A 55,237-nucleotide genomic window follows, 5' to 3' on the forward strand; every position below is an offset into this window, starting at 1 on the left:
TCGGCCAGCCGCTGAACCATGACGAAGGCGGCAACTTGGTGGGCGAATACACCGAGAGCAACAACCAGTGGCGCATTCGCTCGAACCTGGGAACTCGCTGGCAGAAGGGCGACGTCGGCGCGACCTGGAATGTCCGCTACTACTCGGCGCAGGACGAGGTTTGCAATCCGCGTTACGAGGCCGACGGCTTCGCTTACCTGTGCACCGAAACCAACCGCCACGTCGGCATTCCCACCGATGCCAACAGCAATGGCGTGTGGGACGGGGTCGCCGGCGGCGACAGGATCGATTCGCGCAAGGCGTCGCGACACCATATCGGCGCTACTACGTACCACGATGCCAGCGTCTTCTGGAATTCGCCGTGGAACTCGACGGTCACGCTCGGCATGAACAACCTGTTCGACAAGAACCCGCCGATTGCCCTGGAAGCGTTCGCCAACTCGTTCGACCCGCAGTACGAAGTGCCGGGACGCTTCTTCTACATGCGTTATGCGCAGAGGTTCTGATCGACCCGTGCATGGATGCACGGTGCACGGACGCATCGCTACGGCCCCGGGAGGGGCCGTAGTTGTTTGCGCGGGCGACTCCGTGTGTGGCGCACAAAAGAAAAACCCGCCTTTCGGCGGGTTCTCTCTGAAACTTGAAGGCGCTGTGGATCCCCGCTTTCGCGGGGATGACCCTCTGACAAAGCCACGCGCTCAGCGCGTGGGTCAGAAGGTCACTTGATCTTGCCTTCCTTGTAGTTCACGTGCTTGCGAACGACGGGGTCGTACTTCTTGACCTCCATCTTGTTCGGGGTGTTCTTCTTGTTCTTGTCGGTCGTATAGAAATGACCGGTGCCGGCAGAAGAGATGAGACGGATCTTGTCGCGCTTGGAAGCCATGGTTCGATCCTCCTCAGATCTTTTCGCCGCGGGCGCGCAGGTCGGCGAGAATGGCGTCGATGCCATTCTTGTCGATGGTGCGCAGGGCGGCACTGGAAACACGCAGCTTCACCCAACGGTTCTCGGAAGCGACCCAGAAGCGGCGCTCATGGAGATTCGGGAGAAAGCGGCGGCGGGTCTTGTTCATGGCATGCGAGACGTTGTTGCCAGTCGTCGTTCGCTTACCGGTTACTTGGCATACACGGGCCATACGCACCTCGAAAGGTAATGGTGCTTCCCTTGGCCAGGGAGGCGGCGGCCCCTCCGCTGTCACACCGGGGTGTGGGCGGCGCGCGATACGGGTAAGGAATTCTCGCCGCACGAGGCGGGCCGGAATCGCGCTTCCGGGGTCCGCCCGGTCAAGCCCCTAAAGGCCAGCCGGACGCAGCGAGCCGCGCATTATGCCCGTGAAAAGCGGGGCGGGCAAGTAGTTATCCACAAGCTGGAGCGTCCGCGCGTCATCCCGGCGGATGCCGGACCCAGGCCCTCGGAAGCTCCGGCCCTCGGCCCACCGTCATCCCGGCGAACGCCTGGACCCACCTTGCCGTTGCCCTGCCGCGCAACGGCACGAGCAGCGTCCCTGGATCCCCGCCTACGCGGGGATGACGGATCTTTTGGGGATCCCCGCCTACGCGGGGATGACCGCAGGTCGGCAGCAGGTCAGATCAGCCCGCTTTTGCCGTCTTCTCCGCCGATTTGGCGATGAACGCGCGGACCTGTTCTTCCAGCACCGGCAGCGGCACGGAGCCCTGGCTGAGCAGGGCGTCGTGGAAGGCTTTGATGTCGAAGCGGTTGCCCAGCGCCTTCTCGGCCTCGGCGCGCAGGCGCAGGATCGTGATCTCGCCGAGCTTGTAGCTCAACGCCTGGCCCGGCCAGGAGATGTAGCGGTCGACCTCGGTGGTGACTTCGTGCTCGCTCAGGGCGGTGCGGTCGCGCAGATAGGCCAGGGCCTGGTCGCGGGTCCAGCCCTTCGCGTGCACGCCGGTGTCGATGACCAGGCGGCAGGCGCGCCACATCTCGTAGGTCAGGCGCCCGAAGTCCTCGTAGGGGGTCTCGTAGATGCCCATTTCCTTGCCGAGCTTCTCGCTGTAAAGGCCCCAGCCCTCGCCATAGGCGGAGATGTAGGTCTCGCGGCGGAAGGCCGGCAGGTCGCCCTGCTCCTTGGCCAGCGAGCCCTGCAGGGCGTGGCCCGGCGACGATTCGTGCAGGGTCAGCGCCGGCAGGTTGTAGAGCGGGCGCGAGGGCAGATCGTAGGTGTTGAGCCAATAGGTGCCGGCGCCACCGCGGCCGCTGGTCCAGAACGGGGCAATGTCGGGCGGCACCGGCACGATGGTGAAGCGGCCGCGCGGGAGGGTGCCGATGAACTTGCCGACCTCGCCGTCGACGCGCTTGGAAATCCAGGCGGCGCGATCGAGCAGGGCCTGCGGCGTGGTGGCGTAGAACTGCTTGTCGGTGCGCAGGAAGTGCAGGAACGCCGCGAACGTGTTCTCTTGAGGCGGGCCCTTGAACCCGACCTGCTTGATGATCGCCTCCATCTCCGCCTGGATGCGGGCGACTTCCGCCAGCCCGATCTGGTGGATCTGGTCCGGATCCAGGTCCAGGGTCGTGTACTCGCGGATCTGCTGGCGGTAATAGGCCTCGCCATCGGGCATCTGCGACGCGCCCAGCGTGGTGCGCGCCCTGGGCACGTATTCCTCGCGGAAGAAGGTCAGCAGCCTGGCGTAGGCCGGGACCATGCGGTCGCGGATCGCCGCCGCGCCGTCGGCGCGCAGGCGCGCCTGCTCGTCGGGCGGAATCGATGCGGGCATGCGCTTGAAGGGTTCATAGAAGTTCGACTGCTGCGGGTCCTTCACGTCGGCCACGGCCGCAATCGAGACATCGCGCCCGTCCAGCACCGCGCGCGGCACGCTGAAGCCACGGGCCAGGCCGGCGCGCATGTTGTCGATCTGCTGGTCGAAGTAGCGAGGAACGTCGCTCAGGCGGTCGATGTAGGCGCGGTAGTCCTGCGCAGTGCGCATCGGGCGCCGGGTCATGAAGCCCAGGTTCGACCAGAACGAAGAGTCCGAGTTGAACGGCATCTCGTAACCATGCAGGCGCACGTCGGCGGCGAGGTTCTCGACCTGGGCCTTGTAGACGGCAAAGTTGATGCGGTTCTGCGGGCTCAGCCTGGCCGTGTCGATGGCATCCAGGCGCTTGAGCACGTCGTCCCACACCTTCAGGCGGGCGGCCTGGCTGGCGGCGTCGACCGAAGGCAGCTTGTGCTGGTCGGAAGAGCCGTCGCTGTCCTCGTCGGCGGCGCCGGTCTGTTCCTGGCGCCACTTCCATTCCTGGCTGTAGATGGCTTCAAAGCGGGTGTCGGCGCGGCCGGCATGCGCGGCCAGGGAGGCGAGGGCGAGGTGGCCGGACAGCAGGGCCGCGAGCAGTGGTTTCACAGGATGGACCGGTAATGGCACGAAGCGCCGATCTTCGCATTCCCGGCGGGTCAAGCGTTGGCTGATCTGGCTGGTTCGACCATTGGACCGGGCGCGCTCAGTGGCTGGCGCGGTCGCGGTGCCAGCCGCGGTGCTTGATATCCAGGTACAGGCTGTAGGCGGCGGTGAAGGCCGGGAACAGGTTCTGGATCACGCCCACCGAGTCCTGCTTCTGCGAGAACACGAAGTAGCTCAGCGTCATCACGCTGCCGACCAGGCTCATGTACCAGAACAGCCGCGGGATCACCGGCTTGCCGTGCTTGCGCGACGCGACGAACTGCACGAGCCAGCGACCACCGAACATCAGCGCGCCGGTCAGGCCGATGATCTTCCACGGCGACATGTGCAGGCCGGTCCACTCCAGCCAGGTGATGGAGTGGTTCATGAAGTCGTATGCCATCGGCGCCGTCCGCTCGTGATGCCTGAAGTGAAGGTCAGCTCAGCTCGCGCACCGCGGTGACCTTGCCGCGCTTGATCAGCCAGGCCACGCCGCGCAGGTCGCTGATGCCGACCAGCGCGCGATTGAGGTTGTTGTATTTCGACACGCCGGCCGAGCGCGGGCGATGGTTCACCGGCACGCTCACCGTCTTCCAGCCCGCGCGCTGCATCAGCGCCGGAAGGTAGCGGTGCATGTGGTCGAAGTAGGGCAGTTCCAGGAAGGCGGCGCGCTCGAACAGCTTGATGCCGCAACCGGTGTCGGGCGTGTCGTCGCGCAGCATGCGCGAGCGGATCGCGTTGGCCCAGCGCGACGCCCAGCGCTTGCTGCCGCTGTCCTGGCGGTTGACGCGCCAGCCGGCGAACAGCTTGATGCCTTCGCCGGTGGCGGTGGCGTCGCGCTTTTCGAGCAGCCTGGGGATGTCGGCCGGGTCGTTCTGGCCGTCGCCGTCGAGGGTGGCGATCCACTCGCCGCGCGCGGCCTTGACGCCGTTGCGCACCGCGGTGCTCTGCCCGCTCTGGGTGACGTGCTGGATCACGCGCAGCTCCGGCACCTCGGCCTTGAGCGCCTGCAGCACCTGCAGGGTGTCGTCGCGCGAGTGGTCGTCGACGTAGACGATCTCGAAGTCGGCCTTGCCGCGCAGCGCGGCGGTGATTTCATGCACCAGCGGGGCGACGTTGTCGCGCTCGTTGAATACCGGCACGACGACCGAGAGTTGCGGGGTGTTGTTCATGGGGCGTCAGGCCTTGTCGCCGAAATAGGTGCGGCACCAGTCGACGACCTGCGGCAGGCCGATCTCGATCGGCGTCGCCGGTTCGAAGCCGAAGGCGGCGTGTGCGCGCGCGGTGTCGGCCATGGTCTCGACCATGTCGCCGGGCTGCATCGGCTTGTAGACCTTGGTGGCCCGGGTGCCGGCGGCGGATTCGATGACTTCGATGAAGCGTTCCAGCTCCACCGGCGTGTGGTTGCCGAGGTTGAACACGCGATGCGGCGCGGCCGGAGGCGCCAGGTCGGTGGACGGCGGATGATCGAGTGCGCCGAGCACGCCGTTGACGATGTCGTCGACGAAGGTGAAGTCGCGACGCATCTTGCCGTGGTTGAACACGTCGATCGGCCGCCCGGCCAGGACCGCGCGCGAGAACAGCAGCGGCGCCATGTCCGGACGGCCCCAGGGGCCATACACGGTGAAAAAGCGCAGGCCGGTCGAACGCAGGTCGTACAGGTGCGCGTAGGTATGCGCCATCAGCTCGTTGGCGGCCTTGGTCGCCGCGTACAGCGAGCGCGGCTGGTCGATGCGCTGGTCTTCGGAGAACGGCGGCGTCGCCGAGTCGCCGTATACCGAGGAGGAGCTGGCGTAGACCAGGTGCTGCACGCCGCGATGGCGGCACAGTTCGAGCAGGTTGACGAAGCCGGCCAGGTTGCTGTCGACGTAGGCGTGCGGATGGGTCAGCGAATAGCGCACGCCGGCCTGCGCGGCCAGGTGGACCACCTGCGTGGGCTGCACTTCGTCGAACAGGGCCGCCAGGCCATCGCGGTCGCCCAGGTCGAGCGTGCGGATGTCGACCTGCGGGCACAGCGCGGCGACCCGGTCGCGCTTGATCTGCGGGTCGTAGTAGTCGTTGTAGTTGTCCAGGCCGACGACGTCCTCGCCGCGCGCGCGCAGGGCGCGGCAGGTGTACGCGCCGATGAAGCCGGCAGCGCCGGTAACGAGGATCGTCATGGGTGGGGTCCGGGGGTGACTTGAGCCAATTCCACTGCTCCTGGAAGCAACGGGTGGGCCGTCTGCCGGCGCCGGTCGCGCCTGGCGCGGGTCGGCGGCCTGCCTGGCCGGCGCCAATGATGCCCGATTCGGGTAACAACCGGCGGTGAATCGGCCGCGCGGGCGGGTCAGGGCCGGCCAGTCGACGCCCTCAGGCGTCGTTGTCGGGATGGATGTCGAAACCGAGCGTGAGCTTGAGTTCGGCCAGGCCGGCGCTGAGTTCCGGGCGCAGTTCGAAGCCGAACGCTTCCTCGCCGAACAGGCCGACAAACAGCCCGCAGCGGCCGCCCTGGGCAGCGAACGCGTGCAGGGTGTCGCGGTGCATCGACAGCCGCAGCTGGATCGCGCCGAGGAAATCCTCGATCTGCTCGCGGCACCACTCGCGCGGCTGACCGTCAGGGGTGAGTTCGACGTAGCCGTAACTGTCGCGATAGACGCCCTGGCCGTTGCCGGGCGACTTGGCCTGGCCGGCGCGCCAGGCGCGCTTGGGCGTCAGCCCCAGCTGGTCGAACAGCGGCGCCAGGTCGGCGCTGGGATGGGTGGCACGCAGACAGACGAGGTAGCGATACGGGTTCATGGTGGCCATCCTGGCCTTACTCTGTGACGGTACCGCGCAGCTTTTCCAGCACGCCCTCGAGCGAATCGAGGTCGTTGTAATGGATCACCAGCCGGCCCTTGCCGGCGCGGCCGTGCATCACGCTGACCTTGGTGTTGAGCGATTCCGACAGTTCGCGCTCGAGCGTGGCGATGTCGGCCTGCGGCTTGACCTTGGCCGCCTTGGGCTTGCTGCCCGAGGTCGGGATCACGCCGGCGGACAGCTGCTGCACGCGGTGCTCGACTTCGCGCACCGACCAGCCGTGCTCGGCGGCCTGGCGCGCCAGCGCGATCGCGGCCTGCGGCGTCAGCGCCAGCAGGGCGCGGGCGTGGCCCATCTCCAGCGCATGGGTCTCAAGCAGCACCCGGATCTCGGTGGGCAGCTCGAGCAGGCGCAGCATGTTCGACACCGACGCGCGCGAACGGCCGACCGCTTCGGCGGCCTGGGCGTGGGTCAGATCGAATTCGTCGATCAGGCGCTGCAGCGCCGTGGCTTCTTCCAGCGGGTTGAGGTCTTCGCGCTGGATGTTCTCGATCAGCGCCATCGCGACCACGGTGCGGTCGTCGACTTCGCGGATCACCACCGGGATCTCGTTCAGCCCGGCCAGCTGCGTGGCGCGCCAGCGGCGTTCGCCGGCGATGATCTCGTAGCGCTTGCCGCCGATGTCGCGCACGACAATGGGCTGGATCACGCCCTGCGCCTTGATCGACTCGGCCAGCTCGGCGAGCTTGTCCTGGTCCCAGTGCTTGCGCGGCTGGTACTTGCCCGGCGTCAGTGCATCGACCGGAAGACTGCGCAGAACGTCGCCTTCCACTGCTTCCAGCACCGGCGCCTCGGCGGCTGCCTTGGGTCCGAGCAGGGCTTCCAGGCCGCGGCCGAGACCGCGCTTCTTGGCTACGCTCATGCCGTGGTCTCCTTCGCTTCAGGCGGGCGTGCGGCGGCCTTGGCGGCCTGGTCGCGTTCGCGCTGGCGGCGCAGCACTTCGCCGGCCAGGCCCATGTAGGCGATGCCACCGCGGCTGGCGCGGTCGTAACCGACGATGCTCTGGCCGTGGCTGGGCGCCTCGGCCAGGCGCACGTTGCGCGGCACGATGGTGCGGAACACGCGGTCGCCAAAATGATTGGTCAGCTCGGCCGAGACGGCATTGGCGAGGTTGTTGCGCACGTCGAACATGGTGCGCAGCACGCCTTCGATCTCGAGCTTGGGATTGAGGTTGGCCTTGAGCGCATCGATGGTATCGACCAGCGCGCTCAGGCCTTCCAGCGCGTAGTACTCGCATTGCATCGGGACGATGATCGAGTCGGCGGCAGTCAGCGCGTTGAGCGTCAGCAGCGACAGCGCCGGCGGGCAATCGATCAGGATGAAATCGTAGTCCGGGCGCAGTTCCTGCAGGGCCAGGCGCAGGCGCTGCTCGCGGCCGGGTTCGGCCATCAGCTGCACTTCGACCGCGGTCAGGTCGATGTTGCCCGGCAGCAGGTCGAAATCCTCGGCGGTGCGCACGATCGCGCTGCGCACTTGCGTCTCGCCGAGCAGCACTTCGCAGATCGAGTTTTCCAGCTCGCGCTTGTTGACGCCGCTGCCCATCGTCGCATTGCCCTGCGGATCCAGGTCCACCAACAGCACCCGCTTGGGCGTGCGCGCGAGCGCAGCGGCCAGGTTGACAGCGGTGGTGGTCTTGCCGACCCCGCCTTTCTGGTTGGCGACGGCGATGATGCGGGCCATGCGGCTCGTCCTGGGCTGAGTGCGGAAGTGGACCGGCGTGGGGCCGGACCGTGGATTATGCCCGGATGGTGACCCTTGCGCGTCCCTGCGTTGCTGTCTGGGCGATATCGTTGCCCACGGCGACGGACGGCGACGCCGGATCAAGCACTTGCGCTGCCTCCAGTCGCCGGGCTGCTGGCGACTGGCGTCGAACGCCGCTAGGCGACGCGGCCGACCACGACCAGGTGGCGCTCGGCCGCCAGGCCCGGAACCGTGAGCGGGTGCACAGCCTGCATCGCCCATCCCGCCGGCAGCGCGGCGATCTCGTCGTGCGGATACACGCCCTTCATTGCCAGCAGTTGGCCGTCGGGCTTGAGCAGGTGGCCACCGAGTTCGACGATCAGCGGCAACGTCGCCAGTGCGCGCGCGGTGATCGCGTCGTACTGGCCCGGTTCGGCCAGCGCCTCGATGCGCGATTCGGCGACGCGGACGTCGCGCAGGCCGAGCTGGCGGATCGCCTCGCGCATGAAGCGCGCTTTTTTGCCGGCGCTCTCGACCAGGGTCACGCGCAGACCGGGTTTGACGATCGCCAGCGGGATGCCGGGCAGGCCGGCGCCGGTGCCCAGGTCGGCCAGGCTGCCGCCGCGTGCCGCCATGTCATCGACGAACGGGTGCATCGCCAGCGAATCGAGCAGGTGCTTGCTCACCATCTCGTGCGGATCGCGCACTGCGGTGAGGTTGTAGGTCTTGTTCCAGCGCAGCAGCAGCGCCAGGTAGTCGAGCAGCGGTGCCGACAGCGCCGGGTCCAGCGCGAGTGCGCGCAGGCCGTCGTCGAGCGTCTTGCGCAGCCGGCTGTCGAAGAGCGAGCCGTTGAGGGGCGAGCCGTCGAGGGGCGAGCTGTCGAGGGGCGAGCTGTTGGAGGGCGCGCCGTCGAAGGGGGTGGGGGTATTCATCCGGCGCGCATTATCGCCGATGCATGCCCGCGGCGGCCACGGCAGCGCCGCGACGCTACCGGGTCGGACGCCAGGCCAGCGCGCCCAGGTAGTCCTGCGCCGGCTGCAGCTCCTGCAGGCGCCAGTCCTGGGGCGAACCCAGTGCCGGATCGCATTCCGCCAGCCGCAAGCCGTCGTCGCCGTCCTCGAAGCGCAGACGCTCCAGACCAAACGAGATGCCATGGCCATGCGCCTTCAGCACCGCCTCCTTGGCGCACCACAGGCGCAGGAAGGCGTGGTCGCGTACTGCCGCCGACGGGGCGGCGTGGAGCCAGGCGACCTCGGCCGCGGTGAAGTAGCGCCGCGCCAGCTCCAGGGCGCGGGCGCGCGGGCGCAAACGCTCCAGGTCGATGCCGAGCTGGACGCCCTCGCCCAGGGCGATCAGCAGGCCGTCGCCGCTGTGGCTCCAGTTGCAGTCCCAGCCGGCCAGCACCCCGGCCAGGCGCGGTCGCCCGCGCAGGTCGCGCGCCAGTGGCAGCTCGGCGGCGACGATGCCGAGTTGCGCGGCCAGCCAGTCGCGCGCCAGCGGTTCGGCCGGCTGCCGCGGGAGGTGCGGCCGCCAGGCCCAGCGCACGGCCCCGGCGGGCGTGATTGGGGGGGCAGACAGGGACATGAACTTGCGTTTGGGTTCGCAGGCGGCCTCCAGCGTAAGCTAATGCAGGGGAAAGGCGGCGCCAGCCGCAGGAAAAACACGTCATGTCCGCTGTCGTCGACGCCAGCATCGCCAACCTGCCGCTCGTGCCGCTGACGCACGGTGAGGCTGTTCGTGCCATCGCGTTCGACGGCGCCGGTGCGGTCGACCTGGACACTTTCTGCCGCCAGGTGCGCGCAGTGGCGGCGATGCTCCCGCCCGGGCGCCACGCGATCAACCTGTGCGAGGACCGCTACCGCTTCCTGGTCGCGTTCTGCGCCGCCGCTGTGCGCGGGCAGACCACCTTGCTGCCGCCGTCGCGCGCGCCGGCGGTGATCGACCAGGTGCGCGAACAGTATCCCGACAGTCATTGCATCGGTGACGACGCGCTTGCGTTGGCGCCGCCGGATTGCTTCCACCTGCCGCAGCCGCTGCCCGAACTCGACGGCGCGCCGTTGCAGATCGACACGAACGCGGTGGTGGCGATCGGCTTCACGTCCGGCAGCACCGGCCAGCCGCGGCCCTATGCGAAAACCTGGGCCAGTTTCCGTACCAGCACCGCGCAGAACCTTGCCGCTCTCGACGGGCTGCTGAACGCAGCCGGGGTGACGCATGCCGTCGCCACCGTGCCGCCGCAGCACATGTACGGCATGGAGATGTCGGTGCTGCTGCCGTTGCTGGGTACCGTCGCGGTGCATTCTTCGCGTCCGTTGTTCCCGGCCGATGTCGCGCGCGCGCTGCACGACGCACCGACGCCACCGTTGCTGGTGACCACGCCCGTGCACCTGCGCGCGCTGGTCGCCGAAGGCATCGCGCTGCCGGCGCTGGCCGGGATCGTTTCGGCCACCGCGCCGTTGCCGGCCGAACTGGCGCGCGCCGCCGAAGAAAGTTTCGGCTGCGAGGTGCGCGAAGTGTTCGGCTCGACCGAAACCTGCGTGATCGCGCGCCGCCGCACCGCACGCGAGACGGCCTGGACGCCGCTTCCGGGCGTGCGCCTGGCGCCGCAACCCGATGGCACTGCCGTGCACGCGGCGCACCTGGCCGAACCGGTGGTGCTGGCCGACCTGGTCGAAGTCGACCCGATCGACGGCCGCTTCGAACTGCGCGGTCGCAACGCCGACATGCTCGAGATCGCCGGCAAGCGCGCCTCGCTCGGCGACCTCACGCGCAAGCTGCTGGCCGTGCCCGGGGTCGTGGACGGTGTCGTCTTCCAGCTCGACTCCGCCGATGCGATGGGGGTGCGTCGCATCGCCGCGCTTGTGGTTGCGCCGGGGCTGGACGAGGCCGCGATTGTGTCGGCGCTGCGCCAGCAGCTCGATCCGGTGTTCCTGCCGCGGCCGCTGCGCCGCGTGGCCGCGCTTCCGCGCAACGAAACGGGCAAGCTGCCACGCGATGCGCTGAACGCGTTGCTGCACGACTAGGCATCGCGGGGAAATTGCGCGACGGCCGCTCCCGGCGCTGCAAGGCGCGGTTTCGCCGAATTTTCTGACGTCGCCGTCACATCTGCCCGTACAGACTCGCTTCGCCCCACCCCGGGGACGCATGGCCTCATGACCATTCGCGCGGATCAAGGAGACACGAGCATGATGGGCATCCTCGTTTGGCTGATTGTCGGCGGCATCATCGGCTGGGTGGCCAGCCTGATCATGAAGACCGACGCGCAGCAGGGCCTGTTCCTCAACATCATCGTCGGGATCATCGGCGCCTTCATCGGCGGCTGGCTGGGCGGCATGTTCGGCCTTGGCGGCGATATCAACGACGGCAATTTCAGCGTCAGCGGCCTGTTGATGTCGCTGGTTGGCGCCATCGTCCTGCTCGCCATCGTCAATCTGTTCCGGCGCGGACGCGTGCGCTGACGCCGCGACTGCGGCCTGGACGAAAAAGGCCCGGCATTGCCGGGCCTTTTGTTTGTTCCGGGGTGATGATTCAGCCGCCCAGTTGCACCCACGCCGGCGCGTGATCGCTGGGGCGGTCCCAGGTTCGCGTTTCGCGGTCGATGCCCGAGGCGACGCAGTGCGGGCGCAGTGCGTCGGAGACCAGGGTCAGGTCGATGCGCAGGCCGAGGTTGCGACGGAAGCCGCCCTGGCGGTAATCCCACCAGCTGAACTGGCGCTCGTCCGGATTGAGCGCGCGCCAGGCATCGTGCAGGCCGAGCGCATTGAGCCTGAGCAGCGCATCGCGCTCGGCGCGTGAGGTGAGGATATGGCTGTCGTTCCAGACCGTGGCGTCGTGGACGTCGCGCTCGTCCGGGGCGATGTTGAAATCGCCCAGCACGATCATGCGCGGGTGCGTCACCAGTTCCGTCGCCAGCCAGTCGTGCACCGCTTCGAGCCAGCGCAGCTTGTAGGCGTACTTGTCGGTGCCGACGTCCTGGCCGTTGACCACGTACAGGTTGACGATGCGCAGGTCGCCGACGGTCGCCGCCAGCACGCGCTTTTGTTCGTCCTCGAAACCGGGGATGCCGATCTGCACATCCCGGGCCGATTCGCGCGAAAGCACGGCCACGCCGTTATAGGTCTTCTGCCCGGCAAAAACGCTGCGGTAGCCGGCGGCGAGCAGGTCGTCATCGGGAAAGCGCTCGTCCTCGAGCTTGGTTTCCTGCAGCGCGACGATGTCGGGATTGGACGCCCCCAGCCACTGTTGCAGGTGCGGCAGGCGGACGTTGAGGGAGTTGACGTTCCAGCTGGCGATCTTCATGGGCGAAGTTTAGCCGCATACTCGGCGCCTGGACCTCCACGCCCACCACCGACCCCGCCGCAGAACCGCCATGAACTGGATCGACCTTCGCAGCGACACCGTGACCGAGCCCACCGATGCCATGCGCGAGGCGATGCTTCGCGCGCCGGTAGGCGATGACGTCTACGGCGAGGATCCCACCGTCAACGCGCTGCAGCAGCGGCTGGCTGACGACCTTGGGTTTGCCGCCGGCCTGTTCGTGCCCAGCGGCACCCAGTCGAACCTGATCGGGCTGATGGCGCACTGCCAGCGCGGCGACGAGTACATCGTCGGCATGGATGCGCACACCTACAAGTACGAAGGCGGCGGCGCGGCGGTGCTGGGCTCGATCCAGCCGCAGCCCATCGTGCAGGCCGACGACGGCACGCTGCCGCTGGACGTGGTGGAGCGGGCGATCAAGCCGGTCGACCCGCATTTCGCCCTGACCCGGTTGCTGTGCCTGGAGAACACCTGGCACGGACGCGCATTGCCACTGGAGTACCTGGCGCAGGCGCGTGCCCTGTGCGACCGCCGTGGCCTGGCGCTGCACCTGGACGGCGCGCGCCTGTTCAACGCGGTGGTGGCGCTGGACGTGCCGGCGCGGGAGATCACGCGGCACTTCCACAGTGTCTCGGTGTGCCTGTCGAAGGGCCTTGGTGCGCCGGTGGGTTCGGTGCTGCTGGGCACGCAGGAGTTGATCAACGTGGCCAGGCGCTGGCGCAAGGTCGTCGGTGGTGGCATGCGCCAGGCCGGCATTCTTGCCGCGGCCGGTTTGTACGCACTGGACCACAACGTCGCGCGGCTGGCCGATGACCATGCGCGCGCGGCGCGATTGGCCGAAGGACTGGACGGGTTGTCGGGCCTGCGAGTGGTCGCCCGGCACACCAACATGGTGTTCATCGACGTGCCGGTGGAGCGCATCGATGCGCTGCGGCGGGTACTGGCGGAGGCGCGCATCCGCGTGTCGATCGGGTACACGCCGGCGATCCGGCTGGTGACGCATCTGGGTGTGGATGATGCGGGGGTCGATCGGGTGGTGGGGGCGCTGCGGGGGTTTGCCGCGGCCGGCTGATTGGAGGCGCCGGGTCCTTCGACTTCGGCGCGATGCGCCTACGCTCAGGACGAACGGTGATGGGGCGTGCCGTTCCCCACCGTTCGTCCTGAGCGTAGCGCAGCGAAGTCGAAGGAACCTGCTTCGCCGAAACCTACTTCGCCAGCCAGCGGATCATCTTGTCGATCGCGCCGCGGTAGGGCGGTTTGAGCAGGTCGCTGGCGGCCATGCGGCGCTGGCGGAACACCGGCAGCAGCTTGCTGAAAGTGTCGAAGCCGGTGCGGCCGTGGATCGCGCCGATGCCGCTGGGGCCGATGCCGCCGAAGGGCAGGTCGTGCGCGCCGAAATGCAGCAGGGTGTCGTTGACGGTGACGCCGCCCGACAATGTCCCGGCAAGGATCTTCTCGATGCTGGCGTTGTCGCCACTGAAGGGATACAGCGCGAGCGGCCGCTCCAGCGATTGCACCTGCGCGATCGCCTCATCCAGCGTGCGATAGGCCAACACCGGCAGGATCGGGCCGAAGATCTCGTGGCGCATCACTTCGGCGTCGGCCGGCGGGTCGAGCACCAGCGTCGGCGGGAACAGGCGGTCCTGGGCGTTGCGCGCACGGGCCTCGTCGTCGAGGTCCGGAGTCACCGGCTCGATCACGGTCAGGCCGCGCGTGCGCGCATCGTCGACGTAGCCGCGCAGGCGCGCGAACTGGCCGTCGTTGATGATGCGGGTGTAGTCGTGCGGCGCGTCGAAGTCGCCGTAACGCGAGCGCAGCTCGGCCTTCATCGCCTCGACGAAGGCGTCGCGGCGCGCCGCGTCGATCAGCACGTAGTCCACGCCGATGCAGGTCTGGCCGGCGTTGAACCACTTGCCGGTGGCGATGCGTGCGGCGGCGCGGTCGAGCGGGTAGTCGGCGCAGACGATGGCCGGGGCCTTGCCGCCCAGCTCCAGTGTCACCGGCGTGAGGTTGGGGGCGGCGGCGGCCATCACCTTGCGACCGACCGCGGTGGAGCCGGTGAACAGCAGGTGGTCGAACGGCAGGCCGGCAAACGCGGCGCCCACTTCAGGGCCGCCAATGGCGACGGCGACGCGGTCGGCCGGGAAGACATCGGCCAGCAGCTCGCGCATCCACACACCGGTGCGCGGGGCGTGCTCGGACGGCTTGAGGTAGACGTGGTTGCCGGCGGCGATTGCCGATACCAAGGGCACCAGCGCCAGGTTCACCGGGTAGTTCCACGGCGAAAGGATGCCGACCACGCCGACCGGTTCCGGGCGGATCTGCGCGCTCGCCGGCCAGAAGCGCCAGCCCACCGCCGCGCGGCGCGGACGCATCCAGCGGCGCAGGTGGCCCAGGGCGTGGTCGATTTCAGCCAGCACGATCATCGCTTCCGACAGCAGGTTCTCGTGCTGGCTGCGATGGCCGAAGTCGGCGCGGATCGCCGCGTCCATGTCGGCGATGCGGGCGCGGAACGCGTCGCGCAGGCGCAGCAGGTCGGCGCGGCGCTGGGCGCGGTCGGGCTTGCGCGCCTGCCAGGCCTGACGCAGGCGCTCGCGGGTGGTGGCCAGTTGGTTGAGGGGCGTGTCGGCGGTGATGTCCATACGGTCGAGTGTAGACCGCGCCGGGTCGGTCGCAGCAGGGTAAAGTCGGACATCCACGGCGCCGCTCATCCCCCCCTGCGACGGTGCGACGGATAGAATCCGGGCATGACCATGCGTCCCTACCTCGACACGTTTCCCAGCCACGGCGAGCGGGTCTACATCGACCCGTCCGCGGTGGTCATCGGCGCCGTCACCATGGGAGATGACGTCTCCATCTGGCCGATGTGCGTGATCCGCGGCGACGTCAACAGCATCCATATCGGCGCCCGCACCAACGTCCAGGACGGCACCATCGTCCACGTCACCCACGAGGGGCCGTTCACGCAACCTGGCGGCGTGCCGACGGTGATCGGCAACGACGTGACCATCGGCCACGGCGCCATCCTGCATGCCTGCACGCTCGACGACTTCTGCCTGATCGGCATGGGCGCGCGGGTGCTCGACGGCGCGCGCGTGCATCGCTATGGTTTCGTCGGTGCCGGTGCGGTGATCGCCCCGGGCAAGCAGGTCGGCGAGGGCGAGCTGTGGTTGGGCAATCCGGCCAGGCTGGTGCGCCGGCTCAGCGAGCGCGAGATCGAACAGCTGCACTACAGCGCCCAGCACTATGTACGATTGAAGGACCGCTACCTGGGGATGATCGGGTAGCGCAGCGGCAGGCCGCGGCAGGGGGTCGCGGGCACCGCAGGAGCAAGGACTTCCCGCAAGGGAATGAGGGATACATGGAAAGTTTCGAGTACCGCAATCCGTATGCGGCGCCGACGGCGCAGGTGCAGCCCACCGCGGAAGAACGTTTTGACGACGAGCTGGTCACGGCGGGGCGACTGCCGCGGTTGATGGCGGCGCTGGCCGACGGCGGCGTGTCGCTTGCCGTCGCCCTTCCGCTGATCATCGCCATCGCTCGCTACAACCCGGCCCGTGGCATCGGCGAACTCGGCGGCTCGCTGGTCCTGCTGAGCGTGGCCGGCTTCGTCGCCTTGGGCATCTACACCCTGATCCTGCTCAGTCGCGAAGGGCAGACCATCGGCAAGCGCTGGGTCGGCATCCGCATCGTCCGCACCGACGGCGAGCGCGCTGGCCTGGGGCGCCTGTTCTGGCTGCGCTACGCCGTGCCCGGCCTGATCGGCGGCGTGCCGTTCCTCGGCCCGGTCTTCAGCCTCGCCAACATCCTGTGGATCTTCGGCGAGCAGCGCCGCTGCCTGCACGACCACATTGCCGACACGATGGTCGTCGACGCCTGATGCTCGACACGTACCGCGAAGTGGTGACGCCGGAAGGCGTCGCCCTTCACCTGCCCGCCGCCGGCCCGGTTCCGCGGGCGCTGGCCTGGTTGCTGGATCTGGCGATCCGGCTGGGCATCGTGTTCGTTTCGGCCATGGTGCTGGGGATCCTCGGGCGCAGCGGGACGGGTTTCTACGCCGTGGTCCTGTTCCTCGTGTACTGGTTCTATCCGGTGCTGTTCGAGGCGATGTGGGATGGCCGCACGCCTGGCAAGCGCGCACTCGGGCTGCGCGTGGTTGCCAGCAACGGCGCCCCGGTCGGCTGGCTGGCGGCCTTCACCCGCAACCTGCTGCGCGTGGTCGACATGCTGCCGATGGGTTACGCGGCGGGCCTGGTCAGCAGCCTGCTCGATCCCTGGGGCCGGCGCATCGGCGACATGGTCGCCGGCACGCTGGTCGTGCACGACGTGCGCACGGTGGCGCCGACGCCGCAGCCGTTCAACCATGTCATGGCGCCGCCGGTGGTGCTGCAGCCGTACGAGCAGGCCGCGCTGGTCGCCTTCGCCGAGCGCGGGCCGCGACTGACCCAGGCGCGGCAGGAGGAACTGGCCGAGCTCGCCACGCCGCTCACCGGTGCGCGCGGAACGCTGGCGGTGACGCGCCTGTATGGCATGGCCAACTGGCTGCTGGGGCGGCGCTGAGATGCGGCAGGAACACTTCATCAAGCGTCACCAGCCCGAGTGGAACGCGTTCGAGCAATGGCTCGATACGCGCGGCCAGCACGTCAAGCGCGCGCGCATGTCGCGCCGCCAGTGGCACGGCATGGCCGACCACGAAATGCCGGCCCGCTACCGGCGCCTTTGCCAGCAACTGGCGCTCGCTCGCCGACGTGGCTACAGCCCGCTGGTGACCGACCGCCTGCAGGGGCTGATGCAGCGCGGCCATGGCCTGCTCTACCGCACGCCGCCGCCGCGCTGGCGCCGCGTGCTGGCATTCCTGCTGGCCGGGTTCCCGCGGCTGGTGCGCGCCGAAGGCGGCTGCATGGCCGCGTCGGCACTGCTGTTCTGGTTGCCGCTGGTGGCGGTGTTCGTCGCGATCCAGATCACGCCGGAACTGTCGGCGTCGCTGTTCGATCCGGCCCAGCTGGTCGGTTTCGAGTCGATGTACGACCCGGACGATCCGATGCGCAAGCTCGGCCGCGACAACGGCACCGACGTGGCGATGTTCGGCTACTACATCTGGAACAACGTCAGCATCGGCTTCAAGACCTTTGCCAGCGGCCTGCTGGCCGGGATCGGTGCGGTGGTGGTGCTGATCGTCAACGGCATCATGATCGGCGGCGTCGCCGGGCATCTGCAGGCAGTCGGCCATGGCGATCCGTTCTGGCGTTTCGTGGCCGCCCACTCCGCGCCCGAACTCACCGCGATAGTCATCGCCGGCGGCGCCGGTTTGCGCCTGGGCCTCAATCTCGTCGCGCCCGGCCAGCGCCGTCGCGTCGATGCGCTGATCGATGGCGGCCGGCGCGGCGCGCTGCTGTGCCTGGGCGTGCTGGCGATGCTGGTGTTCGCGGCATTCGTCGAGGCGTTCTGGTCGTCGATCGGCTGGATGCCGGCGTGGATCAAGTACAGCGTCGGCGGCGCGCTGTGGGCACTGACCTTGTTGTGGCTGTGGCGCGGCGGGCGCAACCAGGCCATCGGCGATGCCGAGCTTGGGCTTGGGCTTGGCGTCTCGAACGGCGGTGCCGCGCCGTGAGGATCGAGTCGCTCACCGTCGCATTGCGGCCGCGCACCCCGTGGGAAGCGGTCGAACTGGGCACCGCGCTGACCCGCCGCCACGCCGCGGCGATCTGGAAACCGTGGCTGGCGCTGACCCTGCCGGTGCTGCTGATCGTCAGCGCCCTGGCCTGGGCCATCGACGCGATCTGGCTGGCCGGCCTGCTGATGTGGTGGTTCAAGCCGGTGTTCGACCGCATTCCGCTGTACGTGCTCTCGCGCGCCGTCTTCGGCGACGTGCCGACGCCGCGACAGACCCTGCAGGCGCAACGCAGCTGGGGCTGGCGCTGGATGCTGCCCTACCTGACCTGGCGTCGCCTCGGCCCGGTACGTTCGCTGTACCTGCCGGTCGACCTGCTCGAGGGCGGCCGCGGACGCGAGGCCGGCGAGCGTCGACGCACCCTCGGTGCGCCGGTCTATGGCGTTGGCCTGCTGCTGACCTCCGCGTTCGCCTTGTTTGAAATCGCGGTGTGGCTGGGCATCTTCGCCGGCGCGATGCTGTTCGTGCCGAACGAGTACCTGTCGCAGTTCGGCAGCACGGTGGTGAAGTTCGCGCAGACCATGCCCGACTGGTTGAACCTGCTCAGCACCCTCCTTGGCTGGGTCGCGACCGGGCTGATCGAACCGTTCTATGTCGGCGCCGGGCTGGGCCTGTACCTCAACCGTCGCACCGAGATCGAGGCCTGGGACATCGAACTGGCGCTGCGCCGGCTCGGTGCGCGCCTGGCCGCCGCCAGCGCGTCATTGTTGCTGGTGCTGGTGCCGGTGCTGGCATTCGCCTTCGCGGCGATGCCGTCGCTTGCGCACGCGCAGCAGGGCGGCGCCGACATCGGCGCGCAGGCCGATGACGAAGCCTCCGGCGAAGAGCACGAAGGCGTGCCGGCGCCGCAGGCGAAACCGGACAAGCGCGCGCAACCGAAGATCGCACGGGTCACGCCGGAGCAGGTCTTCGGGCGAGCGCTCGTCGACGATGCCAGCCTGCGCAAGGCGGTAGCCAAGGCCTACGCCGACCCAACCGTGAGCCCGAAGCAGACGGTGACCACCTGGAAGCCACGCGATCCCGAGCCCAAGGTCGACAAGAAGCGCGACACGCCCGAGCTGCCATGGCTGGCCGCGGCCGTTGCACTGATCAGCGAGTTCGGCCTGTGGATCGTCCTGGCCGTGCTGGTGCTGATCCTGGTGTTTACCGCGCCGCGCTGGCTGGCCTGGTTCCGCGACGGCGTCGCGCGCGAGGAGCGCGAAGTCGATGGACTGCGATTGGCCGACCTCGCCGATCCCGAACTGCCGCTGCCGGACGACGTGCCGTCGGTGGTGCGGCGCCTGTGGCGCGAAGGACGCCAGCGCGAAGCTCTCGCGTTGCTGTACCGCGCCAGCGTCGAGGCCATGGTGGCGCGCACCCAGGCCGTGCTGGTGCCGGGCGCGACCGAGGCCGAATGCCTGCGCGCATCGCGAAAGCTTGCCCGCAGCGATGACCGCGATGCGTTCGCGCGCGCCGTCCGCACCTGGCAGTACGCCGCGTATGCGCAACGATTTCCTGCAAGCGATGACCTCGACGCACTGATCGACGACCTGGCGCGCCGCTTCGCCTGGACGCCGGCGCCGGCCGGGTCCGTGGCCACCGCTGCGACCGCTCCGGAGGTCGCCGCATGAACCGGAACAACCTGCAGGTCGTCGCCATCGTCGCGCTGGTGCTGGCCCTGGTCGGCGGCGGCGTGGCGTGGTGGCTGCACTACTACGAGCGCGTCGAGGAATCGGTCGACCTGCCGCGCTCGGGCGAGGCGCGCACCAATCCCCTGTATGTGCTGAAGCTGGCCCTGCGCGCCGACGGCGCCAAGGCCGAAGCGCGACCGAGCCTGCAGCGCGACAGCCACCGCCTCGGCGAACGCGACACCGTGCTGCTGTACAACGACCCGCGCACGCTCAGCCGTGACGAGGGCCGCGCGCTGCTCGACTGGGTCGACAAGGGTGGCCATCTGCTGGTGCGTACGCCGCCGCCCGGCCCGTTCGCCACGAACACGGTGGTGCCGGTGCTGAGCCAGCTCGATGTCATTCCGGCGCTGGCCTCTGCAACGTGCGCCGGCTGGGACGTGCCCGGCACGGACAAGCGGGTCAAGGACCCGCACGTGGAATTCTGCAACGGCCGCCGCTTCCGCGCGCTCGGCACCGGGGGCGCACCGGTGCTGGACTGGGGCGACGAGCGCGGCAGCGTCTACATGCGCCTCGCCCACGGCCGCGGTTACGTCGACGTGCTGTCCGACTTCGATTTTCTCGACAACGACTCGCTCAAGGATGCCCCGCACATCGTGCTGGCGCGCCAGCTGCTCGCGCCCAACTATCGCGCCGGCACCGTGCACCTGATCTACGCCGCCGACATGCCGTCGTTCTGGTGGACGCTGCTGCGCCACAGCTGGATGGCGTGGGCGCCGTTGTTGCTGGCGCTGCTGGCGTGGCTGTGGCGGCGCGCGCAGCGCTTCGGCCCGGCACTGCCGGCGCCGGCCAGCGAACGCCGCTCGCTGCTCGAGCATGTCGTCGCCAGCGGCGAGCACGTCTATCGCTACGGTTACGCTCACCTGCTGCACGAGGCCGTGCGCAACGCCTTCCTGGCGCGCCTGCGACGTCGCGATCCGCACGCGGCCGCGATCGGCGGCGAGGCGCAGGTGGTGTTGCTGTCGGAACGCTTCAGCGTGCCGCCAGCGGATATCCGCGACGCCCTCTCCACGCCGATCGCACGCGACCACGCCGCGTTCCGCAGCCGTATCGCCACGCTGGTGCGCCTGCGCAACCAGCTGTGATTGCCTGCTGAATATCGCCAACCCCATCACCGACGAGTCCACGCCATGAACGCCGATACCATCCAGCCCATCGTCCCGATCACCGGCGCCGCGTTGGCCGAGCGTGCCGCCGCCGTGCGCGAGCAGGTCGGCAAGGCCTTCATCGGCCAGGCCGACGTGCTCGACCAGATCCTGATCGCGCTGCTCGCCGGCGGCCACGTGCTGATCGAGGGCGTGCCGGGTCTGGGCAAGACGCTGCTGGTGCGCGCGCTGTCGCGGGCGCTGGACTGCACCTACGCACGCGTGCAGTTCACCCCCGACCTGATGCCCAGCGACATCAGCGGCCACGCGGTGTGGAACCCGAAGACGGAGACGTTCAACATCCGTCGCGGCCCGGTGTTCACCAACCTGCTGCTCGCCGACGAGATCAACCGCGCGCCGGCCAAGACCCAGTCGGCGCTGCTGGAAGCGATGGCCGAACTGCAGGTCACCATCGAGGGCCACAGCTTCCAGCTGTCGCCACCGTTCCTGACCCTGGCCACGCAGAACCCGGTCGAGCAGGAGGGCACGTACCCGTTGCCGGAGGCCCAGCTCGACCGCTTCCTGCTGAAGATCCTGATCGGCTATCCCTCGCGCACCGACGAGAAGCGCATGGTCGCCGCGGTCAGCCAGGGGCGCAGCGCATCGGACTTCGACCTGTCGCAGGTCCAGCGCGTGCTCGGCCCGCAGGACATCGCGGCGATGCAGGCCGGCACCGCGCTGACGACGGTCGACGATACGGTGATCGACTACGCGGTGCGGATCGTCGCGGCCACCCGCGACTGGGCCGGCATCGCCCTGGGCGCCGGTCCGCGTGGCAGCCTTGCGCTGGTGCGCGCCGCGCGTGCACAGGCGGTGCTGGACGGCCGCGACTTCGTCACGCCGGACGACATCCGCGAGATCACCAAGCCGGCCCTGCGCCACCGCATCGCGCTCGCGCCGGAGTTGCAGATCGAAGGCCAGTCGCCCGACGACGTGCTGCACGCGCTGCTGTCGAAGGTGGAGGCACCGCGCAAGTGAGCGCGATGCGCCGCACACTGCCGCGCCCAGCTTCGGCCATGCTGTGGCTGCTGGTGCTGTGGTCCGCGCTCGGCGTGGCGGTGGCGTTCGACCGGGCGCCGCTGCAGGCATGGTCCGCGGCGGGGCTGGCATTGCTGGTGCTGGTGCTGTTCGACGCGGCGCAGGTGCTGCGCCGGGAAACGCCGCGGGTCGAGCGCCGGCTCGCCGACACCTGGCCGATCGGCATCGAGCGACCGGTCACGCTGAACCTGGAAAGCGACGTGCGCAGCCAGCGGCTGGATGTGTACGACCTGCATCCCGGTGGCTGGCGAATGCATGGCCTGCCGCGAAGCCTGCAACTGCGCGCGGGCGAGGCGACTTCGTTCGACTACCACCTGTGCGCCCACGCCCGCGGCGATTTCCGCTTCGAGGGCGTGCAACTGCGGCTGCACTCGCCGCTGCGGCTGTGGTGGCACTCGCGCGTGGTCGGCGTCGGCCAGGCCGTTCGCGTGTTCCCGAACTTCGCGCCGCTGGCGCGCTTTGCCATGTTCAGTGCCGAGCAGGCCTCGCGCCTGGTTGGCGCGCACCTGCGCCGCCGCCGCGGTGAAGGCACCGATTTCCACCAGATGCGCGAGTACCGCATCGGCGACAGCATGCGCCAGATCGACTGGAAGGCGACCGCGCGTGCGCGCCGCCTGGTGTCGCGCGAATACCAGGACGAGAAGAACCAGCAGCTGGTGCTGCTGCTCGACACCGGCCGCCGCCTGCTGGCGCGCGACGGCGAGATGGCGCATTTCGATCACGTCCTCGATGCAGCGCTGGTCGTGGCCTACCTCGCGTTGCGCCAGGGCGATGCCGTCGGCCTGCTCGCCAGCGGCGGTGCCAACACCTGGGTGCCGCCGCGCCGCGGCGTCGGCGCGATCGATGAACTGCTGCGCGCCAGCTATGCACTGCAGCCGCAGCCGGTGGCCACCGACTTCCTTGCCGCCGCCAACGAACTGTCGCTGCGCCAGCGCCGCCGGTCGCTGGTGATGATGGTGACCAACCTGCGCGACGAAGACATGGACGACGTCCTTGCCGCCGTGCAGATGCTGCGCAAGCGCCACCTGGTCTGCGTGGCGAGCCTGCGCGAAGGATCGCTCGACGGCGCGCTCGGCGAAACGGTGCACGACCTGTCGCAGGCGATCCGCGCCGGCGCAACCGCGCAATACCTGGAACAGCGCAACGCCGCGCACGAGGCGCTGCGCAATCACGGCGTGATGGTGCTGGATGTGGCCTGCGACAAGCTCGCCGCGTCGCTGGTCGAGAAGTACCTGTCGGTCAAGCGCGACGGACTCCTGTGACGCGGGCCCGACGGGTATCAGGGAGCAGGCGATTCCCGGCCTGCTCCCATTGCGATCAGGCCGCTTCCTGCTGACTGTTCGGCCAGCCTTCCGCCAGCGATTCGGACAGGCGCTTGTCCGGCACCCACGGCGCGAGCGAGTACTTGAGAATGTAGACGCCCACAATCGTGCCGATCGGGAATCCCAACGCCATGATGGCGCCGAGCACGATGGATGCCGTACGCGCCCACGGCCTGCAATTGTCGGCGCCGTTGGCAATGACGAAATGCACCGCTGCGAGAATCGCCAGCGGCACCGCGAACATCACTGCCACCGCCCCCGGACTGTTGCTGACTGCTGCGTAGATGAAAATCGTCGCGAGCACCACGATGACGCAGTAGATGCCCGCGATCATCCGGTGTGCGCTTGCCGCCTTTACGTGATTGGCCATGCCTTCCCCCTGAGATAGTCCCCACTACCCAAAGCCCGGCTGGTCCAATGGCTTGTCCCGGACCGGTCCCCGCGAGCAGCCTATGGCAGTTCGTGCGAACCGGCAAACCCGGCAAAGCGCGGCTGCTCCGCCGCCCCCATTCAGCGTCGCCGCTGGGAGAACAGCCAGTCGCGCCACCAGTTCCCCGGTTGGATGTCGGCAGGCGGCTGGTGCTCCAGGCCCTCGTACTCGCGCAGGCGCACCCGGTTGCCGCCTTGGGTGCGGATGGCGGCGACGAGGCGGCGGTCGGCATCGATCGGGTTCTCCGTGTCGGCGTTGCCGTGGATCACCCAGGCCGGCGTGTCGAGCAGGGCCGTGGAGGCCTCGTCGCCCGGCGCGATCCCGGACATCGGCACGATTGCCGCGAACAACGCCGGACGCCGCGCAGCGACCAGCCATGCAGCCGACCCGCCCATCGAAAAGCCCACCGCGTAGATCCGCTGGCGATCGACCGGGCGTTTGGCCGCCATGTGTTCGACGAGCTCCAGCGCCATATCCAACGCGGGCGATGCGACCGCCGATTGGGGATGAGTGGGTGAGTCGTAGTTGGCACTGCGCTGTTCGAACTGCGGCACCAGGACATAGGCCTGGTAGCGACGGCGCACGTCCGGCATGGCCCAGCTCAGTGCCACGCGATCGAGCTGCGCGCTGTTGTCGTTGCCGATGCCACCGGAGGAGTGCAACTGCAGCACCAGCGGGTAGCGCTGTCCCGGCTTGGCATCGAGCGGCGGCAGCAACCGGTAGCGCAGGTGCGCGCCGTTGCTGGCGACGAATTCGCCCCGTGCGAAATCGTCCGCGTTTGCGTCGGCAACCGCGCCACGCACCATCGGGCCGGTGCCGCGGATCAGTTCGTCGCCGTCAGCGGCCCGGGCCATGAGTGAAACGAGGCAGAGCACCAGTGCGGCAAGCAGCTTCATGCGGGCGTGATCGAAAAAAGGGGCCGCCAGCGTAACGCGGCAGCCGCGCGCGTGAACGCGTCCACGTGGACAGGACTAAGGCCGCGTGAGGCGCTCCAGTTCGGACAGCTCCGCCATCGCCTCATCGCGATCGGCACCGCACATCTCCTGCGTTGGCCGCAGCGATGCACAGAACGCCGGACGCTCGGGCCGGCCGAACAGGCGGCAGCGCAGCGCGTCGTCGAGCTGCACGCATGGCATTCCCGCGGGCTTGCCATGCGGCATGCCGGGGATGGGCGAGGTGATCGAAGGCGCGATGCAGCACGCGCCGCAGTGGGCGCGGCATTCCATCGTCGTCGGGTTCAGTCCGCGGTGACCAGCACCGCGCGGTGCTCGCGCAGGAACTCGAAGCACGAGTCGGTTTCCGGGCGCACGCCGTGCCAGCGCTGGAAACTTTCGGCGGCCTGTTCGACCAGCATGCCCAGGCCATCGATGCGGTCGTGCGCGCCGGCCGCGTGGGCCCAGGCCAGGAACGGGATGGCGACCTCGCCATAGCTCAGGTCCACCGCCGCCGTGCGCGGTCCGACCAGCGCCACCGGAAGCTGCGGCAGCGAGGCATCGCGCGTGGCCGAGGTGGCGTTGATGATCAGGTCGAACATGCCCAGCGAATTGATGTCCCTGAAGTAGCGCGGATGCACGCGCCCGGGCTGGGCCAGCACGTCGGCCAGCGCATCGGCGCGTTCGGGTGTGCGGTTGATGATGTACAGCTCGCCGATGCCCGCGTCGAGCAGCGCCGGCGCCACCCCGCGCGCGGCGCCACCGGCGCCCAGCAGCAGCGTGCGGCGGCCGCGCAGGTCCAGGCCGTGGCGCTCGGTGAGATCGCGGACCAGGCCGACGCCGTCGGTGTTGTCGCCTTCCCAGCCGGTGGCCGAGCGGATCAGCGTGTTGACCGCGCCGGCGCGGCGCGCGCGCTCGGTCAAGGTGGTGCAGATCGAGACAGCGCGGGTCTTGTGCGGCAGGGTGATGTTGGCGCCCAGGCCGCCTTCGGCCGCGAATTCCGCCAGCAGCGCGTCGAAGTTCTCCGGTGAAGCGTCCAGCGCCAGGTACTCCAGCGCGATCCCGGTCTGCTTGCCGAAGGCGACATGGATCTTCGGCGACAGCGAATGCGCGACCGGATGGCCGATCACCGCGAAACGCTTGACGATGGCGGGATTTGCGACAGAGGCGAAATTGGACACGGGGGACCCTCGCTTAGACTTGAGGCCACAGACACAGGAGAACGCTCCATGCGACGCACAGCGGCCTTGCAGGGCTTGAGTCTACTCCCCGCTATCGCACTGGGCGGATGGTTCATGTCCGGGCCGGCGGCGGCCTTCCTGTCCGAATTCGGGATCGAAGGCATGGGCGTGGTGTCGACCAAGGCCAGCGAAGTCCGTGCAAGCGTCAGCCCGGACGGCCAGCGTATCGTCTGGGGCAGCACGGACCGTGAAGGCGGCCCCGGCGGTTGGGACCTGTGGCAGGCCGCGCTCAAGGACGGTCGCTGGCAGGATGCGCAGCCGCTGGCGATCAACAGCAAGGCCAAGGACTTCGATCCGCTGTTCAGCGGCGACGGGCGCTGGCTGTACTTCTTCTCCGACCGCCCCGGCGGTGTCGGCGGCGACGATCTCTACCGCGCCCCGGTGCTGGCCGGTGGCGGTTTCGGCAAGGCCGAAAACCTCGGGCCGGGCGTGAACAGCCGTGGCGACGAGTGGGCGCCGACACCGAGCCGCGACGGTCGCCATCTGCTGTTCGCCAGCGACGGCCATGGCGGTGCTGGCCGGCACGACCTGCTGGTGGCGCGATGGGACGGCAAGGCGTTCAGCGATGCCGTGCCACTGCCCGGCGTGAACAGCGCGCAGGACGACTTCGACGCGGCCTGGCTCGGCGACGGTGAGGCGATCGTGTTCGCGCGATCGAAGAACGTCGACGACCAGCCAGTGCGACTGTTCGTCGCCCAGTGCGACGGCACGCGCTATGGCGACGTGCAGCCGCTGAAGCTCTCGTTCAACAGCGAGGACGCCATCACCTTCGGACCGGCGCTGGACTGGAACAAACCCGGCGAACTGCTGGTCACCGGCACGGCGAAGTCGCCGCGCGCGGGCAAGTACGACATCTACCGGATGAAGGCGCCTGCGGTGACGGGGAAGGCTGGCTGCTTCTAGGCCGGTTTGTTCCAGTTGTCTCGGCCTAGGCCATCTCGCGCAGCCAGCGCGCCGCATCCAGTGCGTAGTACGTGAGCACGCCGTCGGCGCCGGCGCGCTTGAAGGCCAGCAGGGCTTCGAGTGCCGTGGCGCGCTCATCCAGCCAGCCGTTCTGCGCGGCCGCCTTCAACATCGCGTACTCGCCGCTGACCTGGTAGACGTAGGTCGGCACGCGGAACTCGTCCTTCACCCGGCGCACGATGTCCAGATACGGCATGCCCGGCTTGACCATCACCATGTCGGCGCCTTCGGCCAGGTCGAGCGCGACTTCCTGCAGGGCCTCGTCGGCGTTGGCCGGGTCCATCTGGTAGGTGTACTTGTTGCCCTTGCCCAGCGCCGCGGCCGAACCAACCGCGCTTCGGAACGGGCCGTAGAACGCACTCGCGTACTTCGCGCTGTAGGCGAGGATGCGGGTGTTGACCAGGCCGGCTTCTTCGAGCGCATTGCGGACCGCGCCGATGCGGCCGTCCATCATGTCGCTCGGTGCGACCACGTCGGCGCCCGCCTGCGCGTGCGACAGCGCCTGCTTCACCAGCGCATCGACCGTCTGGTCGTTGAGGATGTAGCCGCTGTCGTCGATCAGGCCGTCCTGGCCGTGGGTGGTGTACGGGTCGAGGGCGACGTCGGTGATCACGCCCAGCTCGGGGAAGCGCTGCTTGAGCGCGCGCACGGCGCGCTGGACGATGCCGTCCTCGCTCCAGGCAATGGCGCCGTCGGCGGTCTTGCCGTCGGCGGGCACGCCGAACAGGGTGATCGCCGGGACGCGCAGTTCGCTGGCGATTTCCGCCTCGCGCAGCAGTTCGTCGATCGACAGCCGCGACACGCCGGGCATCGAGGCGACCGGCTCGCGGCCATCGCGTTCGTGCACGAACACCGGGTAGATCAGGTCGTTGGTGGTCAGGACCGACTCGCGCATCAGGCGGCGCGAGAACTCGTCGCGGCGCATCCGCCGCGGGCGTACGTAGGGGTAGCTGCTCATGGCGCGCAATTGTACGCCCCGGGAAACGGGCAGCCAGCGGGAAGGGAGTTCAGGCGCCAAACACCCGATAGCGCAAGGGCTCCAGCCCGATCGTGCTGCCCGGCGCCGGCGTGGTGACGCCGGGCGTGGCGACGAAATCCAGTTCGATCGGCCGGGTCTGGCCGGCCACCGCCAGCTCCAGCGTGATGCGATCGGCGAGGCGGTGGGCGGCGATCACGTGCGCGGCGATGCCGGCTTCGGCCGTGGTCGGGGCGACATCGTGCGGCCGCGCGTACAGCCGCGCCGGGCCGTCGGCCACGCCGTCCGCCGGCAGGGCGATGGCATGGCCGGCGATGCGGAACCGGCCCTGTTCGACCTGGCCGTCGAAGACATTGGCGCGGCCGATGAAATCGAAGACGTAGTCCGATGCCGGCGCGCTGTAGATCTCGTCGGGCGTGCCCACCTGCTCGATGCGGCCGTCGCGCAGCACCACGATCCGGTCGGCCAGCTCCAGCGCCTCTTCCTGGTCGTGGGTGACGAACAACGTGGTCTGGCCGGTGCGCTCGTGCAGCTGGCGCAGCCAGCGCCGCAGTTCGACGCGGACCTTGGCATCGAGCGCGCCGAACGGTTCGTCGAGCAGCAGCACGGTCGGGTCGATCGCCAGCGCCCGCGCCAGTGCCACGCGCTGCTTCTGCCCGCCCGACAACTGCTCCGGGTAGCGACCGCCGAACTCGTGCAGCTGGATCAGGCCGAGCAGTTCCTCGACGCGGCGCGCGATGGTCGCCTTGTCGGGACGGCGCTTGCGTGGACGGCTGCGCAGGCCGAAGGCGATGTTCTCGGCGACGGTCATGTGCTTGAACAGCGCGTAGTGCTGGAACACGAAGCCGACGTTGCGCTCGCGCAGGCTCAGCCGGGTCGCATCGTCCTGGCCAAACAGCACGCGGCCTTCGTCGGGATGCAGCAGGCCTGCGATCACGCGCAGCAGCGTGGTCTTGCCCGAGCCCGACGGGCCCAGCAGGGCGACCAGCTCACCGGCCGCCACATCCAGGTCGACGCGGTCGAGCGCGGCGACGCCGCCGTAGCGCTTGCCCAGCTGGCGGATGTGCAGGTCCATGCCGCTCCGTGCCGGGTGGGGCCGGCGAGTGAATGAGGCGGCAGCGAGCGTGGCAGACTCCGCCGCCGCGGTCACCTGCGGGGCCGCCACGGCGCCGCGGCGCCAGCCTGTCCCTGGCGCGCCAATCTCTGGCGCGCCAACCGCTGCGGGGATCTCGGTCACGGCGCGCTCAACGTCGACGATGGGATTGCGCAAGGGCGTCGCCATGGCGTGCCTCCAGCCAGAACTTCAGGACAAGGGTGATCAGGGCGAGACCGGCCAGCAGCGACGCGGCGGCGAACGCCGCGGTGCTGTCGAACTCGTTGTAGAGGATCTCGATGTGCAGCGGCAGCGTATTGGTCAGCCCGCGGATGTGGCCCGACACCACCGACACCGCGCCGAACTCGCCCATCGCACGCGCCGCGCACAGCAGCACGCCGTACAGCAGGCCCCACTTGATGTTGGGCAGGGTGACGCGGCGGAACATGGTCCAGCTGCCAGCACCGAGCGAGCGCGCGGCCAGCTCCTCATCGGCGCCCTGCTGCTGCATCAGCGGGATCAGTTCGCGCACCACGAACGGGAAGGTGATGAACAGCGTCGCCAGCACGATGCCCGGACGCGCGAACAGGATCTTGATGTCGTGCCGCTGCAGCAGCTCGGCGAACCAGCCGTGGGAGCCGAACAGCAGCACCAGGCACAGGCCGGCGACCACCGGTGACACCGCGAACGGCAGGTCGATCAGCGACAGCAGCAGCTGCTTGCCGCGGAACTCGAAGCGCGTCACCGCCCAGGCCATGAGCAGGCCGAAGATGGCGTTGACCGGAACCACTATGGCCACCGTGAACAGCGTCAGCCTCAGTGCCGACAGCGCATCGGGCTCGGTCAACGAGGCGAACCAGACACCGATGCCCTTGGCGAACGCGGCGCCGAGCACCATCAGCAATGGCATCACCACCAGCGCGGCCATCGCCAGAACCGCCAGCGCGATCAGCGTCCAGCGCAGCCAGGCCGGCTCCTGCAGGTCGTTGCGCGGGCGTCGCGTCGCGACGTGGTCACTCACGGCGACGGCTCCTCTTCTCGTGCGCGAACAACGACGGAATCGCGTTGATCGCCAGCAGGCACACGAACGACGCCGCCAGCAGCAGCGCAGCGATGGCCACCGCGCCCGGATAGTCGTACTCCTCCAGGCGGATGGTGATCAGCAGCGGTGCGATCTCGGTCTTGTAGGGCAGGTTGCCGGCGATGAAGATCACCGAGCCGTACTCGCCCAGCGCACGCGCGAACGCCAGCGAGAACCCGGTCAGCAGGGCCGGCAGCAACTCCGGCAGGACCACGCGTCGCAGCGTGGTCAACCGCGAGGCGCCGAGCGACGCCGCGGCTTCTTCCTGTTCGTGTCCGAGCGTTTCCAGCACCGGCTGCACCGTGCGCACCGCAAACGGCAGGCCGATGAAGACCAGCGCGATGACGATGCCGACCGGCGTGTAGGCGATCTTGAAGCCGAGCGGTTCCAGCCAGCGGCCGACCCAGCCGTTGGCCGAGTAGATCGCGGTCAGCGAGATGCCAGCCACCGCGGTGGGCAAGGCGAACGGGAGATCGACCAGCGCGTCGAGCAGGCGCCGGCCCGGGAAGCGGTAGCGCACGATCACCCACGCCACCAGCGCACCGGCGAGCGATGCGGCCAATGCGGCGACGAAGGCGGCGCCGAAGCTGAGCTTCAGCGACGTCTGCACGCGCGGGTCGTGGATCGCGCGCAGCCAGCCGTCGAGGCCGAGGCCGGCGGCGCGGATCGCCAGCGCGGCCAACGGCAACAGCACCACCACGCTCAACCACGCAAGACCGAGTCCGAGGCTCAGGCCAAAGCCGGGCAACGGCTGGCGAAAGCGCGGCATCTTCAGGCGTGGCAGGGGAATGCTGTGTGCGCTCATCGGACCGTCGGCGCGGCGAGAACATCTACGTCAACGTCAACGTGGGTCCCGGCTTTCGCCGGGATGACGGGTCGGGCAGAAGTGCGGGCAAGCGAGGGGCGCACGTCGCATCACTTGGGCTGATAGATCTTGTCGAAGAAACCGCCGTCGGCGAAATGCTCCGCCTGTGCTTTCTTCCAGCCGCCAAACGCGCCATCGATCGTCACCTGCTTGACGTTGGCGAAGCGCGCCAGTTCGGCTGCCGGCACCTTGTCGGGTTCGGCCGGGCGATAGCCATGCTTGGCCGCCAGGCGCTGACCTTCGGGCGTGTACAGATAGCGCAGGTACGCTTCGGCCTGCTTGCGCGTGCCATGACGGTCCACGTTCTTGTCGACCCAGGCCACCGGCGGTTCAGCCTTGATGCTCAGGCTCGGCACGACGATCTCGAACTTGTCGCGGGTGTCGGCCTCCGACAGCGTCAGCAGCGCTTCGTTCTCCCACGCCAGCAGCACGTCGCCGATGCCGCGCTCGACGAAGGTGGTGGTGGCGCCGCGCGCGCCGGTGTCGAGCACCGGAACGTTCTTGAAAAGGCGCGTCAGAAAGTCGACCACCTTGCCGCCGTCGCGATATTCCTGCGAGGCCCAGGCCCACGCCGCCAGGTAGTTCCAGCGGGCGCCACCGGAGGTCTTCGGATTGGGGGTGATCACGCCCACGCCCGGCTTGACCAGGTCGCTCCAGTCGCGGATCTGCTTCGGATTGCCCTTGCGCACCAGGAACACGATGGTCGAGGTGTAGGGCGCACTGTTGTGCGGCAGGCGCGTCTGCCAGTTGGCCGGCAGCAGCTTGCCGTTGGTGGCGATGGCGTCGATGTCGGCGGCCAGCGCCAGGGTGACGACGTCGGCCTCAAGTCCGTCGATCACCGAGCGCGCCTGCTTGCCCGAGCCGCCGTGCGAGGCGCGGATCTTCAGCGTCTCGCCGGTCTGCTGCTTCCATTGCGCGGCGAACTTTTCGTTGACGTCGGCGTAGAACTCGCGCGTCGGGTCATAGGAAACGTTGAGCAGTTCGACGTCCTTGGCCGCGGCGGTGCCGCCAGCCAATGCAAGCGCGAAGCCCAGGACGACGGAGCGGAACAGCGTGTGGCGTGAAGTCGGGGTCATGGCACTTTCCTGGGGGAAGGTCAGAACGAGAACTGCGCGCGGGTGAAGAAGGCCTTTTCGTCTTCGCGGTCGGCGCCGGCAGGGGCGCCACGCTCGAACGTGGTCTGCGTGTAGTTGGCGACAAGCTTGAGGTTGCTGTTGAGGTACCAGTTCACGCCCAGTCCCCACGACTCCGCGCGGCTGGCGGCGACGGCGGGGTCGGCGAACAGCGGAAACGCGTCGTCGTCGACATCCAGTTCGCCGTACCGTGCCACCAGCTCCCACGCACCCCAGCCTGCACTGCCGAGCGTAAAAGGATGGTTAGGCCGTGTTACGCCCTTGTATCCGGCGTCTTCGCCGGTGAGCACGAAGCCGGCGCTGACCTGCCAGGCCTGGTTGTCGAGCGATTGCCGCGCGCCGCTCGCCGGCAGCAGCACTTCCTGCGTGGAGCTGATGTACTCGCCCAGCACGCCGAAGGAGTTGCGATACCAGAACGCCTGCGGCGACCAGCGCGAGTTCTCGCCATTGGCCGCGACCGCGCCGCGGTAGTTGAAGAACTGCACCTGTCCGGGCGTGCGGTAGCGGGGCAGGAAATTGTTGCCCACGCCCTGCTTGTCGCCGGTGCTGCCGGCAATGCCGAAGCCCAGGCCCGACAATGCCGTGCCATCGTTCTTCCACGGCTCCACGAACACGCGCGCGGCGACTTCGAAATCGTTGTCGGGGTTGGTGGTGGCACCGTCGCGGCCGTCGACCGCGCCGTTGTAGACGCCCAGCGCGTAGCTGACGGTCGAGCTGGCGAATTCGCCTTGCAGCTGCACGCCGATGTCGCGTCCCGGGGCGAGTTCGCCCGGCAGGCCCAGTTCGACCTGCGCGGTGGAGCCGCTCGACTGCAGGCGCTCCAGGCCGACCGGCACCTTGGTCTTGCCGATGCGCACGGTTGCGCGCGGATCGAACTTCAGGTCGAGGTAGACGTCGCTGGTCGTGGCGCTGTCGCCGGCCAACTGGGCGGTGACGCGGAAGCCGATCAGCGAACCCCAGGTGCCTTCGATGGTCGGTTCGATGCGGCGCAGCAGGAAGGTGTCGCTCTGCGGGTACTGGTCGTCGTCGATGTAGAAGCGGCCATCGCCCTGCACCAGGCCCTTGAACTTGACCTCGATATCGCCGGGCGGCGGCGACTTCACCGCCAGGCCCTTGCTGGCGCTGAGCGACACGGTCGGCGTGCTGGCGGCGCGGGTCGCGGCTTCCTCGGATTGCAGCTCGAGCTTGCGTTCGATCACGCGCAGGCGCTGGTCCAGGTCGGTCAGGCCGGCGCTGTCGGCGCTGCTCGCCGGGGCGGTGCCCAGGCGCTGCTCGATGGCCTGGAGGCGGCGGGCGAGGTCTTCGACGGTGGGGGCGGCAGGCGCGGTCTGGGCCTGGCCCGGCGCGGCCAGGGCGCAGGCCAGCGCGCCGCTCAGCCAGGCCACGGGGGACGACGTTCGGTGCGGGGTCGGCATCGCCGGCTCCTATTCAGGTTTGGGGAGGGGGCAGCAGGATGCCGCGTCCGGGCAGCGTCCATGACGCGACTCTGGGGGCCGGAGGTGGCGGAGGGAAAAGGTTTTGCGTCATCTGCTCATGCCCAACAGGCATTTCGCCGATGGCCGGGCGGAGCAGCCCGGCATATGGAAGCCGGCACAGGAAGGCGCCGGTCTTCCGTTCATGCCGCGGAGCGAGCAGGGCTCAGATGATCCCGCCGCCCATGCCGAGGCGGACGATGCCGACGATGATCACGATCCCGTTGAGGACCAGGCCGGTCTTGGCGCGGCCGCGGTTGCCCGGGCTGGTGAACAGGATCCCGATCGCGGCAATGATGGCGCCGACGGAGGCGAACGGGATCAACAGCCAGTTGCCCCATCCCAGCAGGGGAATCAGCGCGACCACCATCCAGAGCATGGCGAAGATTCCCCAGAGCAGGCTGATCAAACCCATTTCGGTGACTCCCAGATGATGTTGGCGTCCGCGCACCATAGCCGCGGGCGGTGGGAGGCGATAGCCCCGGATGCCAACCGCGCAACATCGATGCATCCCCGGCTGCGCGGGGATGACCGGCTGCGACTACGAATGCACGCCGTCGATTTCCACGCGCAGCTCGCGCCGGCACACCGCCGCATGCAGCAGCACGCGCGGAACGTCCGGGCCCAGGCGCGCGTCGAGCTCCGCGGCCACGGCATCCATCTCGTCGAGCTGGCGCACATACACCTTCAGCCGCGAGTCCGCGCCGAACTGTGGCGGCAGCGTCGACCGCTGCGCGCGCGCGGCGCTCAGCAGGCTGTCGAAGTTGGCGAGCGTCTCGTCGAGCTGGGTCACCACCGAATCGATGTGGCGCGATTCATGGCCGACGATGGCCGCCGTGCCGGACAGCAACAGCGGCATCGCACCGTCTGCCGGCGGCAGCATCGCGCGGGCGAAGCTCGGCGGCTGCGGGCCGTACTGGCGCGGGTACTGGTAGGCGCTGATCTGGCGCGGATTCTCCAGCGGCGTGCCGGGGGCGCGCGCGGCCAGCCAGTACACCTGCAGGCGGCGCTCGCTGTCGACGCGGCCGATGGCCGTTGCCGCCGGCAGCGTGGTCGGGTCGACCGTGCCCAGGCCGCGGGCGCGACCGACGCAGAACTGGCGATAGCGCTCTTCGTCGCCTTCGCCCAGGGTGATGCCGTCGAGGTAGTTCCATACCCGCAGCAGGTGCGGGTAGCCGCGCTCGCGCAGGAACGCGGACATGCGCGCGTAGAGGCGCTCGGACGTCGCCTCGATGTCGCTCATGCCGCCGGCGCCGGGCGCCTCGTCCAGCTCGATGGCGCCGAACTGCAGCGCGCCGTCCTCGGCCCAGGCGACGTCGCCGTCGCGGCCACGGATGACCGGGCCGCGGCCACGCCACACCTCCAGCGGTGCGACGCCATGCGGCTGCAGCGCGACGCGCAGGTAGCGCGGGTCGTCATGGTGCGGGGCATGGCTGCCGAAGCCGATCACCGCGAGCGTGTCGCCGCCATCCAGCAACTGCTGCGGGCTGGCATCGAGCACGTAGTCCACCGACAGGTGCGGTGGCTGCAACATCGGGCGGACGGCGCTCACGAGCGCGGATCTCCGTTGCCGGGCTGCAGCGTGTCGCGACCGCCGGCCAGGCCGACGTCGACACCGACCTGGCGTCGCCGCCGCAGCCAGCCACGCAGCGCCTCGGGCGCCATGCTCAGCGCCGTCATCGCATAGATGAAGCGGAACACGCGCAAGCGGCGCAGCACGGCCGGGTTGTCGAAGACGTCGCCGGCCAGCATCGAGATCACCGCCTGTTCGACCTGCCAGTAGTTGCGCGGGTGGTTGAACAGGTGGCGCATCACCGGCGTGGTGAAGCGGTAGATGAACCACTGGAAATGCTTGAGGCCGCGCTTGAGGCGCCTGCTCATCGCGCGCTGCAGTGCGCCCTCGCGCGAAGGCTCGCGCAGCGCCCCGTCGACAACGTCCGCGGCCTGCTCGGCGCTGTTCATGCCCAGGTACACACCCGAGGAGAACACCGGATCGACGAACGCATAGGCGTCGCCCACCATGACCCAGCCCGGGCCGTGCATCTGCGTGCAGGTATAGGAGTAGTTGCCGGTGACGTGCACCGGGCCGATGCGCTTTGCGTTGCGCATGCGCTTCCACACCGACGGCTCCGACTCCAGCGCCTTCATCAGGAACGCCTCGGTTTCGCCGCGGCGCTGCTTGAGGAACTCCGGGAAGCACACCGCGCCGACGCTCATCACGCCTTCGCGCAGCGGGATCAGCCACATCCAGCCGTGGGCGAAGCGCTGCACCGTGATGTTGCCGGCGTCCTCGCCGGGGCGGCGCTCGACGTCGCTGAAATGGCTGAAGATCGCCGCCGACTGGTGCAGCGGGTTCTTCTTCTTGAGCTTGAGCTGGCTGCCGAAGAACGCATCGCGACCGCTGGCGTCGACGACATGGCGCGGCTTGATCGTGAACGCGTTGCCGTCGCCATCGCGCGCATGCACCAGCTGCGGGCGGCCGTCGGCGCCGAATTCCACACGCTCGACGCGATGACGCTCGCGCGCATCGACGCCATTGGCCTGGCTGTGGCGGAACAGCAGCTCGTCGTACTCCTCGCGCTTGACCTGGTAGGCGTAGCCGAACTTGGGATCGAGCGCGCGGGCGAAGCGGAAGGTGTTGTAGTTGTCGACGTCGATCGGGAACTCGGCGCCCGGCTTGAAGGTGCCGATTTCCCTGACCTGGTCGAGCACGCCCAGGCGCTCGAGGATGGGCAGGTTCATCGGCAGCAGCGACTCGCCGATGTGGAAGCGCGGGTGGCAGTCCTTTTCCAGCAGCAGCACGCGCCAGCCGCGGCGCGCCAGCAGGGTCGCGGCGGTGGTGCCGGCGGGGCCGCCGCCGATCACCAGTACGTCGGTGTCGATCGGGTCCGGCTGGGGGTGCTGCGCGTTCAGGTCCGCGGCCGCAGCGGCGTCGGCCGGGGCGGGAGCAGTTGCGGTTTCGGTCATGCGCGAATGATACGGGTTGCGTACGGCGTCGCGATGCCGGATCGTTGCGCCCCTTGATTGCCTTTGTCCCTGGATTGCCCGATGTCTGAACAAAGCCCCGTCGAACGCGAACTGGCGCAACTGCTGGTGGACAGCCTGAACCTCGAGGACGTGGCGGCCGGGCAGATCGACCCGGAAGCGGCGCTGTTCGGCGAAGGCCTGGGCCTGGACTCGATCGACGCGCTCGAACTGGCGCTGGCGGTCTCCAAGCGCTACGGCTTCCAGCTGCGCTCGGACAACGAGGAGAACCGGCGCATCTTCGCCTCGCTGCGCGCGTTGGCCGCGCACATCGAGCAGCACAAGACTGCCTGACCTCGCCAATCCCGCCAGCCCCGCTGACCCCCGGCTCTCCCAGGCGCATCCCCTTGAATCCTTCCGCCGTGCTGCCGCTGTTGCTGGCAGTCGTCTACCCCTTGCTCGCGCATTGGGCCAGCGAGGACGGCGGCGGCCTGGCGGCGGCGATAGCCCTGGCCGACCTGGTCGTGCTGTTGCTGGCCGTGCCGCTGCTGGAGCGCCGCGGGTGGGCCTGGGCGCTGACCGTGCTGCTCGGCGCCGGCCTGGTCTGGCTGGCGGCCACGCCCTACGCGCAACTGCTGCTGCTGGCGCCGCCGATGGTGTTCGTCGGCCTGGTCGCCTGGCTGTTCGGGCGCAGCCTGCGCGCGCCGCGCGAGGCGCTGATCACCCGGATCGTGGCGGCCATGGAACGCACCACGCCGGCCGGCCTGGCGCCGCAGCTGTACCGGTATTCGCGCCGCCTCACCGCGGCCTGGGCGACGGTGCTCGCGCTGCTGGCGCTGGCCAATGGCGTGCTGGCGATGATCGCGGTGCCTGGCGGCGTGCTGGCGCGGCTGGGTCACGTCCCGGCGCTGTCGATCACCCAGTCGCAGTGGTCGCTGTTCGCCAACCTGGCCAATTACGGCATCGTCGGCGGCTTCTTCCTCGGCGAGTACGCACTGCGCCGGCGTCTGTTCCCGCACCGGCCGTACCGCAACCTGCTCGACTTCCTGCGGCAGATGGCCGCCCTCGGCCCGAAGTTCTGGCGCGACCTGTTCGCCTGAGGCGTGCCTTATCCTGTGCGCCTTCGCACAGGTGCCCGCCGCCGCCATGGGTTTCGTGATCCCCGCCGACCATCCCTGCCTGCCCGGTCATTTCCCGGGCCGGCCGCTGGTGCCTGGCGTGGTGCTGCTGGAGCGTGTGGTCGAAGCCATCGAGGCCTTGCACGGGCCGCTGCCGCCGCTGCGGTTGCCGCAGGTCAAGTTCCTGCAGCCGCTGCTGCCGGAGCAAGAGGCGCGCATCGAACTCGATGGCGCCGCGCCGCGCTGGCGATTCCGCGTACTGCGCGGCGACACGCTGCTGGCCAGTGGCGAAGTGATCGCCGCCGCCGACAGCGTCGATGCGGAGCCGGCGTGAACGAACACTGGAAGCAGCGCCCGGAAGGTGGTGGCCGGTTCGCACTGTGGGTGATCCGCAGCATCGCCCGCTACGGCGGCCGGACCGTGGCGCGGCTGTGCCTGTACCCGATCACGGCCTATTTCCTGCTGGTGCGCGGGCCCGAACGGCGGGCCTCGCGTGCCTACCTCGCGCGCGTGCTCGGACAGCGGCCGCGATGGTGGAACGTCGCCCACCACATCCACACCTTTGCCGCGACCATCCTCGATCGCGTCTTCCTGCTCAGCGGCCAGCTGTCGCGCTTCGACATCCGCGTCGATGGCCTGCAGGCGCTGGCCCATCGCGTCGACCGCGGCGAAGGCGTGCTGGTGTTCGGCTCGCACCTGGGCAGCTTCGATGCGCTGCGCGTGCTGGTGACCACGCGGCCCTCGCTGCGGGTGCGGGTCGTGCTCGACATCGCGCACAACCCGGCGGTGACGCAGCTGCTCGACGCGCTCAACCCGCGGCTTGCACGCGACGTCATCGACGCCGGCCAGCCAGGTGTCGCCATCGTCCTGGCGATCCAGCAGGCACTGGCCGATGGCGAGCTGGTGGCATTGCTGGTCGATCGCGCCGCGCCCGGCGAAGCCGTCACGCGCGTGCCGTTCCTTGGCGCGGACGCGTCGTTCCCGAACTCGCCATGGCTGATTGCCGCGACCCTGCGGGTGCCGGTCGTGCTCGCCTTCGGCCTGTACCGTGGCGGCAACCGCTACGACCTGCGTTTCGAGGAATTCAGCGACGGCTCGGGCCTGCTCGGCCAGCATGCCTCGCGCAGCCAGCGGCGCGGCGCGGTGGCGGCGGTGGTCCGGCGTTACGCGGCGCGCCTGCAGGAACAGGCGCGCGGCGCTCCCTACAACTGGTTCAACTTCTACGATTTCTGGGATGGCAATGACGCAGCGGATGACGATGGGGCGCAACAAAGTGAAGGCGTGGGCGCGACGACTGGCGCCGCTGTGGCTGCTGGCCAGCGCGACGCTGTGCGCGGCCGCCACTGACGCCGCGCCGGGCGCGGCAACGCCAGTTGATGCGGGCTGGATCCTCAAAGGCATCGCGCGGCCGGTGCCGGCGAGCACGCCTTTCGTGGAGGTGCGCGGATCGAGATTGCTGAAGACGCCGCTGCGCCTGACCGGCCAGTATCTGCGGCCAGATGTGGACACGCTGGTGCGCGAAGTGCGCACGCCCTACGCCGAAACCACGACGCTGCGCGCAGGCGAGGCGACGATCACGCGCGCCGGCCAGGCGCCGCGCAAGTTCGCGCTGTCGCGCGTGCCGGAACTGGCCGGTTTCCAGGCCAACTTCGCCGCGCTGCTGGGCGGTGACCGCGCCGGGTTGGAGCAGCACTACACCTTGTCCGCCGACGGCACCCGCCAGAACTGGACGCTGACCCTGGTGCCGAAGGAAGCCGCACTGTCGACGCGGCTGCAGGCGATCGCGCTGTACGGTCGCGGCTCCGAGCTGCGCTGCATCGAGACGCGCACCGCCGGCAGCGCGCCGCCGCAGCGCACGCTGCTGGCCGGCGCCGCCGTGGATGCCGCGAGCATCGCCGACACCGCAGCGCTGACCGGTCTGTGCCACGGCGACACCGCTCGATGAGCGCTGCACCGGTCAATGAGCCGTCCATGAGTGCGGCGCGACGCCTGGCGCTCGCCCTGCTGTGGCTGGTCTCGCTGCTGATCCTGGCGACACTGGTCGCGCCGCGCCTGCAACTGAGCGGCGACCTGCGCAAGTTCATGCCGGCGCCGCAGACGCCCGCGCAGAAGCTGCTGATCGACGAACTCGGCGAAGGCCCGGGCTCGCGCCTGCTGCTGATCGGCCTGACCGGCGCGGATGCGCAGACGCTGGCGGCGCAGTCGCAATCGCTGCGCGAGCGCCTGGTCTCGCTGCCGTCGTTCAAGCTGGTGGCCAACGGCGCGGCGCTGGGCCCGGAAGCGATCCCGGCGCATCTGCGCCCCTACCGCTACCTGCTGTCGAACTCGCTGGACGCACAGGCGCTCGACGCCGATTTCCTGCGCGCGCAACTCGACGCACGCATGCAGGACCTCGGCTCGCCGGCCGCAGCGATGATCGAGCCGCTGCTCCCGGCCGATCCGACGCTGGAAACCCTGAAGCTGGCCGAAGCCTGGCAACCGGCGAACGCGCCGCAGCGCCTGCATGGCGTGTGGTTCGACAAGGCCGGACGCGAAGCGCTGCTGGCGGTTGAGACCCATGCCGCCGGCTTCGATCCGAAGGGCCAGCAGGCCGCATTCGATTCGATCCAGGCCGCATTCGCCGCCGTGCGCGGCAACAGCGCCATGCGGATGTCGCTGACCGGGCCGGGTGCGTTCTCGGTCGAGATCGGCAACCGCACCGCGCGCGAAGCCAGCCTGATCGGCACGCTCGACAGCCTCGTCTTCGTGCTGCTGCTGTGGGTGGCGTACCGCAGCTGGAAAGCGCCGCTGCTGGGCGGGTTGCCGCTGGCGAGCGCCGGCCTGGTCGGGCTGGGTGCGGTCGCGCTGGCGTTCGATGGCGTGCACGGGATCACGGTGGCGTTCGGATTCACCCTGATCGGCGTGGTCCAGGACTATCCGATCCATCTGTTCAGTCACCAGCGCGCCGGCGTATCTCCGTGGGCGAGTGCGCGCGCGCTGTGGCCCACGCTGGCCACTGGCGTGGCCTCGACCTGCATCGCCTACCTGACTTTCCTGGTGTCCGGCGTCGATGGCCTGCAGCAACTGGCGGTGTTCACCGTGGTCGGCCTGGCGACGGCGGCGCTGGCCACGCGTTTCCTGCTGCCGGCGTTGATCGACCCGGCGCCGCGCGATGCCGCCGACTCGGTCTGGCTGGGCCGCTGCTGGGAACGCCTGGCGCGCTGGCCGCGCATGCGCGGTGGCGCGGTGCTGCTGGTGGCGCTGGTTGCGGCCGCCGTGGCCGCGTTCGCGCCCGGCTCGTTCTGGCAGAACGACCTGGGCCGCCTGACGCCGGTGCCACCGGCGGCGCTCGCCCGCGATGCACAACTTCGCAGCGAACTGGGCGCGCCGGACGTGCGCTACGTGCTGGTGGTGCAGCAACCCGATGTCGAATCCGCGCTGCGCTCGTCCGAGCGCCTGCTGCCGGCGCTGCAGGACCTGCGCGCCAGGGGCGCGATCGGTGGCTTCGACCTGGCGGCGCGATACCTGCCCAGCGCGGCGACGCAGCACGCGCGCCAGGCGCGCCTGCCGGATCGGCCGACGCTGCGCGAGGCGCTCGATGCCGCGATGGCCGGCGGCCCGTTCCAGCCTGATGCCTTCGATGCGTTCGTCGCCGACATCGAGCGGGCGAAGCAGGCGCCGGCACTGGCGCCGCGCGACCTGGCCGGCACGCCCCTGGCTGCCAGTGTCGAGGGCCTGCTGCTGCAGCGCGGGGGCCACGTCACCGCGTTGGTCGCACTGAGCGGCCTGCAGGATCCGGCTGCGGTTGCCACGGTGGCGAGCGCACACGGTGCGCAGCTGCTCGACCTCAAGCAGGCATCGGAATCGCTGGTTGCCCAGTACCGACAGCGCGTGCTGTGGGCATTGGCGCTGGCGGCGGTGCTGCTGACCGCGGCGGTGTGGTTCGCGCTGCGTTCGCCGCGGCGTGTGCTGCGGGTGCTGGCGCCGATGGCGCTGAGCACGCTGCTGATCCTGGCGGTGCTGCGTGCAATGGGCGTCGAGCTCAACCTGTTCCACCTGGTGTCGCTGATCCTCGCAGCCGGCCTGGGCCTGGACTACGCCCTGTTCTTCGACCACGCCGGCGACGACCGCGCCGAACAGCTGCGCACGCTGCACGCGGTGATCGTGTGCAGCCTGACCACGCTGCTGGTATTCGCGCTGCTGGCCGCTTCCAGCATCCCGGTGCTGCGCGCGATCGGCGCGACGGTCGCGCTCGGCGTGGTCTGCAACTTCGTGCTGGCGCTGCTGATCGTGCGCGCCCCGGTGTCCGGGGCCACCCACGGTGGATGAAGCAGGCGCTGCCATCGACATCGCCTCGCTGGTGCCGCACCAGGGGGCGATGTGCCTGTGGCAGGAAGTCGTGGAGTGGGACGGCCAGCGCATCCGCCTGCGTTCGCACGGGCACCGCGACCCGCACCACCCGCTGCGTCATGACGGGCGCCTGCACGCGGTGCACCTGGGCGAGTACGGCGCCCAGGCGATGGCCGTGCACGGCGGCCTGCTTGCGCGCGCCGCCGGCGAGGCAGTGAAGCCCGGTCTGCTGGTGTCGCTGCGCGGCCTGCAGTTGCGCGCCGAACGCATCGACGACCTGCCCGGGGCGCTCGAGGTCGAGGCGCACTGCCTCATCGCCGATACGGCCGGCAGCCAGTACGAATTCGTGATCCGGCATGGCGACGCCGAGGTCGCGCGCGGTCGCGCCGCCGTGATCTATCAGACCTGATCTATCAGACCTGATCTATTGAGCTATCGGGGCTGAAGCCATTCGCGCACAATCGCGGCCATGGAGAAGCCCGCACCCAGCATCCGCCGCGCCCTGGTCACCGGCGGCAGTGGCGACATCGGCAGTGCGATCTGCCAGCGCCTGGCCGCCGACGGCTGCGAGGTGATCGTCCACGCCAACCAGAACCTCGAACGCGCGCAGGCGCTGGTCGCCACGATCGAGGCCGCCGGCGGCCGCGCCCACGCGGTCGCCTTCGATGTCGCCGATGGCGCCGCCACCGCGATCGCCATGGCCGCGCTGCTGGAACACGGCCCCATCCAGGTCGTGGTCAACAACGCCGGCATCCACGACGACGCACCGATGGCGGGCATGAGCGAGCGCCAGTGGAAGCACGTGATCGACGTGTCGCTGCACGGCTTCTTCCACGTCACCCAACCGCTGCTGTTGCCGATGGCGCGCACGCGCTGGGGGCGGGTGGTCAGCGTGTCCTCGGTGGCGGCGGTGCTGGGCAACCGCGGCCAGAGCAACTACGCCGCCGCCAAGGCGGCGCTGCACGGCGCGACCAAATCACTGGCGCGCGAGATGGGCAGCCGCGGCATCACCTGCAATGTCGTCGCCCCGGGGGTGATCGCCGGCCGCATGGCCGATGCCGCGTTCCCGCCCGAGGCGATCAAGCAGATGGTGCCGGCCGCCCGTGCCGGCCGCGCCGAGGAAGTCGCCGCGCTGGTCGGGTTCCTGTGCTCGGATGCGGCCGGATACATCAACGGCCAGGTCATCGGCGTTGACGGCGGCATGACCTGACTGAACGCCGGGAAAGTCGCATTGGCCGGTGTGCGTGGCCTGGCGTAGGATCGGCGCATCACCCCGACCCGGATTCGCCACCATGCGCCGCGTCCTCCTGTCCCTCGCTCCTGTCCTGTTGGCCCTGTTGGCCGGTTGCTCGTCGACATCGCAGCTGGTCACCGGCACGCCGCGTCCGCCGATCGATCCATCGCAGGTCCGCGTCTACTTCACACCTCCGCCGAACGGCTTCGAGGAAATCGCACGCCTGGATACCGCCAGTGGCGGTTTCACCTATGGCGAGCAGAACAAGTTGAACGACGTCATCAACAAGCTGCGCATCGAAGCGGCCAAGCTGGGCGCCAACGGCGTGTTGTTCGTGGGCGCCGAGAACAGCTATGGCGGCAGCAGCATCGGTGTGGGTGCCGGTGGCGGCAGCTATGGTGGCTACCACGGCGGAAACTTCAGCTCCGGCGGCATCGGCGTGAGCATCTCGCCGACCAAGAAGTACGCGCACGGCGTGGCGATCTTCGTCGCCAACCCGCCGCCGCCGGATGCGATGCCGCCGCCGCCAATGCCGCAAGGCGCGCAGCCGCAACCGCAGGGCGCGAAACCGCAGCCGCAGGGCACCCAGACGCAGAGCGCGCTTTCGAAGGGAGAGTAGGCGCGCCTACAGCGTCCCGTCGTCGAGCGCGGACAGTGCCTCGCGACCGGGCTCGCGCAACGGCATCCCGTCGGCGTCGTCGATCAGCGCGGGATTGGCGCGGATGCTGCGGAACATCGCCGGGATGCTGCCCCGGCGGAACACGCCGCTGACGATGTGCGACGTGATGCGGCTGAAGTCGCGCAGCGGCTTGAAGTGGCTGGCGCGGAACTGCTCGTCGCCGTGCACGCTCTGGTAACGCGATTCGATCGGCACCGAGACGCAGCGGGTGCCCAGTTGCTGCGCGGCCGAGATCAGGATCTGCGCCTCGAACACGAAGTCCTCGCCCGGCACTTCACCCAGCGCGGCGACTTCGGCCGGATACAGGCGCTGCCCGCTCTGGCTGTCGGCGACACCGTAGCCGGTACCCCAGGCGATGCCCCAGTCGGCGAACTCGTTGGCCAGCCGCCGGTGCAGCGGCTGCTGCGAGCGATGGCGCAGCCGCGCGCCGATGACGACATGGCCGGGATGGCGGTTGGCCGAGGCAAGCAGGCGCGGGATGTCGCGCGCCAGGTGCTGGCCGTCGCCGTCCATGGTCACGATCGCGCGTGCACCCATGGCCAGGGCCGCGGCAAACCCGTCGCGCAGGCTCGCGCCCTTGCCCATGCGGGCGGCGTGGCGCAGCACGGTGACCGGCAGGTCGGCGATGCGCTCGGCGGTGCCATCGTCGGAACCGTCGTCGATGACGAGCACGCGCGGGCATTCGGCCAGCGCGCCACTGACCACTTCGCGGATGCGCAGGGCTTCGTTGAGTGCGGGGATGACCACGACCAGATCGTCGCGGGTGAGGCGCACCGGGCGGGTCGGCATGTCAGCCACGGGCGAGCTCCGCCGATGACACGTCGATCAGCAGGTCGTGGTCCGGGCCGGCGACCAGCCGCACGCTGCCATGGCCGCGCGCGAGCAGGTCGAACAACGGCAGCATCGGCGCCATCGCGTTGGCCGACGCCAACTTCGACAGCGGGCCGGCATCGTCCTGGTGGCCGCCGCTCGCCACCAGTTGTGCGCGCAGCGTGAGATGGCCGGGCGATGCCTGCTGCGACAGCACCAGTGCCGCGCCGAGCAGGCCGTCGCTGGGCGCCATCTGCTTCAGCGGCCCGGCGGCCTGGCCGTCATAGGCGACCAGCAGCACGGCTTCGTCGCCGCTGGCGAGCTGGGCCAGTGCATCGAGCAGGCCCTGGGCGAAGCTGGATTCGCGTGCACTGATCGCGCTGGCCGGCGCCATCGCACCGGTGCCGATGGTCCAGTAGCCCGCGGCGGCGTTGTGCACGGAATTGTGGAAACGGGTCGGCGAGAGTGCCAGCGGATCGCCGGCCAGGGTCTCGCACATGTAGTCGGTGATCCCCAGGTCGCCGTGGGTCGAGGCGAACACCGAGGGCAGCGTGGCCGGGTCGCGGCCGGCGGCCTGGCAGGCCGCCATCGCCACGTCGAGTGCGACTGCCACTGTGTCCGGTGCGCGGCGGCGCTCGTTGGCCGGCAACAGCTGCGGCGACGGCCGCGACGGCGCATCGGCCACCAGGGCGCCGTCCGCGGCGTGGGCGAGTGCGGCCTCCCACGAGGGCAGCCCGCGCGTCCAGAAGCCGATGCCTTCGATGTGGGCCTGCAGAGACGTCATGCGCGACCGAACACGAGCGAGCAGTTGTTGCCGCCGAAGCCGAAGGAATTGTTCATCGCAAAGGCGATCTGCGTGCGTTGCGGGTGGAAGCGAATCTGCGGGCCACAGGCGACATCGGGCGCGTGGCTGTTGAGCGTGCCGGGCAGTTCACCGTGCTCGAGCGCGATCAGCGCGATCACCGACTCGACGATGCCGGCGGCGCCGAGCGTGTGCCCGGTCCAGCCCTTGGTCGAACTGGCGTGCAGGCTGTCGGGGAAAAGACCGGCCACCGCGGCTGCTTCGATCGAATCGTTGGCCGGCGTGGCGGTGCCGTGCAGGTTGAGGTAGCCGATGTCGCCGGCTTCGACGCCGGCGCGCGCGAGCGCATCGCGCATCGCCAGTTGCGCACCCAGGCCGTCCGGATGCGGCGACGACATGTGGTGGGCGTCGCTGGATTCGCCATAGCCGCGCAGCTGCAGCCCGGCATCGCCCGGCTGCGCGCGTTCGAGTACGGCGAAGCCGCCGGCCTCGCCCAGCGACAGGCCAGTGCGATCGGCATCAAACGGCCGGCACGGTTCGGCCGCGACCAGCTGCAGCGAGTTGAAACCGAACAGCACGCTGCCGCACAGCGTGTCGACGCCGCCGACCAGCGCGGCATCGGCCAGGCCGGCCGCGATCAGCCGCGCCGCCTGGGCGAACACCTTCGCCGACGACGAGCAGGCCGTGGCCACCGTCACCGCCGGTCCGCGAAGGCCGGTGGCCTGCTGGATGAACTCGCCCAGCGAATGCGGCGTATGCACGTCGGCGCGTGCCAGCGTTGCCGGGAAGGCGCCGTCTTCGAGGTTCGCGTAGGCGTCCTCGGTGGCGCCGATGCTCGATGTCGAAGTGCCCAGCACCACCGCGATGCGGTCGGCACCGTGCCGCTCGACCAGGGCGGCGATCGCTTCCGGGATACCGTCCTGGTTCAGCGCCAGCCAGGCCAGCCGGTTGTTGCGCGAGTCCCAGCGGCTGAAGCGCTCCGGCAGGGGCAGGTCCTCCAGCCCGTCGACGCGACCGATCCAGCAGTCCAGCGTAGACGTGCCGAAATCGTTGCGACGCAGTCCGCTGCGCGATTCGCGCAATGCCGTCGCCAATGCCTCGCGGCCGCGACCGACGGCGCTGGTCGCGGTGTAGGCGCGGATCGCCAGGGGCGGCATCGGCGCTACGGCGGGGCGGGCCGGGTGGGCATGGTGCGGGGCTGCAGGCGGCACGCAGGACTCTCTTGCAAAGAACGCAGAGTATAGCCAGCGCACCTTGCGCCCACCCGCCGCGTAAACTGAATGCCCGTAGGTTTTCTGCCCGTAGACGCGCCCGTTCACAGTGACCAGCCGCACCGACCACCGACTGGCCCTGTTTGGCGACCGGGACGTCCTCCACGCCATGGCCGTGGCGGTCGCGGCCTGTGTGTTCAGTGCCGGGCTGGTTTACCTGGGCTACTTCGTCCACGTCCTGAGAGTGGCGCGGCGAGCGCCCTGCCAACCCCGCGAAGGCCAGTGCGTGCTTCTGTTCGGCAAGCATTCGCCGCAAGGGCGTATCGACCACGACTTCGAAGCGCGCCTGGACCGGGCGGTCTCGCTGTGGAAGGTGCGGCCTCCGGCGAGCGTGGTGCTGCTCGGCGGTGGCGCGCCGGGCGAGGCCACCGAAGCCGAACTGGCGCGCCAGGGCCTGTTTGCCCGCGGCATCGGCGAAGACGCGCCGCTGCTGCTGGAATCCATGTCGCGCGACACTCTGCAGAACCTGCGCAACGCGCGGATGTTGCTGGGCGAACGGATGCGCTCGCGGGTGACCCTGCTCAGCAGCCGCTACCACCTCGCCCGCTGTGCGCTGTTCGCGCGCCGGCTCGGGTTCGATGTCGAACTGTGCGCGGCCGAAGCGCACCTGCGCCTGGACCGGCGCACCTGGCTGCGTCTGGCCGGCGAAGCCGGCTATGTGTGCATGACCGACGTCGGCGCGCGCTGGGCGCGGTTGATCGGGCACCGGCGGATGTTGGCCCGCGTCAGTTAGTTCAAGCCCCTCTCCCGCCTGCGGGAGAGGGGTTGGGGTGAGGGCCGCCCTTACTTCTTCGCCTTCTGCGCCGGGACAAACACTTCCCGCACCGCCTTCGCCAGCAGATCCGGCGGCAGCAGGCCCTGGTCGAGCAGGAAGTTGTTGAAGGCCAGACGGTCGAACTTGTCGCCCAGCGCCACCTCGGTCTCCATGCGCAGCTCGAGGATGCGGCTGTAGCCGTAGAAGTAGCTGCCGGCCTGGCCCGGGGCATTGAAGGTGTAGCGGTCCAGTTCCTGCTTGGTCATCGCTTCCGACAGGCCGACCTTGTCGCTGAGGATGCGGCCGGCCGCGTCGCGGTCGATCAGGCCCAGGTTGAGCATCGGGTCGAGCATCGCGCGCGCGGCGCGCATCAGGCGGAACTGCAGCGCGATCAGCTGCCCGTCGAGCGGCTCGTACGGAACCATCTCGGCTTCGGCATACAGCGCCCAGCCTTCGACGTTGACCGAGTTGAAGGCGAACATCGTGCGCGCCAGCGAGATGCCACGCTCGACCATCGCGGTGAACTGCAGCTCGTGGCCCGGGCGGCCTTCGTGCGCCGACAGCGTCCAGCGCACCGCGTCGAAGTTGAAGTCGTCATACGACAGCGCCTTGCCGTCCGGCGTCGGCACCGACACCGGCAGGACGAACTGGCCCTGCTGGCCGGTGTTGCCGATCAGCGGCGCCGGCAGGAAATGCGGTGCCGGCTGCGCGGCCGATTCGGCCTCGCTGCCCAGGCGCATCACCATCGGACGCTGCGGCACGTCGACGATGCGCTCGGCGCGGATGATCGGGTCGATCTGGTCGATCACCGTGCGGTAGCGCGCCTCGAGCTGGTCGTTGGGCATGTTCTGCTGCTTCAACGCGCGGATCACGCCGACGTAGTCGTGCTCGTCGCTGACCTTCAGGCCCTTGTCCTTCGCCACCAGCGGAGCCAGCTGCTGCATCGCCGCGCGGGTCTCCATGAACTCGACCTGGGCGCGACGGATCAGCAACTGCGGATCGATGTCGATGCCGTACTGCTTGAGCTGGTTGGCATACAGCTCGGCCGGCAGGCGGGTGTCAGTGCGCGCTTCGGGAAGGACGCTGCTGCGCGCCCACTGGCCGTAGGCCTTGAGCTGGGTGTCCATCGCCGCGAGCGCTTCGTCGGCGCCGGCGACCTTGTACTTGGCGAACAGGTCCTTGATGCCGGCCACGTAGGTATCGACGTTGCCCAGTGCCTGCTCGACTTCAAGCTTCGTCGGCCGCAGCAGGGCCTTGTCGCCGGCGCGTTCCTCGTAGCGGGCGCGCGCCAGTTCGGTGATCGGCGTCGTGCCCGGCGCCTGGCCGACGTAGGCCTTGAGGCGGTCGAGTGCGCGCGCGCGGCGCTCGGGCGGGGTCTGGTCGGAGAGCAGGCCCTGCAGGCCGCTGAAGACCATCTGCGGCGCATCGTTCCACGGCAGCGTCAGCTTCTCGTTGAGCGCGCTGGTTTCGATGCTCTCGTCGGCGGCCTTGATCATGATCGCCAGGTCCTGGCGCACGTTGGGATCGCGCTCGGTGGCGAGCTTGGACTGCAGCTCGGTCTTCGCCTTGGCGGTGGCGTCGCGGTAGCGCTTGGCATTGTCCGGCTTCAGATCGGCGACGCGGTCGTCGTAGCCCGGCACGCCGAAGAACGACATCTGCTCGGGCGCGAACTCGGCCTGCGACTTCAGCAGGACCTGCGCGTACTCGTTGCTCTTGGTCACCCACGCCGGCACGGGCCTGGCGGCGGCGGACTTCGTTGCGGGCGTCTTGGCAGCGGGCGTGGCTGCGAGCAGGGCGGGTGAGCCCGCGGCGAGGGTGAGGGCGATGGCGAGGGTCAGCGGCTTGATCATGGCTTCGCGGGTTCCGGGACAGAGCGGCGAGCATGGCGGCAGACGCGGCCGGCGGCTATACCCCGAAGGTCACGGGGGGGCAATCTGAGTGGGCCGCATGGCGGCGCGCGTTACCCGCCGATCACATGCACCGTGGGCTTTCCGCCGACCTGCTCAAACCGGAATCGATAAACCAGCGTCACCGCCTGCGGAACGCTCTTGCCGCCATCGCAGCTGGCGACCGCCCGTTCCTTGTCCTTCGCGTTGCGAAAGACACAGCGCAGTGCAGGATCGAACTTCCAGGTCTTGGCCGCGGCTTGCGATGCCGCCAGGAACTCGGCTTCCGCACCCGCGGGACACATCTCCGAGGCGGGCGCCTTGGCGACAACGGTCACCGCGCCCTTCTCGTCGATACCCACCCGCAGGCACACCATGCGGGGAGGCAGGTTCAGACTGAGGAGGTTCTGCGGGTAGCTGGGATGGACGTTCTTCATGTCGTCCAGCGGCATCAGGAACGACTCGTTATCCGCCATCACCAGTCGATCGCCCTGGGTGGCTGTGCCGGCGGCGGGCGCCGGCGTCGCGGCGGCCACGGTTTGGGCATGCGTCAACGCTGCGTACCCGCAGGCCACGGCCGCGGTGCATCCCAGTGCCATCCACTTGGTCATCGCTTTCTCTCCGGATCGAAAGGGTGAGGCCGGTCGTATACAGCCGAACGCAACACCGTCTTCCAAACCGGCCACGGCTGCAGGAAACGCCGGCAACGTTGCCGGACAGGGCGACATTGGCACCCTTGGCCTGCGAAGGAGGCCCGCACGGAGGCTCCGCTTCCGACCCCTGGTGGCCGTTCGGTAAGATGCCTCCTTCGATAGCCTCCTGCCAGCCCAGGAAACGTCGCTCATCGCGTTACCGCCGCAACAGCCGCACCACGTGCGCGCGCCTCGGCCCCCAATTTCGGCGACGAACTGCGCCGTCGGATGCACCTGATGATTAGACTCACCGACCTCAACCTGCCACTGGACCACACCGAGCCGGCGCTGCGCCAAGCCATTCTCGCGCGGCTTGGCATCGCCGACGACGAGCTGGTCGGCTACACCGTCGCCAAGCGCAGCTATGACGCACGCCGACGCGGCGCGATCGTGCTGATCTATTCGGTTGACGTGGACACGCCGCGCGAAGCAGACATCCTTCAGCGAATGGAGGCCGAAGCCGCAGGGCCCGCGCGCACCGGCGACCGAAGCAAGGTGATGCGCACGCCAGACACGAGCTACAAGTTCGTGACGCGCGCGCCCAAGGGACTTCCGCTGCGCCCACTCGTCATCGGCATGGGGCCCTGCGGCCTGTTCGCGGGCCTGGTGCTAGCGCAGATGGGCTTCCGTCCGATCATCCTCGAACGTGGCAAGGCCGTGCGCGAGCGCACGAAGGACACCTGGGGCCTGTGGCGCAAGAAGGTGCTGAACCCCGAGTCCAACGTGCAGTTCGGCGAAGGCGGGGCGGGCACGTTCTCGGACGGCAAGCTGTGGAGCCAGATCAGCGACCCGAAGCATTACGGGCGCAAGGTCATCGACGAGTTCGTCAAGGCGGGCGCGCCGGACGAGATCGCCTACGTCAGCAAACCGCACATCGGCACGTTCCGCCTGGTGTCGATGGTGGAGGAGATGCGCGCGACGATCGAATCCCTCGGCGGCGAAATCCGCTTCAGCCAGCGCGTCGACGATCTGCTGATCGAGACCGACCACGCCGGCACGCGCCACGTGCGCGGTGTCACGCTCGACAGCGGCGAGCAACTGCGCGCCGACCACGTCGTGCTTGCGCTGGGCCACAGTGCGCGCGACACATTCGCGATGCTGCACGGGCGCGGCGTGTTCGTCGAAGCAAAGCCATTCTCGATCGGCTTCCGTATCGAGCATCCGCAATCGCTGATCGATACCGCCCGCTTCGGTGCGCAGGCCGGGCATCCGCTGCTCGGGGCGGCCGATTACAAGCTGGTGCACCATTGCCGCAACGGCCGCTCGGTGTACAGCTTCTGCATGTGCCCGGGCGGCACCGTGGTCGCCGCGGCCAGCGAGCCCGGGCGCGTGGTCACCAACGGCATGAGCCAGTACTCGCGCAACGAGCGCAACGCGAATGCGGCGATCGTCTGTGGCATCACGCCAGAGGATTACGCGCAGTGCGGCAATGGCCCACTCGCAGGCATCGAGTTGCAGCGTCACTGGGAAGCGCGGGCGTTCGAGCTGGGTGGCGGCGAGTATGAAGCGCCGGGGCAACTGGTGGGCGACTTCCTGAAGGGGAAAGCGTCAAGCGGGTTCGGCACCGTGCAGCCCTCGTACAAGCCCGGCGTGCGCCTGGGCGATCTCGCTCCATCGCTGCCCGAGTACGCGATCGAAGCGATCCGCGAGGCGCTGCCGGCGTTCGAGAAGCAGATCCGCGGCTTCGCGATGCACGACGCGATTTTGACCGGGGTGGAAACCCGCACGTCCTCGCCGGTGCGGATCACGCGTGGAGAGGACGGCCACAGCCTGAACACACGCGGCCTGTTTCCGGCAGGCGAGGGTGCTGGTTACGCGGGCGGCATCCTGTCGGCTGGCGTCGATGGCATCCGCACCGCCGAAGCGGTCGCGCTCGATATCGTTTCGCGCACGACGCGTGCTGCATAGCGCCTGAGGGTGTCGGATCCAGGCGGGGATGCACAACGTCGAGAGCGGGTTCGGGCGTCCGCCAGGCAGCCCCATTACGCAGCGAAGGCCTCGCGGGTGTCTTCATGGCCGCGCACGCCGACGTCGGCAATCTTGTAGCCGGCCGTCAGCATCGTGTGCACCAGGGGCCGGCTACTTTCCGCATCGACCGCTTTGCGCACCTGGTAGAGGTGGCTGCGCAGGCAATCCGATTCCGGCTCTTCACCTCGCCAAAGCGCTCGCACGAGTTCTTCGCGGCTGACCACGCGGGGAGACTGACGCATGAGAATGGTCAGGAGGCGCAGCCCCGTGGGCGTCAGGTGTAACTCCACGCCGTTTCGATGGACGCGCATGGACTCGCAATCGAGGGTGAGGTCGGCCACTTGCAGCACCATGCCCGCAACTTCCCTGCGGATGCGCTTCATCAAGGCCGTTACGCGCGCCTGCAGTTCGGCCGGTGCGAAGGGCTTGGTGAGGTAGTCGTCCGCGCCTGCCTCCAGCCCGGTGACCTTGTCTGCCCATGACTCGTGCGCAGTGAGCATGAGAACCGAGGGCCTCATGCCCTGCCGCTGCGAGATGCGCCGACAGACGTCGATTCCGTCCAGCCGAGGCAGCGATCGGTCAAGGATCACCAGGTCATAGGCATCTTCGTCGATGCGCCTGAGCGCTTCGACCCCGTCGCGCGCGAAATCGACGTCATATCCGATGCGTTCCAGGCATTCGCCGATCAGCTCGGCGATGGTGGAATGATCCTCAACAACCAATATCAAACCGCCTTCTGACAATGGCATACAGGGCCCCCCCTTGAAGTGGGAGCTACCCTGCCGCGGCGCCCGTGAAGACGGTGTTGTGGAGCGTATGGTTCCGCCAGGCGCCCGGCAGCGGCCCGGGGGGGGGGCGGTCAGTGCGGACCCGGGTGCGGCGCGCTGGACCCCGGTGACGGCCTGGTGCGCAGCAGGCTTTCCATGTTCCTCACCCCGCGCATCGACGACACCGTGCGGAGCAGGGCATCGAAATGCTCCTCCGACACCGTTCCCTTCAGTTGCACGCGTCCGTCGCGCACATGCACCTCGACGTCGTGGGGATGGTCCACCAGGCGACCGAGACGGGCCCGGATGTGTTCGTGCAGCAGATCATCGTCGACCGGCTGCGCGGACAAATGTGCGCGCGTCTTCGCCACGGCGCCCTTGAGCTGGTTCGTGGCCCGCACCGCCTTGCCCTGGACGTAGCGCCCGGCCTCATTGCCCGCGGAGCGGGTGCGGTCGCGGATGACCGCGCGGCGCCGGCGGCCGCTACGCGGATCCAGCAAATACATCGCCAGCGTTCCGGCGGCGAAGGCCAGCGCCATGTTGCGCAGCGTGATCAGCGCGCCTGTTGCGGCTCGTTCATGCATGTCGGTTCACCTCGAATGGAGCACGGACCCAACATGCTGCCAAACGGGTCGAAAACGCTGCGCGAAGAAGCGGCGATGGTTTCTTAACGTAACGCGCGCAAGGAAGCCTCCCGCGCTCGCGGGAGGCTCCTGACCACTCAAGGCTTCAGGCAGCGCCCGAAGAAATCCTCGGTCAGCTTCAGGCGGTGCAGGTTGTCTGCACCCTTGAGGCCGTGCTTCGCGCCCGGGTAGGTCATCAGCTCGAACGGCTGGCCGCGCTTTTGCAGTGCGCTCATCAGCGAGGTCGAGTTGGTGAACAGCACGTTGTCGTCGGCCATGCCATGGATCAGCAGCAGCTTCGACTTGAGGCCTTCGATGTGCTCGAGCACGCGTGCTTGGCGATAGCCGTCGGCGTTGCCGGCCGGCAGCCCCATGTAGCGCTCGGTGTAGTGCGTGTCGTACAGACCCCAGTCGGTGACGGGTGCGCCGGCAACGCCGCAGGCGTACTGGTCGGAGGCCTTGGCCAGCAGCATCAGGGTCATGTAGCCGCCGTTGGACCAGCCGTACACGCCGATGCGCTTGCCATCGACCCACGGCTGCTTCTTCAGCCACTGCACGCCCTGCAGCTGGTCGGCCACTTCCACCGTGCCCTGCTTGCCGTACAGCGCGCCGCCGAACGCAGCGCCGCGACGCGGCGTGCCGCGGTTGTCGAGCGAGAACACGACATAGCCGTGTTGCGCCAGGTACTGGTTGAAGTCCGGCGTCCAGGCCCGCTTGACCGTCTGCGAGGCCGGGCCGCCATAGACCAGAACCACCACCGGATACTGCTTGCCTGCCTGGAAACCGGCCGGCTTGAGCAGGCTGTAGTGCAGCGGCGTGCTGCCATCGGCGGCGGTCAGCGTGCCGAACTCGATCGGCCGCTGCGCGGCGGCGAACTTCGCGTACGGATGCTGCGGGTCGCTGAGCTCGTTCTTCAGCAGCGCGGCGATGCGGGTGCCGTCGCTGCGGTACAGCTCCAGCTGCGGCGGGGTGGTCGGGTTCGACCAGTTGTCGACGAAGACGCTGGCATTGGCGGCGAAGCTGGCGAAATGCACGCCGTCGGCATTCGACAGGCGGACGATCGCACCACCGTCGAGCGGCACGCGATAGACCTGCGCATCCAGCGGCGAGTCCTTGCCCGCGGCGAAGTAGACCTGGCCGGCGGCTTCATCCACCTCGAGCACGCTGTCGACCGGCCAGTCGCCGCTGGTCAGTGCCCTGGCATTGCCGCCGTCGGCGTCGAGCACGTACAGATGCTCGTAACCGCTACGCTCGCTGTTCCACAGGATGCGACCGTCCTTGAGGAAGTGCAGGTCGTTGTGCAGCGGCACCCAGGTCTTGCTGGTCTCGGTGACCAGCACGTGCTGCTTGCCGCTGGCCAGGTCGCTTTCGATCAGCTCGAGCGTGTGCTGGTCGCGCGACTGGCGCTGGAAGGACAGGTGCTGAGGGTCGCGCCAATCCACGCGCGCCAGGTAGATGTCCTGGTCCTTGCCCAGGTCGACCCACTTCGGCGCGGCGCCGGCCTTGGGCGCGACGACGCCGAGCTTGATCAGCACGTTGTGGTCGCCGGCGGCCGGATAGCGCTGCTCGACCACTTCGGTGCGGTCCGCATAGACCTCATAGCGCTTCTGCACCGGCACCGGCGTTTCGTCGATGCGTGCGAATGCGATCGCCGAGTCGTCGGGCGCCCACCAGTAGCCGGTGTGGCGGTCCATTTCCTCGTCGGCGACGAACTCGGCGACGCCGTTGCCGATCGTCGCGCTGCCGTCGCGGGTGAGCTGGGCCTGCTTGCCGCTGGCCAGGTCGATCACCCACAGGTTTCGATCGCGCACGAAGCTGACGAAGCCGCCCATCGGCGAGAGCTTCGGATCGGTGGCGAAGCCTTCGCCGCTGGTGAGCTTGCGCACCGCGGCCTTGCCCGACCTGGCCAGGTCGTACAGGTACAGTTCGCCGCCGAGCGGGAACAGCAGCGCCTTGCTGTCGGGTGCCCACTGGTAATCGACGATGCCGCTGAACGCACCGATGCGCTGGCGCTCACGGCGCGCCTTCTCGGCATCGCTGAGCACTTCCTCGCCCGGCAGGATGTCATCGGCATCGACCAGCTTCGCGG

58 protein-coding genes (2 of these 58 only partly in view) are annotated in these 55,237 nt (G+C 69.1%); 24 read left to right on the forward strand and 34 right to left on the reverse strand.

Features of this window, described 5'->3' with window-relative positions; genetic code table 11:
• Positions 1-506 carry the 3' portion of a TonB-dependent receptor domain-containing protein gene (locus tag AC1DER_RS10115; RefSeq protein WP_477246730.1) on the forward strand. 2,482 nt of this gene lie to the left of the window's left edge, so only the last 506 of its 2,988 coding nucleotides appear in the window; its start codon lies beyond the left edge, outside the window; its stop codon occupies positions 504-506.
• 212 nt (positions 507-718) lie between these two features.
• Here the strand turns inward: AC1DER_RS10115 and rpmG are convergent, their stop codons facing one another.
• The 11 genes from rpmG to AC1DER_RS10170 form a co-directional block, all read right to left on the reverse strand.
• Complete coding sequence (gene rpmG / locus AC1DER_RS10120) at positions 719-883, reverse strand: 50S ribosomal protein L33 (protein WP_200607758.1); 165 nt, start codon at positions 881-883, stop codon at positions 719-721.
• A gap of 13 nt (positions 884-896) precedes the next feature.
• Positions 897-1,133 carry a 50S ribosomal protein L28 gene (gene rpmB / locus AC1DER_RS10125; RefSeq protein WP_158731856.1) on the reverse strand — a complete coding sequence of 79 codons (237 nt, stop codon included), beginning with the start codon at positions 1,131-1,133 and terminating at the stop codon, positions 897-899.
• Between the two features lie 454 nt (positions 1,134-1,587).
• Positions 1,588-3,375 (reverse strand): DUF885 domain-containing protein, encoded by a 1,788-nt coding sequence (locus tag AC1DER_RS10130; protein WP_477246753.1) that lies wholly within the window; start codon positions 3,373-3,375, stop codon positions 1,588-1,590.
• Positions 3,376-3,451: 76 nt separating this feature from the next.
• A complete protein-coding gene (locus tag AC1DER_RS10135) occupies positions 3,452-3,778 on the reverse strand; it encodes a lipid-A-disaccharide synthase N-terminal domain-containing protein (RefSeq protein WP_441815504.1) in 327 nt (108 codons plus the stop codon).
• A gap of 49 nt (positions 3,779-3,827) precedes the next feature.
• A complete protein-coding gene (locus AC1DER_RS10140; RefSeq protein WP_477246727.1) occupies positions 3,828-4,562 on the reverse strand; it encodes a glycosyltransferase family 2 protein in 735 nt (244 codons plus the stop codon).
• Between the two features lie 6 nt (positions 4,563-4,568).
• Positions 4,569-5,549: an NAD-dependent epimerase/dehydratase family protein gene (locus AC1DER_RS10145; protein WP_441815502.1), complete on the reverse strand. Its 981-nt coding sequence runs from the start codon at positions 5,547-5,549 to the stop codon at positions 4,569-4,571.
• A 190-nt stretch (positions 5,550-5,739) separates the two neighbouring features.
• Positions 5,740-6,165: a hypothetical protein gene (locus AC1DER_RS10150; RefSeq protein WP_441815501.1), complete on the reverse strand. Its 426-nt coding sequence runs from the start codon at positions 6,163-6,165 to the stop codon at positions 5,740-5,742.
• A 16-nt stretch (positions 6,166-6,181) separates the two neighbouring features.
• The gene (locus AC1DER_RS10155; protein WP_441815500.1) at positions 6,182-7,087 is read right to left on the reverse strand and encodes a ParB/RepB/Spo0J family partition protein; all 906 of its coding nucleotides are present in this window, start codon (positions 7,085-7,087) and stop codon (positions 6,182-6,184) included.
• Entirely contained in the window at positions 7,084-7,905 is an 822-nt protein-coding gene (locus tag AC1DER_RS10160) for a ParA family protein (RefSeq protein WP_441815499.1), read from the reverse strand. The genes AC1DER_RS10155 and AC1DER_RS10160 overlap by 4 nt, the downstream gene beginning before the upstream one ends.
• A gap of 197 nt (positions 7,906-8,102) precedes the next feature.
• Positions 8,103-8,837, reverse strand: a complete 735-nt coding sequence (gene rsmG / locus AC1DER_RS10165; protein WP_477246723.1) for a 16S rRNA (guanine(527)-N(7))-methyltransferase RsmG — start codon at positions 8,835-8,837, stop codon at positions 8,103-8,105.
• A gap of 55 nt (positions 8,838-8,892) precedes the next feature.
• Positions 8,893-9,489, reverse strand: a complete 597-nt coding sequence (locus AC1DER_RS10170; RefSeq protein ID WP_477246721.1) for a 4'-phosphopantetheinyl transferase family protein — start codon at positions 9,487-9,489, stop codon at positions 8,893-8,895.
• A gap of 107 nt (positions 9,490-9,596) precedes the next feature.
• Here AC1DER_RS10170 and AC1DER_RS10175 point away from each other — a divergent pair, with 107 nt between their 5' ends.
• Positions 9,597-10,928 (forward strand): AMP-binding protein, encoded by a 1,332-nt coding sequence (locus AC1DER_RS10175; RefSeq protein WP_477246751.1) that lies wholly within the window; start codon positions 9,597-9,599, stop codon positions 10,926-10,928.
• A 165-nt stretch (positions 10,929-11,093) separates the two neighbouring features.
• Complete coding sequence (locus AC1DER_RS10180) at positions 11,094-11,363, forward strand: GlsB/YeaQ/YmgE family stress response membrane protein (RefSeq protein WP_441815496.1); 270 nt, start codon at positions 11,094-11,096, stop codon at positions 11,361-11,363.
• 70 nt (positions 11,364-11,433) lie between these two features.
• Here the strand turns inward: AC1DER_RS10180 and xth are convergent, their stop codons facing one another.
• Complete coding sequence (gene xth / locus AC1DER_RS10185; protein ID WP_441815495.1) at positions 11,434-12,204, reverse strand: exodeoxyribonuclease III; 771 nt, start codon at positions 12,202-12,204, stop codon at positions 11,434-11,436.
• Positions 12,205-12,274: 70 nt separating this feature from the next.
• On the opposite strand from xth, the gene ltaE reads away from it, so the two are divergent.
• The gene (gene ltaE / locus AC1DER_RS10190; protein WP_477246718.1) at positions 12,275-13,294 is read left to right on the forward strand and encodes a low-specificity L-threonine aldolase; all 1,020 of its coding nucleotides are present in this window, start codon (positions 12,275-12,277) and stop codon (positions 13,292-13,294) included.
• A 133-nt stretch (positions 13,295-13,427) separates the two neighbouring features.
• Here ltaE and AC1DER_RS10195 read toward each other — a convergent pair whose 3' ends face one another.
• On the reverse strand, positions 13,428-14,864 hold the full coding sequence (locus AC1DER_RS10195; protein WP_477246716.1) for a coniferyl aldehyde dehydrogenase: 1,437 nt from the start codon (positions 14,862-14,864) through the stop codon (positions 13,428-13,430).
• Between the two features lie 105 nt (positions 14,865-14,969).
• On the opposite strand from AC1DER_RS10195, the gene AC1DER_RS10200 reads away from it, so the two are divergent.
• The 8 genes from AC1DER_RS10200 to AC1DER_RS10235 all read left to right on the forward strand — a co-directional run bounded on the left by AC1DER_RS10200 (position 14,970) and on the right by AC1DER_RS10235 (position 23,005).
• On the forward strand, positions 14,970-15,509 hold the full coding sequence (locus AC1DER_RS10200) for a gamma carbonic anhydrase family protein (RefSeq protein ID WP_441815492.1): 540 nt from the start codon (positions 14,970-14,972) through the stop codon (positions 15,507-15,509).
• A 74-nt stretch (positions 15,510-15,583) separates the two neighbouring features.
• A complete protein-coding gene (locus tag AC1DER_RS10205; protein ID WP_477246713.1) occupies positions 15,584-16,102 on the forward strand; it encodes an RDD family protein in 519 nt (172 codons plus the stop codon).
• Positions 16,102-16,782: an RDD family protein gene (locus tag AC1DER_RS10210; protein WP_477246711.1), complete on the forward strand. Its 681-nt coding sequence runs from the start codon at positions 16,102-16,104 to the stop codon at positions 16,780-16,782. Before AC1DER_RS10205 ends, AC1DER_RS10210 begins: the two co-directional genes overlap by 1 nt.
• Before the next feature lies 1 nt (position 16,783).
• Positions 16,784-17,833, forward strand: a complete 1,050-nt coding sequence (locus AC1DER_RS10215; RefSeq protein ID WP_441815489.1) for a stage II sporulation protein M — start codon at positions 16,784-16,786, stop codon at positions 17,831-17,833.
• Entirely contained in the window at positions 17,830-19,503 is a 1,674-nt protein-coding gene (locus AC1DER_RS10220) for a DUF4129 domain-containing protein (protein ID WP_477246709.1), read from the forward strand. The genes AC1DER_RS10215 and AC1DER_RS10220 overlap by 4 nt, the downstream gene beginning before the upstream one ends.
• Positions 19,500-20,645, forward strand: coding sequence for a DUF4350 domain-containing protein (locus tag AC1DER_RS10225; RefSeq protein ID WP_477246707.1), 1,146 nt, complete (start codon positions 19,500-19,502; stop codon positions 20,643-20,645). The genes AC1DER_RS10220 and AC1DER_RS10225 overlap by 4 nt, the downstream gene beginning before the upstream one ends.
• 45 nt (positions 20,646-20,690) lie before the next feature.
• The gene (locus tag AC1DER_RS10230; RefSeq protein ID WP_441815486.1) at positions 20,691-21,683 is read left to right on the forward strand and encodes an AAA family ATPase; all 993 of its coding nucleotides are present in this window, start codon (positions 20,691-20,693) and stop codon (positions 21,681-21,683) included.
• A gap of 5 nt (positions 21,684-21,688) precedes the next feature.
• Positions 21,689-23,005 (forward strand): DUF58 domain-containing protein, encoded by a 1,317-nt coding sequence (locus AC1DER_RS10235; protein ID WP_477246705.1) that lies wholly within the window; start codon positions 21,689-21,691, stop codon positions 23,003-23,005.
• 55 nt (positions 23,006-23,060) lie between these two features.
• On the opposite strand, the gene AC1DER_RS10240 is transcribed toward AC1DER_RS10235, so the two are convergent.
• From AC1DER_RS10240 to aroE, 4 genes are all read right to left on the reverse strand, one after another.
• Positions 23,061-23,435, reverse strand: coding sequence for a hypothetical protein (locus tag AC1DER_RS10240; protein WP_477246703.1), 375 nt, complete (start codon positions 23,433-23,435; stop codon positions 23,061-23,063).
• 140 nt (positions 23,436-23,575) lie between these two features.
• Positions 23,576-24,391, reverse strand: coding sequence for a carboxylesterase family protein (locus AC1DER_RS10245; RefSeq protein ID WP_477246701.1), 816 nt, complete (start codon positions 24,389-24,391; stop codon positions 23,576-23,578).
• 75 nt (positions 24,392-24,466) lie between these two features.
• Positions 24,467-24,721 (reverse strand): YkgJ family cysteine cluster protein, encoded by a 255-nt coding sequence (locus AC1DER_RS10250; RefSeq protein WP_477246699.1) that lies wholly within the window; start codon positions 24,719-24,721, stop codon positions 24,467-24,469.
• Between the two features lie 11 nt (positions 24,722-24,732).
• Positions 24,733-25,575, reverse strand: coding sequence for a shikimate dehydrogenase (aroE, locus tag AC1DER_RS10255; protein ID WP_477246749.1), 843 nt, complete (start codon positions 25,573-25,575; stop codon positions 24,733-24,735).
• Between the two features lie 81 nt (positions 25,576-25,656).
• On the opposite strand from aroE, the gene AC1DER_RS10260 reads away from it, so the two are divergent.
• A complete protein-coding gene (locus AC1DER_RS10260) occupies positions 25,657-26,571 on the forward strand; it encodes a TolB family protein (RefSeq protein WP_477246697.1) in 915 nt (304 codons plus the stop codon).
• A 25-nt stretch (positions 26,572-26,596) separates the two neighbouring features.
• Here the strand turns inward: AC1DER_RS10260 and hemB are convergent, their stop codons facing one another.
• The 9 genes from hemB to AC1DER_RS10305 all read right to left on the reverse strand — a co-directional run bounded on the left by hemB (position 26,597) and on the right by AC1DER_RS10305 (position 36,164).
• Positions 26,597-27,589, reverse strand: coding sequence for a porphobilinogen synthase (gene hemB / locus AC1DER_RS10265; RefSeq protein WP_477246695.1), 993 nt, complete (start codon positions 27,587-27,589; stop codon positions 26,597-26,599).
• Between the two features lie 49 nt (positions 27,590-27,638).
• Complete coding sequence (locus tag AC1DER_RS10270; RefSeq protein WP_477246693.1) at positions 27,639-28,682, reverse strand: sulfate/molybdate ABC transporter ATP-binding protein; 1,044 nt, start codon at positions 28,680-28,682, stop codon at positions 27,639-27,641.
• 169 nt (positions 28,683-28,851) lie between these two features.
• Positions 28,852-29,721: a sulfate ABC transporter permease subunit CysW gene (cysW, locus tag AC1DER_RS10275; RefSeq protein ID WP_477246691.1), complete on the reverse strand. Its 870-nt coding sequence runs from the start codon at positions 29,719-29,721 to the stop codon at positions 28,852-28,854.
• Positions 29,714-30,586 (reverse strand): sulfate ABC transporter permease subunit CysT, encoded by an 873-nt coding sequence (cysT, locus tag AC1DER_RS10280; protein ID WP_477246689.1) that lies wholly within the window; start codon positions 30,584-30,586, stop codon positions 29,714-29,716. The genes cysW and cysT overlap by 8 nt, the downstream gene beginning before the upstream one ends.
• Before the next feature lie 110 nt (positions 30,587-30,696).
• Positions 30,697-31,722 carry a sulfate ABC transporter substrate-binding protein gene (locus AC1DER_RS10285; RefSeq protein ID WP_441815477.1) on the reverse strand — a complete coding sequence of 342 codons (1,026 nt, stop codon included), beginning with the start codon at positions 31,720-31,722 and terminating at the stop codon, positions 30,697-30,699.
• Positions 31,723-31,742: 20 nt separating this feature from the next.
• Entirely contained in the window at positions 31,743-33,194 is a 1,452-nt protein-coding gene (locus tag AC1DER_RS10290; RefSeq protein ID WP_477357932.1) for an OprO/OprP family phosphate-selective porin, read from the reverse strand.
• 223 nt (positions 33,195-33,417) lie between these two features.
• Positions 33,418-33,666, reverse strand: coding sequence for a hypothetical protein (locus tag AC1DER_RS10295; RefSeq protein WP_441815475.1), 249 nt, complete (start codon positions 33,664-33,666; stop codon positions 33,418-33,420).
• A 126-nt stretch (positions 33,667-33,792) separates the two neighbouring features.
• Positions 33,793-34,785, reverse strand: coding sequence for a chorismate transformation FkbO/Hyg5 family protein (locus tag AC1DER_RS10300; protein ID WP_477248422.1), 993 nt, complete (start codon positions 34,783-34,785; stop codon positions 33,793-33,795).
• Positions 34,786-34,799: 14 nt separating this feature from the next.
• The gene (locus AC1DER_RS10305) at positions 34,800-36,164 is read right to left on the reverse strand and encodes an NAD(P)/FAD-dependent oxidoreductase (RefSeq protein WP_477248420.1); all 1,365 of its coding nucleotides are present in this window, start codon (positions 36,162-36,164) and stop codon (positions 34,800-34,802) included.
• A 135-nt stretch (positions 36,165-36,299) separates the two neighbouring features.
• Here AC1DER_RS10305 and AC1DER_RS10310 point away from each other — a divergent pair, with 135 nt between their 5' ends.
• The 9 genes from AC1DER_RS10310 to AC1DER_RS10350 all read left to right on the forward strand — a co-directional run bounded on the left by AC1DER_RS10310 (position 36,300) and on the right by AC1DER_RS10350 (position 43,515).
• On the forward strand, positions 36,300-36,569 hold the full coding sequence (locus tag AC1DER_RS10310; RefSeq protein WP_477248416.1) for a phosphopantetheine-binding protein: 270 nt from the start codon (positions 36,300-36,302) through the stop codon (positions 36,567-36,569).
• 53 nt (positions 36,570-36,622) lie between these two features.
• Entirely contained in the window at positions 36,623-37,315 is a 693-nt protein-coding gene (locus tag AC1DER_RS10315; RefSeq protein ID WP_441815473.1) for a COG4648 family protein, read from the forward strand.
• Positions 37,316-37,361: 46 nt separating this feature from the next.
• Positions 37,362-37,667 (forward strand): ApeI family dehydratase, encoded by a 306-nt coding sequence (locus AC1DER_RS10320; protein ID WP_441815472.1) that lies wholly within the window; start codon positions 37,362-37,364, stop codon positions 37,665-37,667.
• Positions 37,664-38,680 carry an LpxL/LpxP family acyltransferase gene (locus tag AC1DER_RS10325; RefSeq protein WP_477248414.1) on the forward strand — a complete coding sequence of 339 codons (1,017 nt, stop codon included), beginning with the start codon at positions 37,664-37,666 and terminating at the stop codon, positions 38,678-38,680. The genes AC1DER_RS10320 and AC1DER_RS10325 overlap by 4 nt, the downstream gene beginning before the upstream one ends.
• On the forward strand, positions 38,592-39,278 hold the full coding sequence (locus AC1DER_RS10330) for a LolA-related protein (RefSeq protein WP_477248412.1): 687 nt from the start codon (positions 38,592-38,594) through the stop codon (positions 39,276-39,278). The genes AC1DER_RS10325 and AC1DER_RS10330 overlap by 89 nt, the downstream gene beginning before the upstream one ends.
• Before the next feature lie 26 nt (positions 39,279-39,304).
• Positions 39,305-41,641 carry an MMPL family transporter gene (locus AC1DER_RS10335; RefSeq protein ID WP_477248410.1) on the forward strand — a complete coding sequence of 779 codons (2,337 nt, stop codon included), beginning with the start codon at positions 39,305-39,307 and terminating at the stop codon, positions 41,639-41,641.
• Positions 41,634-42,071: a hotdog family protein gene (locus tag AC1DER_RS10340; protein WP_477248408.1), complete on the forward strand. Its 438-nt coding sequence runs from the start codon at positions 41,634-41,636 to the stop codon at positions 42,069-42,071. The genes AC1DER_RS10335 and AC1DER_RS10340 overlap by 8 nt, the downstream gene beginning before the upstream one ends.
• Before the next feature lie 60 nt (positions 42,072-42,131).
• The gene (gene fabG, locus AC1DER_RS10345; RefSeq protein WP_477248406.1) at positions 42,132-42,872 is read left to right on the forward strand and encodes a 3-oxoacyl-ACP reductase FabG; all 741 of its coding nucleotides are present in this window, start codon (positions 42,132-42,134) and stop codon (positions 42,870-42,872) included.
• Between the two features lie 82 nt (positions 42,873-42,954).
• Positions 42,955-43,515 carry a hypothetical protein gene (locus tag AC1DER_RS10350; protein WP_477248403.1) on the forward strand — a complete coding sequence of 187 codons (561 nt, stop codon included), beginning with the start codon at positions 42,955-42,957 and terminating at the stop codon, positions 43,513-43,515.
• Positions 43,516-43,521: 6 nt separating this feature from the next.
• On the opposite strand, the gene AC1DER_RS10355 is transcribed toward AC1DER_RS10350, so the two are convergent.
• Genes AC1DER_RS10355 through AC1DER_RS10365 form a run of 3 tightly spaced genes read right to left on the reverse strand, consistent with a single transcriptional unit; the run spans position 43,522 to position 46,344 of the window.
• The gene (locus AC1DER_RS10355; RefSeq protein WP_477248418.1) at positions 43,522-44,364 is read right to left on the reverse strand and encodes a glycosyltransferase family 2 protein; all 843 of its coding nucleotides are present in this window, start codon (positions 44,362-44,364) and stop codon (positions 43,522-43,524) included.
• Between the two features lies 1 nt (position 44,365).
• Entirely contained in the window at positions 44,366-45,169 is an 804-nt protein-coding gene (locus AC1DER_RS10360; protein WP_477357935.1) for a beta-ketoacyl synthase chain length factor, read from the reverse strand.
• Positions 45,166-46,344, reverse strand: a complete 1,179-nt coding sequence (locus AC1DER_RS10365) for a beta-ketoacyl-[acyl-carrier-protein] synthase family protein (RefSeq protein WP_477248211.1) — start codon at positions 46,342-46,344, stop codon at positions 45,166-45,168. The genes AC1DER_RS10360 and AC1DER_RS10365 overlap by 4 nt, the downstream gene beginning before the upstream one ends.
• A gap of 163 nt (positions 46,345-46,507) precedes the next feature.
• Between AC1DER_RS10365 and AC1DER_RS10370 the strand changes: the two genes are divergently transcribed.
• Positions 46,508-47,191, forward strand: coding sequence for a YdcF family protein (locus AC1DER_RS10370; RefSeq protein ID WP_477248177.1), 684 nt, complete (start codon positions 46,508-46,510; stop codon positions 47,189-47,191).
• Positions 47,192-47,241: 50 nt separating this feature from the next.
• Here the strand turns inward: AC1DER_RS10370 and AC1DER_RS10375 are convergent, their stop codons facing one another.
• Together AC1DER_RS10375 and AC1DER_RS10380 are read right to left on the reverse strand one after the other, a co-directional pair.
• Positions 47,242-49,059, reverse strand: a complete 1,818-nt coding sequence (locus tag AC1DER_RS10375) for a DUF885 domain-containing protein (RefSeq protein WP_477248213.1) — start codon at positions 49,057-49,059, stop codon at positions 47,242-47,244.
• 113 nt (positions 49,060-49,172) lie between these two features.
• Positions 49,173-49,709, reverse strand: coding sequence for a hypothetical protein (locus AC1DER_RS10380; protein WP_477248179.1), 537 nt, complete (start codon positions 49,707-49,709; stop codon positions 49,173-49,175).
• 318 nt (positions 49,710-50,027) lie between these two features.
• Here AC1DER_RS10380 and AC1DER_RS10385 point away from each other — a divergent pair, with 318 nt between their 5' ends.
• Complete coding sequence (locus AC1DER_RS10385) at positions 50,028-51,698, forward strand: NAD(P)/FAD-dependent oxidoreductase (protein WP_477248181.1); 1,671 nt, start codon at positions 50,028-50,030, stop codon at positions 51,696-51,698.
• Between the two features lie 74 nt (positions 51,699-51,772).
• Here the strand turns inward: AC1DER_RS10385 and AC1DER_RS10390 are convergent, their stop codons facing one another.
• The 3 genes from AC1DER_RS10390 to AC1DER_RS10400 all read right to left on the reverse strand — a co-directional run.
• Positions 51,773-52,507, reverse strand: a complete 735-nt coding sequence (locus AC1DER_RS10390; RefSeq protein ID WP_477248183.1) for a response regulator transcription factor — start codon at positions 52,505-52,507, stop codon at positions 51,773-51,775.
• A gap of 110 nt (positions 52,508-52,617) precedes the next feature.
• A complete protein-coding gene (locus AC1DER_RS10395; RefSeq protein ID WP_477248185.1) occupies positions 52,618-53,109 on the reverse strand; it encodes a BON domain-containing protein in 492 nt (163 codons plus the stop codon).
• Positions 53,110-53,246: 137 nt separating this feature from the next.
• Positions 53,247-55,237, reverse strand: the 3' portion of a protein-coding gene (locus AC1DER_RS10400; RefSeq protein WP_477248215.1) for a S9 family peptidase. The gene runs 220 nt beyond the window's last position; 1,991 of the gene's 2,211 nt are visible here — the last part of the coding sequence; its start codon lies off the right edge, out of view; its stop codon occupies positions 53,247-53,249.

It is taken from the genome of Lysobacter sp. 05T417, from assembly GCF_056396405.1.

Coding starts and splice junctions, on each gene's coding strand:
- rpmG (WP_200607758.1), bottom strand. CDS start 883: ATGGCTTCCAAGCGCGACAAGATCCGTCTCATCTCTTCTGCCGGCACC.
- cysT (WP_477246689.1), bottom strand. CDS start 30,586: ATGAGCGCACACAGCATTCCCCTGCCACGCCTGAAGATGCCGCGCTTT.
- AC1DER_RS10335 (WP_477248410.1), top strand. CDS start 39,305: ATGAGTGCGGCGCGACGCCTGGCGCTCGCCCTGCTGTGGCTGGTCTCG.
- AC1DER_RS10150 (WP_441815501.1), bottom strand. CDS start 6,165: ATGAACCCGTATCGCTACCTCGTCTGTCTGCGTGCCACCCATCCCAGC.
- AC1DER_RS10350 (WP_477248403.1), top strand. CDS start 42,955: ATGCGCCGCGTCCTCCTGTCCCTCGCTCCTGTCCTGTTGGCCCTGTTG.
- AC1DER_RS10330 (WP_477248412.1), top strand. CDS start 38,592: ATGGGGCGCAACAAAGTGAAGGCGTGGGCGCGACGACTGGCGCCGCTG.
- AC1DER_RS10225 (WP_477246707.1), top strand. CDS start 19,500: ATGAACCGGAACAACCTGCAGGTCGTCGCCATCGTCGCGCTGGTGCTG.
- AC1DER_RS10140 (WP_477246727.1), bottom strand. CDS start 4,562: ATGAACAACACCCCGCAACTCTCGGTCGTCGTGCCGGTATTCAACGAG.
- rpmB (WP_158731856.1), bottom strand. CDS start 1,133: ATGGCCCGTGTATGCCAAGTAACCGGTAAGCGAACGACGACTGGCAAC.
- AC1DER_RS10230 (WP_441815486.1), top strand. CDS start 20,691: ATGAACGCCGATACCATCCAGCCCATCGTCCCGATCACCGGCGCCGCG.
- AC1DER_RS10195 (WP_477246716.1), bottom strand. CDS start 14,864: ATGGACATCACCGCCGACACGCCCCTCAACCAACTGGCCACCACCCGC.
- AC1DER_RS10245 (WP_477246701.1), bottom strand. CDS start 24,391: ATGAAGCTGCTTGCCGCACTGGTGCTCTGCCTCGTTTCACTCATGGCC.
- AC1DER_RS10270 (WP_477246693.1), bottom strand. CDS start 28,682: ATGGACCTGCACATCCGCCAGCTGGGCAAGCGCTACGGCGGCGTCGCC.
- AC1DER_RS10210 (WP_477246711.1), top strand. CDS start 16,102: ATGCTCGACACGTACCGCGAAGTGGTGACGCCGGAAGGCGTCGCCCTT.
- AC1DER_RS10380 (WP_477248179.1), bottom strand. CDS start 49,709: ATGACCAAGTGGATGGCACTGGGATGCACCGCGGCCGTGGCCTGCGGG.
- AC1DER_RS10310 (WP_477248416.1), top strand. CDS start 36,300: ATGTCTGAACAAAGCCCCGTCGAACGCGAACTGGCGCAACTGCTGGTG.
- ltaE (WP_477246718.1), top strand. CDS start 12,275: ATGAACTGGATCGACCTTCGCAGCGACACCGTGACCGAGCCCACCGAT.
- AC1DER_RS10385 (WP_477248181.1), top strand. CDS start 50,028: ATGATTAGACTCACCGACCTCAACCTGCCACTGGACCACACCGAGCCG.
- AC1DER_RS10285 (WP_441815477.1), bottom strand. CDS start 31,722: ATGACCCCGACTTCACGCCACACGCTGTTCCGCTCCGTCGTCCTGGGC.
- AC1DER_RS10200 (WP_441815492.1), top strand. CDS start 14,970: ATGACCATGCGTCCCTACCTCGACACGTTTCCCAGCCACGGCGAGCGG.
- AC1DER_RS10360 (WP_477357935.1), bottom strand. CDS start 45,169: ATGACGTCTCTGCAGGCCCACATCGAAGGCATCGGCTTCTGGACGCGC.
- rsmG (WP_477246723.1), bottom strand. CDS start 8,837: ATGAATACCCCCACCCCCTTCGACGGCGCGCCCTCCAACAGCTCGCCC.
- AC1DER_RS10250 (WP_477246699.1), bottom strand. CDS start 24,721: ATGGAATGCCGCGCCCACTGCGGCGCGTGCTGCATCGCGCCTTCGATC.
- AC1DER_RS10355 (WP_477248418.1), bottom strand. CDS start 44,364: ATGCCGACCCGCCCGGTGCGCCTCACCCGCGACGATCTGGTCGTGGTC.
- AC1DER_RS10240 (WP_477246703.1), bottom strand. CDS start 23,435: ATGGCCAATCACGTAAAGGCGGCAAGCGCACACCGGATGATCGCGGGC.
- AC1DER_RS10160 (WP_441815499.1), bottom strand. CDS start 7,905: ATGGCCCGCATCATCGCCGTCGCCAACCAGAAAGGCGGGGTCGGCAAG.
- AC1DER_RS10205 (WP_477246713.1), top strand. CDS start 15,584: ATGGAAAGTTTCGAGTACCGCAATCCGTATGCGGCGCCGACGGCGCAG.
- fabG (WP_477248406.1), top strand. CDS start 42,132: ATGGAGAAGCCCGCACCCAGCATCCGCCGCGCCCTGGTCACCGGCGGC.
- AC1DER_RS10300 (WP_477248422.1), bottom strand. CDS start 34,785: ATGTTGCAGCCACCGCACCTGTCGGTGGACTACGTGCTCGATGCCAGC.
- AC1DER_RS10145 (WP_441815502.1), bottom strand. CDS start 5,549: ATGACGATCCTCGTTACCGGCGCTGCCGGCTTCATCGGCGCGTACACC.
- AC1DER_RS10235 (WP_477246705.1), top strand. CDS start 21,689: ATGCGCCGCACACTGCCGCGCCCAGCTTCGGCCATGCTGTGGCTGCTG.
- AC1DER_RS10260 (WP_477246697.1), top strand. CDS start 25,657: ATGCGACGCACAGCGGCCTTGCAGGGCTTGAGTCTACTCCCCGCTATC.
- AC1DER_RS10135 (WP_441815504.1), bottom strand. CDS start 3,778: ATGAACCACTCCATCACCTGGCTGGAGTGGACCGGCCTGCACATGTCG.
- AC1DER_RS10390 (WP_477248183.1), bottom strand. CDS start 52,507: ATGCCATTGTCAGAAGGCGGTTTGATATTGGTTGTTGAGGATCATTCC.
- xth (WP_441815495.1), bottom strand. CDS start 12,204: ATGAAGATCGCCAGCTGGAACGTCAACTCCCTCAACGTCCGCCTGCCG.
- AC1DER_RS10180 (WP_441815496.1), top strand. CDS start 11,094: ATGGGCATCCTCGTTTGGCTGATTGTCGGCGGCATCATCGGCTGGGTG.
- AC1DER_RS10155 (WP_441815500.1), bottom strand. CDS start 7,087: ATGAGCGTAGCCAAGAAGCGCGGTCTCGGCCGCGGCCTGGAAGCCCTG.
- AC1DER_RS10395 (WP_477248185.1), bottom strand. CDS start 53,109: ATGCATGAACGAGCCGCAACAGGCGCGCTGATCACGCTGCGCAACATG.
- AC1DER_RS10215 (WP_441815489.1), top strand. CDS start 16,784: ATGCGGCAGGAACACTTCATCAAGCGTCACCAGCCCGAGTGGAACGCG.
- hemB (WP_477246695.1), bottom strand. CDS start 27,589: ATGAGCAGCTACCCCTACGTACGCCCGCGGCGGATGCGCCGCGACGAG.
- AC1DER_RS10170 (WP_477246721.1), bottom strand. CDS start 9,489: ATGTCCCTGTCTGCCCCCCCAATCACGCCCGCCGGGGCCGTGCGCTGG.
- AC1DER_RS10365 (WP_477248211.1), bottom strand. CDS start 46,344: ATGCCGCCCCTGGCGATCCGCGCCTACACCGCGACCAGCGCCGTCGGT.
- AC1DER_RS10290 (WP_477357932.1), bottom strand. CDS start 33,194: ATGCCGACCCCGCACCGAACGTCGTCCCCCGTGGCCTGGCTGAGCGGC.
- AC1DER_RS10295 (WP_441815475.1), bottom strand. CDS start 33,666: ATGGGTTTGATCAGCCTGCTCTGGGGAATCTTCGCCATGCTCTGGATG.
- AC1DER_RS10320 (WP_441815472.1), top strand. CDS start 37,362: ATGGGTTTCGTGATCCCCGCCGACCATCCCTGCCTGCCCGGTCATTTC.